Source organism: Proteus genomosp. 6 (assembly GCF_040139785.1).
Lineage (GTDB): Bacteria > Pseudomonadota > Gammaproteobacteria > Enterobacterales > Enterobacteriaceae > Proteus.
Window position 1 is genome coordinate 115,343 of sequence record NZ_JBEEVJ010000010.1, and the last position, 49,343, is coordinate 164,685.

47 protein-coding genes, 1 tRNA gene and 1 pseudogene (1 of these 49 cut by a window edge) are annotated in these 49,343 nt (G+C 36.4%); 26 read left to right on the forward strand and 23 right to left on the reverse strand.

Annotation, left to right across the window (positions count from 1 at the left end; translation table 11 throughout):
- From ABN212_RS13515 to ABN212_RS13565, 12 genes and pseudogenes are all read left to right on the forward strand, one after another.
- Positions 1 to 158, forward strand: partial view of a phage tail fiber protein gene (locus ABN212_RS13515; protein WP_198632233.1) — the final stretch only. Its footprint begins 295 nt before the window's first position; the window shows 158 of its 453 coding nt (coding positions 296–453); the start codon falls outside the window, past its left edge; it ends in the stop codon at positions 156 to 158.
- Between the two features lie 63 nt (positions 159 to 221).
- Positions 222 to 680, forward strand: coding sequence for a hypothetical protein (locus ABN212_RS13520; RefSeq protein WP_198632232.1), 459 nt, complete (start codon positions 222 to 224; stop codon positions 678 to 680).
- 82 nt (positions 681 to 762) lie between these two features.
- Complete coding sequence (locus ABN212_RS13525) at positions 763 to 3,066, forward strand: hypothetical protein (protein WP_198632231.1); 2,304 nt, start codon at positions 763 to 765, stop codon at positions 3,064 to 3,066.
- Between the two features lie 2 nt (positions 3,067 to 3,068).
- A complete protein-coding gene (locus ABN212_RS13530; protein ID WP_198632230.1) occupies positions 3,069 to 3,557 on the forward strand; it encodes a phage baseplate protein in 489 nt (162 codons plus the stop codon).
- A 12-nt stretch (positions 3,558 to 3,569) separates the two neighbouring features.
- The gene (locus ABN212_RS13535; RefSeq protein ID WP_196533794.1) at positions 3,570 to 3,890 is read left to right on the forward strand and encodes a phage baseplate plug family protein; all 321 of its coding nucleotides are present in this window, start codon (positions 3,570 to 3,572) and stop codon (positions 3,888 to 3,890) included.
- Entirely contained in the window at positions 3,859 to 4,671 is an 813-nt protein-coding gene (locus ABN212_RS13540) for a baseplate hub protein (RefSeq protein ID WP_198632229.1), read from the forward strand. Before ABN212_RS13535 ends, ABN212_RS13540 begins: the two co-directional genes overlap by 32 nt.
- A gap of 2 nt (positions 4,672 to 4,673) precedes the next feature.
- Positions 4,674 to 5,366 (forward strand): Gp138 family membrane-puncturing spike protein, encoded by a 693-nt coding sequence (locus tag ABN212_RS13545; protein WP_198632228.1) that lies wholly within the window; start codon positions 4,674 to 4,676, stop codon positions 5,364 to 5,366.
- Complete coding sequence (locus ABN212_RS13550; protein WP_198619794.1) at positions 5,363 to 5,707, forward strand: hypothetical protein; 345 nt, start codon at positions 5,363 to 5,365, stop codon at positions 5,705 to 5,707. Before ABN212_RS13545 ends, ABN212_RS13550 begins: the two co-directional genes overlap by 4 nt.
- On the forward strand, positions 5,700 to 6,887 hold the full coding sequence (locus tag ABN212_RS13555; protein WP_198632227.1) for a baseplate J/gp47 family protein: 1,188 nt from the start codon (positions 5,700 to 5,702) through the stop codon (positions 6,885 to 6,887). The genes ABN212_RS13550 and ABN212_RS13555 overlap by 8 nt, the downstream gene beginning before the upstream one ends.
- Positions 6,884 to 7,540 carry a DUF2612 domain-containing protein gene (locus ABN212_RS13560; protein ID WP_196533791.1) on the forward strand — a complete coding sequence of 219 codons (657 nt, stop codon included), beginning with the start codon at positions 6,884 to 6,886 and terminating at the stop codon, positions 7,538 to 7,540. The genes ABN212_RS13555 and ABN212_RS13560 overlap by 4 nt, the downstream gene beginning before the upstream one ends.
- A 5-nt stretch (positions 7,541 to 7,545) precedes the next feature.
- Positions 7,546 to 7,917, forward strand: a pseudogene (locus ABN212_RS18895) (hypothetical protein); the annotation flags it as partial.
- Positions 7,909 to 9,108, forward strand: a complete 1,200-nt coding sequence (locus tag ABN212_RS13565; protein WP_432807466.1) for a pyocin knob domain-containing protein — start codon at positions 7,909 to 7,911, stop codon at positions 9,106 to 9,108. The pseudogene ABN212_RS18895 and the gene ABN212_RS13565, both read left to right, overlap by 9 nt.
- Positions 9,109 to 9,194: 86 nt before the next feature.
- On the opposite strand, the gene ABN212_RS13570 is transcribed toward ABN212_RS13565, so the two are convergent.
- Both ABN212_RS13570 and ABN212_RS13575 read right to left on the reverse strand, forming a co-directional pair.
- The gene (locus ABN212_RS13570) at positions 9,195 to 10,112 is read right to left on the reverse strand and encodes a helix-turn-helix domain-containing protein (RefSeq protein WP_198619796.1); all 918 of its coding nucleotides are present in this window, start codon (positions 10,110 to 10,112) and stop codon (positions 9,195 to 9,197) included.
- Positions 10,113 to 10,485: 373 nt separating this feature from the next.
- A complete protein-coding gene (locus ABN212_RS13575; RefSeq protein WP_036912664.1) occupies positions 10,486 to 10,665 on the reverse strand; it encodes a GhoT/OrtT family toxin in 180 nt (59 codons plus the stop codon).
- A gap of 700 nt (positions 10,666 to 11,365) precedes the next feature.
- On the opposite strand from ABN212_RS13575, the gene ABN212_RS13580 reads away from it, so the two are divergent.
- Complete coding sequence (locus ABN212_RS13580) at positions 11,366 to 11,908, forward strand: DUF924 family protein (RefSeq protein ID WP_198619797.1); 543 nt, start codon at positions 11,366 to 11,368, stop codon at positions 11,906 to 11,908.
- Between the two features lie 72 nt (positions 11,909 to 11,980).
- On the opposite strand, the gene ABN212_RS13585 is transcribed toward ABN212_RS13580, so the two are convergent.
- The 4 genes from ABN212_RS13585 to ABN212_RS13600 all read right to left on the reverse strand — a co-directional run bounded on the left by ABN212_RS13585 (position 11,981) and on the right by ABN212_RS13600 (position 17,437).
- Complete coding sequence (locus tag ABN212_RS13585) at positions 11,981 to 12,757, reverse strand: dimethyl sulfoxide reductase anchor subunit family protein (protein ID WP_198619798.1); 777 nt, start codon at positions 12,755 to 12,757, stop codon at positions 11,981 to 11,983.
- A gap of 3 nt (positions 12,758 to 12,760) precedes the next feature.
- A complete protein-coding gene (locus tag ABN212_RS13590; RefSeq protein ID WP_023581764.1) occupies positions 12,761 to 13,378 on the reverse strand; it encodes a DMSO/selenate family reductase complex B subunit in 618 nt (205 codons plus the stop codon).
- 11 nt (positions 13,379 to 13,389) lie between these two features.
- Complete coding sequence (locus ABN212_RS13595) at positions 13,390 to 15,822, reverse strand: DMSO/selenate family reductase complex A subunit (RefSeq protein WP_198619799.1); 2,433 nt, start codon at positions 15,820 to 15,822, stop codon at positions 13,390 to 13,392.
- Between the two features lie 358 nt (positions 15,823 to 16,180).
- Positions 16,181 to 17,437, reverse strand: a complete 1,257-nt coding sequence (locus ABN212_RS13600; protein WP_198619800.1) for a mechanosensitive ion channel family protein — start codon at positions 17,435 to 17,437, stop codon at positions 16,181 to 16,183.
- Between the two features lie 600 nt (positions 17,438 to 18,037).
- On the opposite strand from ABN212_RS13600, the gene ABN212_RS13605 reads away from it, so the two are divergent.
- Complete coding sequence (locus ABN212_RS13605; RefSeq protein ID WP_349443312.1) at positions 18,038 to 19,660, forward strand: hypothetical protein; 1,623 nt, start codon at positions 18,038 to 18,040, stop codon at positions 19,658 to 19,660.
- A 91-nt stretch (positions 19,661 to 19,751) separates the two neighbouring features.
- Here the strand turns inward: ABN212_RS13605 and ABN212_RS13610 are convergent, their stop codons facing one another.
- Positions 19,752 to 20,330: an HdeD family acid-resistance protein gene (locus ABN212_RS13610; RefSeq protein WP_198619802.1), complete on the reverse strand. Its 579-nt coding sequence runs from the start codon at positions 20,328 to 20,330 to the stop codon at positions 19,752 to 19,754.
- A gap of 192 nt (positions 20,331 to 20,522) precedes the next feature.
- On the opposite strand from ABN212_RS13610, the gene ABN212_RS13615 reads away from it, so the two are divergent.
- Positions 20,523 to 21,377, forward strand: a complete 855-nt coding sequence (locus ABN212_RS13615; protein WP_349443313.1) for a D-amino-acid transaminase — start codon at positions 20,523 to 20,525, stop codon at positions 21,375 to 21,377.
- Positions 21,378 to 21,505: 128 nt separating this feature from the next.
- Here ABN212_RS13615 and ABN212_RS13620 read toward each other — a convergent pair whose 3' ends face one another.
- On the reverse strand, positions 21,506 to 22,066 hold the full coding sequence (locus ABN212_RS13620; protein WP_109373834.1) for a helix-turn-helix domain-containing protein: 561 nt from the start codon (positions 22,064 to 22,066) through the stop codon (positions 21,506 to 21,508).
- A gap of 85 nt (positions 22,067 to 22,151) precedes the next feature.
- Between ABN212_RS13620 and ABN212_RS13625 the strand changes: the two genes are divergently transcribed.
- Both ABN212_RS13625 and ABN212_RS13630 read left to right on the forward strand, forming a co-directional pair.
- Entirely contained in the window at positions 22,152 to 22,814 is a 663-nt protein-coding gene (locus ABN212_RS13625; protein WP_109373833.1) for an AzlC family ABC transporter permease, read from the forward strand.
- Positions 22,811 to 23,140 (forward strand): AzlD domain-containing protein, encoded by a 330-nt coding sequence (locus ABN212_RS13630; protein ID WP_109373832.1) that lies wholly within the window; start codon positions 22,811 to 22,813, stop codon positions 23,138 to 23,140. The genes ABN212_RS13625 and ABN212_RS13630 overlap by 4 nt, the downstream gene beginning before the upstream one ends.
- 85 nt (positions 23,141 to 23,225) lie before the next feature.
- Here the strand turns inward: ABN212_RS13630 and ABN212_RS13635 are convergent, their stop codons facing one another.
- From ABN212_RS13635 to ABN212_RS13645, 3 genes are all read right to left on the reverse strand, one after another.
- Positions 23,226 to 24,629 carry an ATP-binding protein gene (locus ABN212_RS13635; protein WP_198625773.1) on the reverse strand — a complete coding sequence of 468 codons (1,404 nt, stop codon included), beginning with the start codon at positions 24,627 to 24,629 and terminating at the stop codon, positions 23,226 to 23,228.
- Complete coding sequence (locus ABN212_RS13640; protein WP_198619805.1) at positions 24,630 to 25,295, reverse strand: response regulator; 666 nt, start codon at positions 25,293 to 25,295, stop codon at positions 24,630 to 24,632.
- A gap of 688 nt (positions 25,296 to 25,983) precedes the next feature.
- On the reverse strand, positions 25,984 to 26,715 hold the full coding sequence (locus tag ABN212_RS13645; protein ID WP_198630036.1) for a hypothetical protein: 732 nt from the start codon (positions 26,713 to 26,715) through the stop codon (positions 25,984 to 25,986).
- A 162-nt stretch (positions 26,716 to 26,877) separates the two neighbouring features.
- On the opposite strand from ABN212_RS13645, the gene ABN212_RS13650 reads away from it, so the two are divergent.
- The 6 genes from ABN212_RS13650 (at position 26,878) to ABN212_RS13675 (ending at position 32,489) form a co-directional block, all read left to right on the forward strand.
- Positions 26,878 to 27,216, forward strand: a complete 339-nt coding sequence (locus ABN212_RS13650) for a DUF5713 family protein (RefSeq protein ID WP_198630037.1) — start codon at positions 26,878 to 26,880, stop codon at positions 27,214 to 27,216.
- A 242-nt stretch (positions 27,217 to 27,458) separates the two neighbouring features.
- Positions 27,459 to 27,737: a DUF2798 domain-containing protein gene (locus ABN212_RS13655; RefSeq protein ID WP_109373827.1), complete on the forward strand. Its 279-nt coding sequence runs from the start codon at positions 27,459 to 27,461 to the stop codon at positions 27,735 to 27,737.
- Positions 27,738 to 27,910: 173 nt separating this feature from the next.
- The gene (locus tag ABN212_RS13660; RefSeq protein ID WP_198619808.1) at positions 27,911 to 29,002 is read left to right on the forward strand and encodes an NADH:flavin oxidoreductase/NADH oxidase; all 1,092 of its coding nucleotides are present in this window, start codon (positions 27,911 to 27,913) and stop codon (positions 29,000 to 29,002) included.
- A 255-nt stretch (positions 29,003 to 29,257) separates the two neighbouring features.
- Positions 29,258 to 29,887: a CatB-related O-acetyltransferase gene (locus ABN212_RS13665; RefSeq protein ID WP_198619809.1), complete on the forward strand. Its 630-nt coding sequence runs from the start codon at positions 29,258 to 29,260 to the stop codon at positions 29,885 to 29,887.
- 407 nt (positions 29,888 to 30,294) lie between these two features.
- A complete protein-coding gene (locus ABN212_RS13670) occupies positions 30,295 to 32,037 on the forward strand; it encodes a YadA-like family protein (RefSeq protein ID WP_349443314.1) in 1,743 nt (580 codons plus the stop codon).
- 134 nt (positions 32,038 to 32,171) lie between these two features.
- On the forward strand, positions 32,172 to 32,489 hold the full coding sequence (locus ABN212_RS13675; RefSeq protein WP_198619811.1) for a hypothetical protein: 318 nt from the start codon (positions 32,172 to 32,174) through the stop codon (positions 32,487 to 32,489).
- 229 nt (positions 32,490 to 32,718) lie between these two features.
- Here the strand turns inward: ABN212_RS13675 and ABN212_RS13680 are convergent, their stop codons facing one another.
- The 7 genes from ABN212_RS13680 to ttrS form a co-directional block, all read right to left on the reverse strand.
- Positions 32,719 to 33,129 (reverse strand): acyl-CoA thioesterase, encoded by a 411-nt coding sequence (locus ABN212_RS13680; RefSeq protein WP_023581781.1) that lies wholly within the window; start codon positions 33,127 to 33,129, stop codon positions 32,719 to 32,721.
- A 107-nt stretch (positions 33,130 to 33,236) separates the two neighbouring features.
- On the reverse strand, positions 33,237 to 34,016 hold the full coding sequence (locus ABN212_RS13685) for a PhzF family phenazine biosynthesis protein (RefSeq protein ID WP_198619812.1): 780 nt from the start codon (positions 34,014 to 34,016) through the stop codon (positions 33,237 to 33,239).
- A gap of 163 nt (positions 34,017 to 34,179) precedes the next feature.
- Entirely contained in the window at positions 34,180 to 35,715 is a 1,536-nt protein-coding gene (locus ABN212_RS13690) for a peptide MFS transporter (protein ID WP_099075795.1), read from the reverse strand.
- Positions 35,716 to 36,135: 420 nt separating this feature from the next.
- Complete coding sequence (mdtG, locus tag ABN212_RS13695; RefSeq protein ID WP_198619813.1) at positions 36,136 to 37,344, reverse strand: multidrug efflux MFS transporter MdtG; 1,209 nt, start codon at positions 37,342 to 37,344, stop codon at positions 36,136 to 36,138.
- A gap of 272 nt (positions 37,345 to 37,616) precedes the next feature.
- On the reverse strand, positions 37,617 to 38,558 hold the full coding sequence (locus ABN212_RS13700; RefSeq protein ID WP_198619814.1) for a Kdo(2)-lipid IV(A) acyltransferase: 942 nt from the start codon (positions 38,556 to 38,558) through the stop codon (positions 37,617 to 37,619).
- Between the two features lie 74 nt (positions 38,559 to 38,632).
- Positions 38,633 to 39,235: a tetrathionate respiration response regulator TtrR gene (gene ttrR, locus ABN212_RS13705; protein ID WP_075673842.1), complete on the reverse strand. Its 603-nt coding sequence runs from the start codon at positions 39,233 to 39,235 to the stop codon at positions 38,633 to 38,635.
- Positions 39,236 to 39,245: 10 nt separating this feature from the next.
- The gene (gene ttrS, locus ABN212_RS13710) at positions 39,246 to 41,009 is read right to left on the reverse strand and encodes a tetrathionate respiration histidine kinase TtrS (protein WP_198630083.1); all 1,764 of its coding nucleotides are present in this window, start codon (positions 41,007 to 41,009) and stop codon (positions 39,246 to 39,248) included.
- A 177-nt stretch (positions 41,010 to 41,186) separates the two neighbouring features.
- On the opposite strand from ttrS, the gene ttrB reads away from it, so the two are divergent.
- Genes ttrB through ttrA form a run of 3 tightly spaced genes read left to right on the forward strand, consistent with a single transcriptional unit; the run spans position 41,187 to position 46,028 of the window.
- Positions 41,187 to 41,930, forward strand: coding sequence for a tetrathionate reductase subunit TtrB (ttrB, locus tag ABN212_RS13715; protein ID WP_072068548.1), 744 nt, complete (start codon positions 41,187 to 41,189; stop codon positions 41,928 to 41,930).
- On the forward strand, positions 41,927 to 42,955 hold the full coding sequence (ttrC, locus tag ABN212_RS13720) for a tetrathionate reductase subunit TtrC (protein ID WP_198619816.1): 1,029 nt from the start codon (positions 41,927 to 41,929) through the stop codon (positions 42,953 to 42,955). The genes ttrB and ttrC overlap by 4 nt, the downstream gene beginning before the upstream one ends.
- Positions 42,948 to 46,028, forward strand: coding sequence for a tetrathionate reductase subunit TtrA (gene ttrA / locus ABN212_RS13725; RefSeq protein ID WP_198619817.1), 3,081 nt, complete (start codon positions 42,948 to 42,950; stop codon positions 46,026 to 46,028). Before ttrC ends, ttrA begins: the two co-directional genes overlap by 8 nt.
- Positions 46,029 to 46,298: 270 nt before the next feature.
- Here ttrA and ABN212_RS13730 read toward each other — a convergent pair whose 3' ends face one another.
- The 5 genes from ABN212_RS13730 to ABN212_RS13750 all read right to left on the reverse strand — a co-directional run.
- Complete coding sequence (locus ABN212_RS13730) at positions 46,299 to 46,901, reverse strand: response regulator transcription factor (RefSeq protein WP_198619818.1); 603 nt, start codon at positions 46,899 to 46,901, stop codon at positions 46,299 to 46,301.
- Between the two features lie 294 nt (positions 46,902 to 47,195).
- Entirely contained in the window at positions 47,196 to 47,450 is a 255-nt protein-coding gene (bssS, locus tag ABN212_RS13735) for a biofilm formation regulator BssS (RefSeq protein ID WP_064720401.1), read from the reverse strand.
- Between the two features lie 211 nt (positions 47,451 to 47,661).
- Positions 47,662 to 48,714 carry a dihydroorotase gene (gene pyrC / locus ABN212_RS13740; protein WP_198619819.1) on the reverse strand — a complete coding sequence of 351 codons (1,053 nt, stop codon included), beginning with the start codon at positions 48,712 to 48,714 and terminating at the stop codon, positions 47,662 to 47,664.
- A gap of 198 nt (positions 48,715 to 48,912) precedes the next feature.
- Positions 48,913 to 48,988: transfer RNA gene (locus ABN212_RS13745), tRNA-Asn, on the reverse strand.
- Positions 48,989 to 49,129: 141 nt separating this feature from the next.
- Positions 49,130 to 49,343: hypothetical protein (locus tag ABN212_RS13750; protein ID WP_349443315.1), on the reverse strand; the 214-nt coding region annotated here is incomplete at its 5' end.

Genomic DNA, 49,343 nt, shown 5'->3' on the forward strand with positions numbered 1-49,343 from the left:
CATTAGTGGCTTCTTATGGTGATGGCTCTATTACCACTGCTCGTAATGGTCGAATTACTAATGGTAGTCGTGGTAATTCAATTGCGAGTGCTGGGCGTCTCAAATCTAAACAGTACACCTTTATTTTCCAAGATTTTGATCGTGTCAGAGCACGTTAATTTTTAGCGTTATTCTTATTCATCTAATGGCGGCTTCGGCCGCCTTTTTTATGGAATTTAATTATGTTAATTAAACCAAAAGAGATCACTGTTATTGATAGTGATCGTGAAGAACATACTTTTATTATTAGCCGATTACCTGCAACGATTGGGCGAGAAATTCTTGCTAAATATCCTTTATCAAATGCACCTAAAATTGGCGATTATGAAGTTAGCAAAGAAGCCATGTTAAAAATGATGGCTTATGTGGCAGTTGAAAAAGAAGGGCAAGAGATTTATCTAAAAACCAGCACATTAATTGATAATCATGTGCCTGATGGGGAAGCTTTGATTCGTCTTGAACTCGAAATGCTGAAATACAACACCAGTTTTTTCGGCAAAGACGGGAGCCCAAATTTCCTACAATACCTACTAGGCAAGTTCAGCGATTCTCTCCCGTCGATTATAAAAACGCTGATGGCTTCTTTGCAGTCATCATCTCCGCGGGTTTCGCCTCCTTCACAGAACTCAAAACAACTATAGATCTAGAGGAAGCCTTTGATCTGTGGGAGATCGCGATTACTAATCGTTATAACGAGGCGCTTGCGGCGTCAAAGGAGAGATAATGTCTCTATTACAGGTATTTTCTCAGGTACTAATGTTGGAGGCTGAAGTATCTGATAGTGCATTAGCAAATATTAGAAAATCAGCAGATGAAATTCTTGTTGAAATGAAAAATATTGAACAGGGGGTTTCAGGAGGTATTACTAGTTTCTATAACTTTGTTCAAGAAATTCACCTCAATCTTGGGGAATTACCCGAAGATCATGACATAAGTATTTCATTTAATAGTGATGAAATGACAAGTGCTTCTGTAACTATTGAAAACTCAATTCAAAGCATTGTTAAAAGCGCACTAATGGGAACGCAAGAGTTTGATAAATTCTTGCAAGAAATCTTAGTGGGCATGCTGGGCTTATCACTTAATGAGCCAATAAATATTGATCTTAATATCAGTGAAACTCAAGATAAAATTAATTCAGTAACACAAAGTATTGATGACCTGAAAAGCGCTATGTCGGTGTTAGATTACCAAAGAGAATTGGTCAATAACAATGGCGCAGCGGAAGCTCATATTTTAGCAAGCCTCAATGCTGAATATGATGCAATGGAGGCGCAATTATCTTCACTTAATGGTGAGTTGAGTTCTTTAACTGAAGCTGAAAAGAAAAATAAAGAAAGTAAAATTGTCATCGATGCACTGATTAAACAATTAGGTGCTGATTACGATACTTTTATTACCACAATGCAAACGCAAGGCATTGAAGCGGCAGTTAAAGAAGCAAAGGCTCAACGTCGATTAGGTGATAGTGTTGATGAAACAGGTAAAAGCTATCAGAAAACCACAGCGAAAATGAAGGACTATATTCTTAACGCCATTGGCGCTAAGGATATTACGGGGACTTTGCAAAAGGTTTTTTCTGCTTCATTAGATCGCGCCAAAGAAATAGAGTCGCTAGATAAACTGAGTAAAAAAATAGGTATCGCAGCTATCGATATCGATGCATTTTCAGGTGTTATGGCTGAAATGGGGGGCACAAAAGAGGCCGCTCAAGCTGATTTGACGGCAATGGCCAATGCATTTAATGATACAGAAGATCCTATCGAACAACTTTTAAAGACCGCAGATAAAGTCAAAGGGATGAGCTTTGATGGAGCCCAAAAAGAGCTGGAAAAACTGGGTGTTGTCGATGAAAAAACCATTGAATTAATGATGAAGGGGCGCGAAGAATTAGAGCGCACAATGGGGGTTCAAAAACAATTTTCTGGTATTAATGATGAAAGTATCGAAAGTTCTATTCAACTTAATGCAGTAATGAATAAGTTTGATCAATTAGCAGCACAATTAAAAAATAACTTTTTAGAGATAATTATTCCCGTTCTTGCAAAAGGAATAACGTGGTTTGATAAATTAGTTAATTTTTGTATTGACAATAAAGATTTTGTTATCGGTTTCTTTTCAGCTATTGGTAGTGCTGTTGCCATTTTTTATTTACCTGCAATGGTGTCTGCGGCAGTTGCTACACTTGCAACGGCACTCCCTATATTAGCTATTGCTGCTGTTATTGGGATCTTAGCGACGGCATTTAAACTCGTTTATGACGATATTATGAATTTTATTAATGGTAATGATTCAATGATAGGCAGTATATTGGATCAATACCCCGCGCTTAAAGACGCAATAATGATTGTATGGGAAGCATGGCAAGTTTTTGTTCAATCTTTAACGATTGCTTCAAAGGCTATTGCTGAACATGTTATTGCTGCTTGGAATTATATATCTGACGCATTTAATCAATTTGTTATAGCGCTTAATGCAGGCATTAATAATATTATCGAGTGGGGGCAATCAATTATTAATGTTTTTGTTTTTGTCTCTGATGCTGTGGTTAGCGTATTTAGTTGGATGTGGGAATATATAGAGAAAATATTAGGTTGGGTTAATGAAGGTATTGATTCAATAAAAGGGATTTGGCAATCAGCAAAAAGCTTTTTAGGTATGGAGGATGCTGAAAACGAAATAAAAGTTGTTCAAAAAGTAGAGCGACAATTATCTGACGAAGGCAATCTCAATTACACCATTCCACAACCAAAGCCAGCAATACCCTATTATAATCCAGTACAAGATGTAAATGCGTTAAATAATGGATTAACACTGTCATCAACAAATAGTTTAAACCCGATGACCAGTCAAATGATCAGTAACCAATCAAGCGTTAAAAATGAAAGTAATGTTCAAATTGGTGAAATTAGAATTGAAACACAAGCCACTGACGGGCCTGGTGTTGCGAAAGCGATTAATGAAACATTGATAAATGAAGCTGCTAAAGAAATTTCAGAGCACTACTCTAGCGGAGGTAAGAGTTAATTATGATAACTGAAGTTAGAATTTTTGATTTAGAGTCATTTGCAACACTATTTGATAGCGTTAATCCGATGAAAGTTTCGATTACTGATAGTCACCAAGTTATTAAATTTGCGGTTGAAAATGGTGAAAATCGTAGCGACCACATCATTGTTGATCCTATTAGTATAAGTGTCGAATTACTATTAACGGGTGATATTGTGAATCGTTACTCTATTATCAAGCAGCTTTATGACGAACACACACTGGTGGGAATTCAAACTAGAGTCAAAACCTATCAACCGATGTTGTTAGAGAGCCTTAGTCATGATGAAGATCCCCAAAAAGTGAATGCCATCGAATTAACACTCAAATTTATAGAATGGAAAACAATAGAGCCTGAATATAATAAAAAATCTTCTAAATCGACAAAAAAACCAAAGCAAACCTCAACAGTCAATCGTGGAAATGTCAAAAGTAAAAAATCAACACAAATAGGAAAAAAAGAAAAATAGGAGGTAGATAAAATGCAAACTATTCCATTACAAGCTATTCCTAATCAGCGATTTTCTGTCGAAATAGCTGGTGTTGATTGGATTTTTACGTTGAAGGTCGCTAATCAAACCATGTTTTGTGATATTGAGCGAGATGGTGAAGTACTTATTACAGGTATTCGCTTAGTCGCTAATACACCTATTATTCCTTATCGTTATTTAAACCAAGGGATTAATTTAGTTTTTTTAACAGAAAATGATGCTTTACCGTGGTATGAGGAATTTACAAAAACACAATCATTAGTGTATTGGAGTAATGAAGATGGATCTTCGGCGAATAAGGGTGGGGATTGAGGTCGGCGAAAGGCTTCAATGGTATGAAGGATTGCGTATATCAGCAGGAGGAAAAAAATATGCAAATCCATTACAAAACGAATGTAAAATCGCTATTACAGGGCTTAATGCCGAGACAAGGGATTATTTGCTGACGGAAACCAGTCCTTATAATAAAAATAAGCAAGTTCGGCGACTTTATTTAGAAGTTGGTCGCATTAACTCTGGCTTATTTTCGCTTTTTATTGGCGATATCGTCAGTGCAGAAATAGACTCTCCTCCGAATGTCACCGTAACGTTATCTGCAAAAACCAGCCATCATTGTTCTGGGAAAATTATTTCTTCTAGTGGTGGCGCAATTCAAAAATTGAGTGAAATCGCGTTAGCCATTGCTAATGACTGTGGTGTGAAATTAGATTTTCAGGCGACCGATAAGAATATTGCTAATTGGTATTATTGTGGCTCCGCATTACATCAAATAGAGCGTTTACAAGAGTCAGGAAATGTTAAAGCTTTTATTGATGATGATACGTTATTCGTAAAAGATGACGATAAAGCATTAAAAAGCCGATTTCGTATTTTGAATATGAATTCAGGCATGATTGGCATTCCTAAAGCCACAGAGAGTGGATTGACGGTGAGTTATCTTATCGATAGTACCTCTGAATTAGGCGGAATACTTCGCCTTGATAGTAAACTAAATACCTCACTAAATGGCGATTACATTATTGAGCAGCTTGAATTTAAAGTTGCCTCTCATGATGCTGATTTTGCCTATACCGCAACATGTAAACGAGCTTAACTATGAGTAAACCCAATAATGATATTGCCAGTGTTGGTTCACTGGCAGGGGCTTTTTCGTCTGCATTTCGCCATTTAATGATGAATACAGATGATATGTTACCCGCAACTGTCATTAATTATGATGAAAAAACCAACCGAGCCATGATAAAGCCCTTGGTCATGATGTTGACTACGGATGATGAAAAAATCTCTCGAGCCTCTGTTGCTAACATTCCTGTGTTTCGATTTGGTGGCGGTGGATTTTTTATTAGAGCCCCCATTAAACCCGGTGATTTTGGCTGGTTAAAAGCCTGTGATCGTGATATTAGCCTTATTTTTCAACGTGGTGGTTTAGAAGATCAACCCAATACAACACGATTACATTCGTTTAGTGATGCTATGTTTTTTCCTGACACGATCAAAGGATGGGCTATTGATGGGAGGAACATTGACGCCTTAGTTATTCAGTCAATGGATGGTTCAGTCTGTTTCTCTCTTCATAACGATAAAGTTGTATTAGAAACCCCAAAATATGAGATCAACGCACCTGAAACGATATTTACTGGCAATGTTACTGTTAATGGTAATTACGCTGTAAATGGTAATAGTGATTCACAAGGTGGGCTGATGCGCCATAACGGAAAAGATATCGGCTCAACACATACCCATAGTGGGGTGCAAGCAGGGAAAGACAATACAGGGAGTCCAATATGAGGACATTTTCAATAAACCAGCAGAATGATTTTGCGATAGGTGCTGATGGTAACCTTCAAATTTGTGACAACGATGATGCAGTAAAAAATCTTTGTCAGCATTTTATTAAGGCTGTCCGTGGTGAAATGCTACATAAAAAAGATAAAGGTATTCCTTATTGGTCAGCAACATTTAGCCGACAAGCTGATCTTCCTTTATTTGAAATGGCGTTTCGACAACGTATTGCTGAAATAGAGGACGTTGTCTCTATCACTTATTTCCATGCTTTTCTAGAAGAGGGAACATTGAAATATCAGGCAGATATACGCACGATATATGGAGGATTTACATTGAATGGCTGACTATCGTTATATCAATAATAAAGGTGTGATTGTTCCTGATACATCAACATTACGAAATCGTGTAGAAGACGAATTTCGTGCTGTATTTGGTCAATCCATTAATTTATCGCCAGAAACTCCACAAGGAGTATTGGCGACTATGGAAATTGAAAATCGGGATGCGATTGTTCGTAATAATGCTGAACTGGCAAATCAAATAAATCCAGATATTGCTGGTGGTATTTTTCTCGATGCAATATGGGCTTTAATGGGCGGCGAGCGTATTAATGCCACACATTCCTATTTAAGTGATGTCGAGTTTACGGGTATTCCCGGTACTATTATTCCTAAAGGTTCTCAGGCACTCACAATAATGGGGGCTGTTTTTGAAACGTTATCGCCATTAATTATCGCTAATAATGGGAAAATTAATGGCGATATGCGAGCCAAAGAATATGGCTCTATTACTTGTGGTATTGGGCAATTAAATAAAGTGGCAAGTTCTGTATTAGGATGGGAAAAAGTGAATAACTTAACCCATGCAGTTGTTGGTCGTCATGCTGAGTCAGATATAAAGGCAAGGCGTCGGCGTAAACAAACACTCGCTAAAAATACAGTTAGCGTTGCAGAAGCAATTACTTCTTCGTTATATGAATTAGAGGGCGTTAATTCTCTTTCTTTTCGTGAAAATTTTAATGATAAAGCGTTAATTGTTGATGGTATTTCATTATTACCGCATAGCATTTACGTGTGTATAGAAGGTGGGGATAGCCATGAAATTGCTAAATCATTATTAAGAACAAAAACAATAGGTGCTGCATTTAATGGTGATATTGAAATAAAGGTAATAGAGCCAGCAAGTGGTCAAGAATATCCTATTAAATTTTCACGACCGAAAGAAATATTGGTGTTTTGCCGTGTTTCTGTAAAAAAATCCAATATTGATGCACAAACCATTATTCCTAATGCGTTAGAGAAATGGGTACAGGGTGAAATAGATGGAGACAATGGGCTGGTGGTCGGGCGAGAAGTCTCCCCTTTTGAAATTTCAGCGGCGGTTAATGCGGTTGAGCCTCATTTATTTGTCACTAAAGTTGAGCTTTCAACAGATGGAAAAAATTGGAATGTTGCATTAATTCCTATTTGTCTTAATCAAATTGCCCGATTACCAAAAGGGGCAGTACAAGTGGTGATCGTATGAATATTCAAGAATTTGATTTTCATTCTGATCTACTTAAAGCGATCCTCTGGCAATATGAAAATGCAGATAAGCTAAAAGCATTAGCACATTTAAAAGCGGCTTACTTTAATCAATCTACGGTTTCATTTTGGCAAAACTGGTATCGAGATGTATTTAATATTGATACAGCTAACGACTTTGGTTTATCCGTATGGTCACGTATTTTAGATGTGCCTTTAGGGATTGATATTCCTCCTAGTGATAAAAATAAAATAGGTTTTGGCTTTGGTAAAAAGAAAACCAATTTTAAGGCAAACTTTAGACGAAATGCGGATTACACTCTATCGCTGACTTTAGATCAAAAAAGAATGCTGGTGAGAATGCGTTATTTTAATCTCACTCAAAGTCCTACCGTGACCAATATTAATGAGTTTCTTAAACGTTTTTTCTGGCGTGAAGATAGCAAAGTCTTTGTGCTCGATCCTTTTGATATGACGTATATGTATTATGTTTTTAATTTTAATCCAGATGAACGTTTACGTCTTTTATTAGAAAACTTCGACTTAATGCCGCGTCCTTCTGGCGTGGGCGTCAAATATCGTATCGTAACCAAGAAGGCCTTTGGTTATGGTCAATATCGTAAAAACTTTCTGAAGAGTAATTTCGGAGAATAATTCCTATGACTAAAATATTTAAAACCCCCTTTGCAACACAAGGGGATAAAACAGTTGTGCCTGTTGAAATTCAATCTGATGGTTCTGTGTCTTATACACAAGGTTATGGTTACGATTATGAACGTGACCAAGTTACTGATCCAGCAGCAAAAGATATTGAACGTGAAAAAATGAATAGTTTATTTCACGATATCACCGAGTCTATTGGTGAAATGCAATTGCAGGGTTTTGCTAAGTGGTCGGAAGCAGGCAAACCTTATCCTATTCGTAGTGTGGTTTATCATAAAAATAAAGCTTGGCAGTCTAAAATTGAAAATAATAATGTTGAACCAATTGCTGGTAATGCATGGATTGAATTAAAAGCGGATATTACAGCGAATGAAGTTGGCGCTTATTCTAAAGACGATGCGGACAAACGCTTTCAACCACTAGGTAAATATCAAGTTGAAGGTCATAGTTATTCAAAAGCCGAAACTGATACGAAATATCAACCGAAAGGGAATTATGCCCCTGCGGGAAATTATGCTACTAAGGGCGAAAGCTATACCAAAGTAGAATCTGATGGTAAATATCAGCCAAAAGGAAGTTATCAACCGTCGGGCGATTATGCGACTAAAGGTGAAAGCTATACTAAAGCTGAATCTGATAGTAAATATCAGGGGAAAGGGAATTACCAAGTAGCGGGTTATAGTTACTCAAAATCTGAAGCGGATAATAAATATCAAGCGAAAGGTAATTATGTTGCTGCCACACGTAAAGTTAATGATAAGCCATTGAGTGGTGATGTAACGGTAACATCGCAAGATATTTTTTCTAATCAGGCGATTTCAATTGGCGCTAATCAAAATTTAAATAACTATAAAACAGCGGGTATTTATTTTCAGCCAGCGAATGCAAATGCGACTACAAATTTAAATTACCCAGAAACCATGGCGGGTACATTAATTGTTTTAAAAAATGCGGGTATTAATCAACTTTATTATGTTTATAACACGAGCCGTATTTATTCTCGTAGCCAGTATGATAAAGGTAATTTTACACCATGGGCAAAAGAGTTTAATAGTCAAAATAAACCGACCGCAGCTGATGTGGGCGCATATTCCAAAGGTGAATCAGATGGCAAATATCAGCCGAAGGGGAATTATCTAGCATCGGGTTATAGTTATTCTAAGGGAGAATCGGATGGTAAATATCAGCCAAAAGGGAATTATTTAGCTTCTGGATATAGCTATTCCAAAGGTGAGTCTGATAGTAAATATCAACTGAAAGGGAACTATGCTCCCGCAGGTAGTTATGGAGCTAAGAATACGGCTAATAAAACTGGAAGTGGGTGGTGGAAATGTGGTGATACAGGCATTATGCAACAGTGGAATGAACATAAATGGAGTGCAGGGCAGTCATTAGATTTTAAATTTTCAGTGCCTTTTCCTAATACTGTTTTGACAATAATGGTTACAGCCGCAGATGGGTATGCAATGTTAGGTACAACTAACCGAACAAGGACAGGGTTCACTTTAACTGGAAATTCTGGTTATATCCATTTTACATATATAGCGATTGGGTATTAATTTTGATTCTGAGTGTTAATTCTCAACTTTCTATTCCCAACAAAAGCCACCTATTTTATAGGTGGCTTTTCAGCAATAAGATAAAACTACTCTTTTATCTTACTTTTTTCCTTATCATCCACTTCAATTGGAATATAATAATTAACGTCTTTTAATAGTGATGCAGGTTTGTTTAAAAGAATTGAAATAGGATAATCATCTTTAAAAATATACTCTTCAATATCTGGAGCACCGTTCTTTCTTGGTATATTGAGTTTTCTAAGTAAAATACCATAGGTGTTATAGATGATATCTTTATAATCTAATTTTAATAATGCTTCAGGAATACTAAATTTTAAATATCTTGTGTTTTCTATCTGAGTTCGATGAGTCAATTGAGCATTATAAATTTCAGGCGTATTACCCATCATAGTTGAATATTTAACGGTTAATTCATCATTTTTCTTAGATAAAATATTATGTACCGCATAGACTTTATCATGTTTATAAAGTGCATATTGAAAGAAAATCTTCCAGTAATCTTCCCGCGCTTTTTCTGTACTAAAATTCCAATCAATCATATTCGCTTTATAGGTATGCTCTATACCGATTAATGGAAGAGAGTCTATTGTGACAATCTCAATATCGAGGTTAAAACCACTAAATTTTCTTAACGGTAGTGTAAAGCCGTGAGCTTGCCAATTCTCTTTTCTACGATAATTATAAGGCGTTATATTAAACAGTTTTTTAAACGCTCTTGAGAATGTCTGCTGAGAATCAAAACGATATTTTAACGCAATATCAAGTAGTGGCGTTCTTTGTAAACGTAATTCGACCGCAGCACAAGAAAGACGCCTTGCTCGAATATAAGAGGCTAATGTCAGACCTGTTTGTTCTTTAAACATACGTTGAAGATGCCATTTCGAATATCCTGATTTCTGTGAGACATTTTCGAGTTTGAGATCTTTTTCTAAATTCTCTTCAATCCAATAGATAATATCTGTAATGACATTTTCGCTAAACATATTTAGGCTCTGATTAATAATTTATTTTCGGTAATATAAAAAGAAAGGCATTTAACCAATTTACATTAGATACTGTAATGAAATTAAGTTTGATTGTAAATTTATAAAAATATTATAACTTATAAAGTGTATTTAAACGGGTATCTATATTTTTGAAAAACCGATCTGGCTTTAACTGATTGATATATATAGCGTAAGTTAATGTCATTTAAGTTTTAAACCAATCATTAAATATTTTTTCTTTAATAAAATCTAAGCTAAATGTGTTATTTTTATAATTAAATTAATATAAGTAATTATCCGTAGAATAATAAATAGTTATTATTCTAATTTAATAGAATATAACTACATTATCCGTTTTGTTTTGGAAAAATTAACTAAAAATAGAGAAGATAAGTGCCATAGGGAAGCTAAGAGGCCAAGTTAAGGCGATTAATAATGCACTTAAAAGGCGCATGGCTAGGCTAGGATCTTTGGTTAAAAAGAAAGTAATAATAAACGATATTACAGCCCCAATAAGGTAGCTTATTCCAATAATAGAGATAGCAGACATAACAGATCATTCAGTAAATAGACTGCAACAATTGTACTCCAAAATTGTTAAAGAAACAGAGGAATAGGGCAAACTTTTCAATAAATGTCATTACTAATGTGCAAATTTTAAACATTCATCTCATTTTTGATCTCCGATTTCTTTGCGGTGTAGTCACACAAGATAATAACAAGGTTAAAGCCTAAAAATCAAAAAAATAAAATGTAGTAGATTGATTTAGCTTATTATTTGTAACAATCTTTATTGTTTTGAAAAGAGGGTTATTAAAAAATAGAACAAAATGGTATCGATCTTTTTTAGTGGTTTCACTATAAAAATTAAAATTTTTAAATGCTGATTTTTAAGGCAGGATAGTGATGAAGAGATAAATTCAATGTTTGTAAAGTGCACAGGTTAATTATATTACATCATGATATCGACAGAATGTAATAAATGGGATGAATGCCATTTTATACATACTTGTAGATAAATGAGCTTATGGATGGCGCGACTTAATGGATTTAAGCGTTAGCTAGGAAGCATTTAAAATCCCCTTTTAAGATTGAAAAGGGGATTTATTTTTATGTCTTTTTCGGATCGGGGTTAATAGCCGTCACTATATTAAAATGGTAACTTACCAAAGTCGTAATCCGCCAATGACGTTTATTTTGATGAAAATAAACGCTGTTTTGATTAATAAATAACTAGCGTGGTAGTTTTTATGATCCCTTATCAATCAACTTTGACGTTTTGGTTTGAAGAATGCACACCAGAGCAATGGTTTAAAAAAGATATTCAGTTTGATAAAGAAATTAGCCGCAGATTTGGTGAATTATGTTTAAGTGCGAGTCGTGGCGAGCTGGCATCATGGAGAGAAACAATAGAAGGGCGCTTAGCTGAGATTATTATTCTTGATCAGTTCTCACGTAATATTTGGCGTGATACGCCAAAAGCTTTTGCCCAAGATAATATGGCATTAATCTTAGCGCAAGAAGCTATCCGATTACCTGAATACCTGACTTTAACACCTGTTAAACGTAAGTTTATTATCATGCCATTTATGCATTCAGAATCATCTAAAATTCATCAAGATGCGGTTACCTTGTTTTCTCAGCTTAATGATGAAAACACATATCAATATGAACTGCGACATAAAGAAATTATTGATAAATATGGTCGCTATCCTCATCGTAATGAGATTTTAGGCCGAACGTCTACACCCGAAGAATTAGCCTTTTTACAGCAACCGGGCTCTGCATTCTAAAAAAATGCATACCTAAAAAGGTATGCATTTTCGTTTATTTCTCTTACGGATTACTTTGTAAGAAAATTAAGACTACATTGTAATATGCCATAAGTTATAGAATGCAATACGACCTGATAACTCTGCAATAATGACCGCAGCAGCACAAGTTGCTAGCGTCATTTTTGATGCTTGGGCTTTTACTGCAGTAAATCCTACGATAACCACACCTAATGCTAATACAGCTAATTGGAATCCCCAAAATAGAGATTGGTCAGCGCTGAGTTCTGGGCCTGTAAAGCCAAGGAAACTCACATAACCAGAGCGAGTAGCAAAAGTGATAATGGCACCGATAATAAAGGACAATGCGCCTAAACGTCTTGAACCTGTTGCCATTGCTAATACACCACCGCCAACTAATAACGTCATCCAAAATTGCAATGTGGTGTAGTCTGTGTTCCAGTTAGCAATTGTAGGAATATGGTAAACTTGAGGAATTGACCAAACAAATGCTAGACCAAAAACAACGGTAAGTAGGTTACAAATTTCACGTAAGCCCTTCCATTTTTTCATCATAGTGAGTGCAACAGTTGCAAAAGCAAAACCTGTAAACACACCACTTAAAAACGCTTCATTACTCATTGGAGAACGACCAACGCCTAAGAGCATATTGAAAAAACGCAGTGGCTGACCAACGTGTAATCCACCAATACCTAAGCCAACTAATGTTAAAATCAGGGCTAAAATATTAGCATTACGCAGTTGGTTTTCATCAATTTGACCTAATTTTTTACTGATATAAGCAATAAGAAACAGGCCTGCTGCTGACGAACCTAAAACAGTAAAAAAGACTAGAGGAAGTTCATGCATGGTTTATACCTCCGCCGCATTTTGAACTGAGCCGGTTTTATCACCAGAAGGTTTCGCTTCTTTGTGGGCTTTGATCACGATATTTGGATTGGTCAAGCTAGGATCAGGCATTGGTGCAATACCACATTCAGTACCATGTTTTGCTCTGATCACTTCAATATCATCAAAATCAAGTGCACGTTGAGGACAAGACTCAACACAAACCGGTTTCATGCCTTGTGCTACACGCTCGTAGCAACCATCACATTTAGACATGAGTTTTTTCTTCTCATCGAATTGTGGTGCACCATAAGGGCAACGCAATTCGCAATAACGGCAACCAACACAAATATCTTGGTTAACAACCACTAAGCCATCTTCTTCACGTTTATGCATAGCGCCAGTTGGGCAACCTGCAACGCAAGTAGGGTTTGAACAATGGTTACAAGAAATGGATAAATAATAACTATAGATATTTTGTGTCCAGATCCCGTCTTGTTTTGCCCAGCTACCACCACCGTATTCATAAACACGGCGGAATTTAGGGCCTAAATCTAAATCTTTTTCATCCTTGCAACTGACTTGACACGTTTTACAGCCAGTGCATTTAGTGGAGTCAAAATAAAAACCATATTGCTTCATGAGTTAACTCCTTATGCACGTTTCACTTCAACAAGGTTTGTATGTTGTGGATTTCCTTTAGCAAACGGCGATGGGTGCCAGCTTGTTAATGTATTAATACATCCACCTGTATCTACACCTGTTGTATCAAGTGAACGCCATGCACCTTGCGGTACTGCAATCACACCAGGTAATACACGATCTGTCACTTTGACGAGAATATTTAAACGACCACGAGCATTATAAATCTCAGCAATATCGCCAGATTTTAATCCACGTTCAGCTGCATCAATTGGGTTTAACCAGAATTGATGAGGAATAGCTTCACGTAACATAGCAACGTTATAGTAGCTTGAGTGAACGTGCCCTTTATCGTGGAAACCCGTCATTTGCAGAGGGAATTTCTCTTTAAGCTTAACGTTTTCAACGCCTTCTTCATTTTTACAATATTCTGGAATTGCAGGAATACGATCGCCTTCTGGTAAAATCCAGCCATCGGTATCTTGCATAAGCTTTTCAGAATAAATTTCAATCTTACCTGACGCTGTTTTTAATGGATTCGCGATAGGATCTTGACGGAATGCTTCAAGTGCAACGTATTGATTACGGTTAGGTAATTTACGATCGATAATTCCTACATCATTAGTTTCTGCAAATGTAGGCAGTGCTGGGTTTTTCTCACGCATTTGGTTATAGCAATATTCAATCCACTCTTCGTAAGTACGTCCTTCGGTGAATTGCTCTTTGGTGCCCATCTTTTCTGCAATATCAGTTAAGACATCATAGCAAGGGCGGTTTTCCCAAAGTGGTTGAATCGCATTTTGTAAACGGACGACATAGTGGTAAGCACCACTTGCGTAAGAGTTATTGATAAGATCGTTTGTCTCAACGGTTGTCACATCTGGCAGTAAGATATCAGCGTATTTTGCAGATGGTGTCATGTGGTTATCCCACACTAAAATAAACTCACATTTTGATTCATCTTGCAGTAAATCATGTGTTTTATTCAAGTCAGCGTGTTGGTTACCAATCACGTTACTGGAATAACACCACATAAATTTAATACCCGTATCGAGCTTATCTTTATTTCTGACACCCGCATTTTTGCTGGTAAGTTGCTCACCGCGAGCAATTGCTTCAGACCACATAAATGTTGGGATCAAGGTCTTAACTGGGTTAGGTAGAGCAAAACTTGCAACTGGATAAGCAACGTTACCACCCCAACAACCTGTATTTGTACCAGGGCGACCAATATGACCTGACATTAATGGTAGCATCATAATCGCACGACAGGCTTGTTCACCATTTGAAGTACGCTGAATACCCCAACCTTGAGAGATCCACGCAGCTCTTGCACCGCCAATTTCACGCGCTAATTGGATAATACGTGCAACAGAAATACCAGTTAATTTGCTTGCCCACTCTGGTGTTTTTGCAATGCCATCAGGGCCATTACCTAAAATGTAATCTTTATAAGAGCCATTTTCAGGTGCTGATGCAGGTAGTGTTTGTTTATCCCAACCGACACAGTATTCGCGTAAGAAATCTTCATCGGTGAGGCCTTCTTGGATCATCACATAGCCTAATGCAGCGACTAACGCAGCATCAGTACCCGGATAAATAGGGATCCATTCTGCACCTAATGTTGTCACACTGTCGGTACGGCGAGGGTCAATAATGATAACTTTACTTTTGCTCTTATCTAACGCATTTAACGTTTCATAGAACTGACCACCACCAGACATACGTGTTTCAGCAAGGTTATGACCAAACATCACAACTAAATCTGAATTCTCAATTTCTGTTAACAGTGATTCCAGCATGTCACCATAAACATAAGGCACAATACCGGTTAATTGAGAGTATGAATAAGTACCATAGTCACTTAAAAAACCACCAACAGTACTTAATAAGCGTTTACATGCCGTTCTACCGTGTAAGTTTGCACCTGTAGAGCCTGTACCATATTGGTAATAAATAGACTCATTACCGTATTTTTCGATGGTATATTTTAATTTTTCCGCGATGATTGAAGTGGCTTCATCCCAAGAAATACGCTCAAATTTACCTTCACCACGCTTACCAACACGCTTCATTGGGTATTTTAAACGATCGGGATTATATGTTTTCCAACGTACAGAACGACCACGCAGACACGGACGAATTTGGTGAAGACCAAATGTTGAATCGTCATACATAGTTTCATTAGAAATACGACGAATAACGCCATCTTTCACATGAACTTTTAATGGACAACGGCTACCACAGTTCACTAAGCATGCACTGTATTTGATAGTTTCAGATGTCTCATCAGGACGAATACCCTGGGGAGTTTGAGCATTAGCAGCGAATGGTAATGAAACCGTTCCTGCAACAGCAGCAGCACCAGAAATAACGGCTGCAGACTGAATGAATCCACGCCGACTCATTTCAGTAATAGAAGTATTATTTTTAATTTTTGACATTGACATTACCCTAACATTTTTCACAACAAGTAAAGTTGTATATATATGTTAAGTTATAACCCTTCTACCTATAATGATTTATATCAATATAAAAAATGTTAACAAGGTTATATAAAAAAATAATTATTAAACAAATGGTTACATTTTTTGATAAATACCACTTTAGTGGTAAATGAAATATCAAATAAATAGGATTAAACAATCAATCGGTGTATAAAAAATAATATAACGATTATTATTAATATATAGAAAAACAAGATTGTTAACATGATAACAAAATAAGAGATTAAAAATATTTGTTAATAAGAAAAGTAAAAAAGAAGAATAATTCTCCTTTTTTACTTTATACAAAAATGATTTATTGCGGATTATTTTCGACAGGTAATCTGAGTGCTCTTACATCATTTCCGGTTGGAGATTGGTGAACTCTTAAGCCAAATTGAGGCAAAATAGCAAAGATATGATCAAATATATCTGATTGAATCGCCTCGTATTGAACCCAAACGGTGGTGTTCGTAAAAGCGTAAATTTCAATGGGAAGCCCATCCGAGGTTGGGGCTAATTGTCTTACCATAATTGTCATTTGCTTATGAACATTAGGATGGTTTTTTAAATAAGCTTCAACATACGCACGGAAGGTTCCAATATTGGTCATGCCACGTTGGTTTAATGGTGTTTGATATTCATTGCCCAAGGTTGCATTGAATTGATTAATTTCACTTTCCTTATTTTTTATATAAGGAGTCAACAAGTGGGCCTTTTCTAGATCATCAAGTTGCTTTTTATCTAAAAAATGGATGCTGTTAATATCAAGAGCAAGACTTCGTTTAATACGACGTCCTCCTGATTTTGTCATTGCTTGCCAGTTTTTAAAGGAGTCTGAAATTAGAGAATAAGTTGGAATAGTTGTAACTGTATTATCCCAATTACGCACTTTAACCGTTGTTAAACTAATATCAATAACGGCGCCATCAGCACCATATTTAGGCATTTCTAACCAATCACCAAGGCTTATCATGTTGTTTGCAGATAATTGAATACCAGCGACTAATCCCATAATAGGATCTTTAAACACCAACATTAATACAGCCGTCATGGCGCCTAAACCACTGAGTAAAATAAGAGGTGATTTGCCAATAAGTAGGGAAATAATCATTATCCCAATCAGCACAGAGGCGGCGAGTTTTAAGCTTTGAAAAATACCTTTTAATGGTAATCGGCCAAATGAGGATGAATTTCTCATGATCTGCATACAGAGATCCATAATAGAGAAAAGCATTAACAAGCCAAAAATTAAGCACCACGCTTGGGCGCTGGTGGTGAGGATCTCTTGTGTTTTACCTGATCCCATCCACACCAGCGCTTGGATATTAACAACAACGCCTTGGATTAAAAACGCAAAACGACTAAATAGTTTATTTATTTCTAGAGAAAGTTGCCATTTCTGATCGTACTGACTTATGGCTTTGGAAATTTTAGGTAAGACCAACTTGTGCAAAATAAAATGAAGAATGATTGCGACAAGAAAAATAATGGCTAAAACGAGTAGTAGAGAAGCGAGTTGGGCATACTCCTCATTGAATTGACGTATCCATGTAAGCAGTTGCTGCTGCATAAAATATCCTCATAGTTAATGTGGGTCGTATATTAAGAGTATAGAAACGAGAGCTTAGTTCAAGAAGGTGAATTTTTTGTTACGACAAATGTGAGGGTAAACGAGATGATAATTAAGCGTAGTAGAGTGAATAAAAGCCAGAAATAGTCTTTTGTGCGATGAGGGTGCTATTTCTGGCTTTATGCTGTATTTTATTTTTAAATCAAATAATTACAGTAAACGAGTTGATGATAATTTTACAACAACTTGGTGCAGGTTAGTAATAAAAGAAGTCATTGATTTCATATTAAGTGTCCTATTAATAAAATGTGATTCATGTCACAAATATTTTCTAAGATTGATTTTAATCACATTTCCATAACAGTCAATAGCTTTATACAAAAATATTTTAAAATTTAAATTATTTTTTATTTTAAAGATGTTTTTTATCGATCAAGTAGAGAGTTTTCTATTGAAAACTTTCTTTATCTTATTGTTTATTTTCTCTTTTTTACTTTCATCTAACAACAATGCTTAGTTGACTTTTTTCTATTGTGATTTTCACTCAAATTTTTTGCTTTAAGCTAAAAATGGAATCGGAAAAAGAAAGGAAATCACTCAATGAATATCGAAACAAAAGAAGAACGTTTACAAAAAATTTTACAAGGTGAGAAAAGTGCAATAGCACTAACACCACCTGTTTATGGTGCCCATGCTCAAGCCGTTATTGATGCTGATGTGGATATTAAATTCAATCAGATAAAATCATCTCCTGATGAGCCTGATAACGAAGTAAAACTGAATCGAGTTATCAAATATGAAGTTAGTGTAACGGGGATTAATCTACGTTTGGCTGAATGGCGCACAAGTCCGAAAGGTATTTTAATTTTACCAAACAACAAAGATGTCTACATCACAATAGTGGATAACAGCAAAACAGAAATCTCTTTAACGGGTAATCGCAGTGGTGTGGCGTCATTACAATTGATCTTAAAAGATGAGGATAATGAGAATATTGTTTATTATGCAACACCAATACAAATTCGTGTTACCCCACCTAAAACCAATCCTAACACTGACTGTTCATCGAGTAATTGTGAACAATTTGATGACTTGTTGACAATACGTTCAGAATCTATGCAATGGCCAAGTCAGTGGGAGAGTGTTTCTAAAAGTTTTGTGGTACATCTTCAAGATAAAGAAGGTGAAGATGTTCAAAATAAAGAGGTTAAATTAACTTACGATGTAGAGAATAGTACATTGCCTGTTGAGCCAGAAATCTATAATTCTGATGGCGAGAAAATTAATATTAGCAAAACGAATAAATACGGTATTGCGAATTTTAAAGTCAAATTTAAAAAGAGTGAACCGAAACAAGTCGCTATATTTCATGCCGAAACTGAAAATAGTGAAGATCTAGATAAGCCAATTAAATCCAGAGATTATTATGTTGAAATGACAACGGAGAAATTACCTTCTCCTAAAGTGCCTGCAACATTAAATGGTATTCTCAGCTATCATAGTGAGAACTATTGCGTTAACGCTAATCTTATTTTAGGTCGTGATATTAGTGAAAGCACCCAAGTTGGGTTTTATTTTAATGATCAACTTAAGATGTTGCCATGTACTGATAAATCAGCCGTTTCTGTGAGATTAGAGAACCAGTCATTAACAAATGGCATTCATTACATTTCTTTCTTCACTGTTGATATCTTCGATAATATCTGTTTTTCTCGACGTGAGCGTATTATTGTTGATAACTCTTTAACTGGGGAATGCAGTAAGCAAATTAAAAATATTGCGCCCAAGCCTTGTATTAGTGTCACTATTCCTCAGATTTGCGATCGCTACTTTAATTCTGTCAATATTAGACTTGTTCCTTCTTTATGTTTACAAATTAAAAATCGTGTAGCGAAAATGAATATCCAAAAAATGGTTATCATTTTTAATGGTTATTCTAAGGTAAATAGTAGTGAAAGAACGTTGGTATATCGCTCAACATTAGAAATCTACGCTGATGATCCTCGTTTAGGTAATTTCTTACACGATACAACACCTAATAACGATCCTATTAATATGGTTGAGATCGTTGAGCCTGCATTAGAGAGTATTTTGGCTGATGCATTGCCTAATATTGAAGTAGGGCAACTAGGTATCCAAGTGATGGTATTTGAAAAAACAGGAAATTGTTACCTTTGCGGAGAAAATATGTATACGGTATCTCTGCGCTTACCTTGTGCTTAATACAAATCTATTTTGCTTTATACTTAAGAGCCACCTTGCGTGGCTCTTTGTCTATGTTTCATCAATAAGATTATTATCACTAAATAGTCAATTAGTGAGTCATTCGTTTTATCGCATTTATTATCGATAAAATGGTGATAGAACTTAAAATAAGTTGTATACCAATTAACGCCATGACGAGTGCGACTGAGGTTTCAGGGCCAAAAGCAATTAAGAAATAGGCAATTACTAAATCTAAAAATCCAACCAAGATATTAAACCAGCCATAAAAATTATCTTTGATTTGTTTAAAGCCTATATTTAGACGCAGTATACCCGCAAAAATAAATAGGAAGCCGATAAAAAAGGCGAGACTAAGCATACCTTTTAGTGGATCAGTGACAAAAATATAGCCAAGCAGAAGATAAATAAAACCCGTTAATAACGTAATCAACATTGACCAACCAGAAGAAACTTGAGCATTAAAACCACCAATAATGCTGGATATCGCACAGGCAAAAAATACAACACCGAGTAATACACTGATAACAATGCCAGAAGAAAGAGGGTTAATTATACAGATAAAACCTGCAATAAAGCCCAATGTGGCAATAACAGTCATTAAAGTACATTGTTTTTTAACCAGTTTCTCTGTTAGCTGAGATAAATTATTTTTATTAATATCTAACATAGCCACCTCTTATCCTTATATTTGATACATAAGTTAAATTATAGCAATTTTTGCTTATATAACATGACTTAGTTACATAAAACTATAATTAAAAAGAGGTAAGGATGAGGGGAGCATCTTTAAAATAGAAAATTGAAGGAGTAAGGTAGTGAATTGAGATAGATTGTTAATAAAATTTATAACGGAGGTAAAATGTCTGATATCGTGTATTTAGACAGTCACTTTGTACCTAAAGAGCAGGCTAAAATATCTGTTTTTGACCGTGGTTTTTTATTTGCAGATGCCGTTTATGAAGTTACTGCTGTTATTGATGGTCAGCTCATTGACTTTAATGGGCATTTTCAACGCTTACAGCGTTCATGCAAAGAATTAGGTTTATCGCTTCCTATTACCAAAGAGTTGCTAATTGATGTTCATCATCAACTTATCGAAAAGAATAATCTTCATGAAGGGCTTATTTATTTACAAATAACACGAGGTACTGATTCCTCTCGTTTTTTTGATTTTCCATCTTCATCTGTTCCTTCCACAATAGTTGCTTTTGTACAACATTCAACAGTTGTTAATCATCCTAATGCAAAAAAAGGGATTTCAGTAATCAGTGTTGAAGATATTCGTTGGCAACGTTGCGATATTAAAACAGTGGCATTATTAGCGGCGTGTTTAGCAAAAAACTATGCACATCAACAAGGTGCTGACGATGCTATTTTAATTAAAGATGGCTATATAACAGAAGGCAGTTCAAGTAACTTTTTTATTGTTAATCGTGATAATGAAATTATTACACGGCCGCTAAGTCAGGATATTTTACCTGGTATCACACGCCAAGCGATTATTCAATTGGCGCAAGAAGAAGGGCTTAAAATAACAGAACGTCGATTTACACTTGATGAAGCGAAAAAAGCAAAAGAAGCTTTTATTAGCTCTGCGACTACATTAATTTGGCCAGTTATTTCAATCGACAATGAAGATATAAATCAGCGAGCCGTTGGGCATTTATCTCAACGATTACGAGAGATTTACCTTGATAAAGCACTTAAAAAATAATTGTCTAGACAGACATTCTCTATCGAATTTATCGCACTGCTTTCAGATTTTTATTGCTATATAGCAGTGCGGTAAATTTACCATTTACTATGTTAATTCGTTTTACTATGTTAATTCGTTTTACTATGTTAATTATGATGCTCAATAATCATGACGGCAGTTGTATCTGGCTCTAAAGCTCGTAATACATGAGTGACGTCACCGGGATAGCAAATATAATCACCGGGTTGTAATTCTTGTTGATTATCTAAAGTACCTACCATTGCGCTTCCACTGATAATAATAATATGTTCAGTCACATTTTTACTGTGAGGATCAGAGACTCTATCTTTCCCAGGTTGTGCAATCACGGTGTATATATCGCGCTTTGCGCCTACAGGGCAGGATGAAAGTAAAAAAGCATGATAGTACGCTTTTTCTGCACTAATTTTAAAGCCATCACCTTTACGGATCACCTTAACTTCAGGTTGTGGTGCTGAAATAAGTTGAGAAAAAGGAATATTTAACGCAACACAAATTGCCCAAAGTGTTTCAATACTTGGATTTCCTTGTCCCGCTTCTAATTGAGATAATGTTGATTTTGCAACACCAGCTCGTCTTGCTATTTCAGCAAGTGAAAGACCCGCTTTTTTTCTTTCTCTAGCTAGTGCTTGAGAAATAATTTCAATAGGCGCACAAGGTGATGACATCATAGCTTCCTTCAAAAATCATCTTGCAAAAAAATAAATCGTTCAACATAATGAACGAATGGTTCGATAAAAAATACTATATTCTATGCAAATTAACAGTCGTCTTGATAATAACGTACTTAGAGATATTGTGCTTGTTTCATTAGCTGACGGTATTGTCGGTATCTCTTATGGTGCTTTAGCTCACACACAGGGTTTTGATTTTTGGGTGCCGTTGGTGTTATCCATTTTTGTTTTGGCGGGTGCTTCTGAATTTCTTTTTATTGGCGTTGTGGCAATGGGAGGAAGTGCAATATATGCGGCTCTTGCGGGATTAATGGTGAATGCACGACATATTCCTTTTAGCATGGCAGTAAAGGATTTACCAGGAAAAGGGCTTAAATCATTATTAGGTTTTCATATATTAAATGATGAGAGTGTTGTATTTGGTTTATCTCAACGTACCGCTGAACAAAATAAATTAGCATTTTGGGCTTGTGGGTTAGGAATTTTACTTGTTTGGCCTTTGGGAACCATGCTTGGTGTTTACTTGGGGTCATTTATCGTAGATATAAAGATGCTAGGGCTGGATGCGATGTTTCCAGCTATTATTCTTGCATTAAGTTTGCCAGCATTAAAAAATAAACTAACACGTCATGCTGCAATCATAGGGAGCATTATTGCACTCGTAACCACATTATTCCTTCCTGCTGGAATACCTGTTTTATTATCGCTATTAGGCGTACTGTTTGTGATAAGGAAAATATAATGTCCACAGCTTCTATTATTACAGGAATTATTATTCTTGCTGTTGGTACATACGCCATGCGTCTTTCCGGAATATTGCTCAATAATAAAGCAGGTGTATCAGAGAGGGTTAAAGAGCTCCTCTCATTATCTGCGATTGTTATTCTGTTTTCGGTGGCGATGACATCGACATTTTTTGATGGTGACCAACTTGCTGATATTTCAAAAATTATTGGTGTTGGTGTCGCGGGAGTACTTACTTGGCAGAAAAAGCCCTTTATTATGATTGTGCTTAGTGCAGCAATAGTGACAGCAAGTCTACGTTGGTTAATTAATCTTTGGGGATAACACTCATTAGAGCCTCATCGCGATAAAATAAAAAGGAGGTATAATTACCTCCTTTATTCTGGAACATCGATTATCTATCTATTTATTAATCGTTTTCTGATGATTTAGCTTCTAAAGGTAGAACAATAATAAAGCCAATTCCTTTATTATTCAGTCCTTCAGTAACAATGAGTGATGCTTGAATTTTATTAGCGAGATTTTGTGCAATAGATAGACCTAATCCGCTACCTGTTTCGTTAGAGCCAGGAACGCGATAAAAACGTGAAAATAGAACATTAATATGTTCTTTTGCGACACCAGGGCCATTGTCACGCACGATAACATGTATCCCTTCGGCGTATCGATTCTCAATAGTTACCTCAACTTGGCTACCTTCAGGGCAATATTTTATGGCATTATCAAGCAGATTATTAAATATAGAGAGTAAAGCCTGTTTATCTGTTTTAAGTGTTAAACTTTGGCCTTCATTAAGTGATAACTCAATATTTTTAGTAATCGCATAAGGAACGCGCTGTGCTATTGCATTTCCAATGACGTTATAGATATCAATAGATTCTATTTTTAATGGGAAATCGTCACATTCTAATCGCGCCAGATCAATTAATTGATGAGAAAGTGCTGCTGCTCTATCAAGAGATTGTTTCATATCATCAATAATTTCTTCACGCTCTTGCTGATCATCGACTAAAGAAAGCAGGTGTAATTGAGCAATAACCGCAGCTATTGGTGTTCTTAATTCATGGGCGGCATCGGCCATAAATTGTTTTTCACGAATATTAGCAGCGTCAATTCTTGCCATTAATTGGTTTAGCTCTTTAAAGATAGGGCGAATTTCTTTAAATTGCTGACTGACATTAATAGGCGTTAAATTACGTGGTTTACGATTAGAAATAAGTTCTGCTGCTTGTCTTAAAGGGCGTAAACTAAAATAAGCAGTAATTAAGATTGCAAAAATAACAGTTGCGAGAATAAATAGAAAAGGAACAAAGGTGCCTTCAACAGGGTTACCAATAACATGGCCTCTGTCTTCAACCGATTCACCGATAAACACTTTTATTTTATGTTTTTCTCCCCAGCTAAAAGAGAGTATCCACTTTTCACCTGCGACAGACACTTTTTCTGATGCTAATGAAAGTACTCTTGTAGGGATAGGCAACTCAGGACGATTAGTATAAATCAGAGTATTATTTTCATCTAAGGCAATAAACCACGGTAAATATTGTAGTTCATCATCTTCACCATTAAGCATGGCGTCGATATACATGCCTTGTAAATTATGAGCGACTTCTTTGAGAACTTCAGGCTGGTCAGCAACAATCTCTAAGGTATTAGCAAAACCCTCAGCAATAATTTCTTGCTGTTTGTTATACACTTTTTCGAACTCAGCAAGATAATCAAATTGTATCCAAGCTAACCAAACGCCCCAAAGCATAACGATGGAGATAATCTGAAGGACAATGGTGTAAATAAAGAAGGAGCGGATCTTCATTTAATTAGTTTCTTTTTTTAATAAATAACCTACGCCACGAACCGTGATAATACGTTCTTTGCCTATTTTTCTCCGTAAATTATGCATATGTACTTCAAGGGAATTGCTCTCAATTTTATCGTCTAAACCAAATAAACGCTGTTCCAACTCTGATTTACGCACCACATTATCAGTATTACGCATTAATTCATATAATAGTTGGTATTCTTTACCTGATAATAAAAGCAATTCGTTATTTAAAGTGACTTGATGGTTTGCTGGATTAAGTTGTAAATCGCCAATAGACCATATTTGTGAAGAAAAACCGGCCATTCTACGACTAACCGCTTTTACGCGAGAAATAAGTTCAGGCATAGCAAAAGGCTTTGGTAAAAAATCATCTGCGCCTGAATCTAATGTTTGTACTAAATTATCAATTTGAGTGCGGGCAGTTAAAATAATAATCGGAATTTTCTCGCCACTTTTTCTAAGTGCAATCAGCTCATCTTGCCCATCACCATCAGGTAGACCTAAATCTAATAGCATTAAATCAAAAGGGCGTTGACTTAATTGAACACGAGCATCCGCAAGCAATCTGACCCAACATGGTTGAAAACCAGCAATTTCAAGCCCGCGACAAAGCGCTTTACCGAGTTGTAAATCGTCTTCAACTAATAAAATATTCATAATAATACCTACCTAAAATCGTCTTAAGAAAGTATAAGAGCCAAATAAAAATTGAGCAATATAATAAAATGTAAAGCAAGGTTTGATTAATGAACTCTTAATGTAAGATAAATTTTTATTTAATACGGTTTACTAAAAATAAATGACTAGAATTTTCAGGAATGGATTGAGATAAGTATGCTATTTATTTCATATTTATCACGTTAAGGCATTTAATGTTAAATTTAAAGATCTATTTTAGATAGAATTAGCATAATTAATCTAATGTGAATAATAAATACTTCACTCTATTATGCTAAGGTAACTTAAATACTTTATTTAAGATACTTTAGGTTTAAAAGAGAAGATTATTAAAAATTAACATTGACTAAATAAGTTTTTATATTTAAAACAATATAAATATAAAATATCAATTTTATTGAATAATATAACTATTAAATTTATGTCTTATTCTTTTATTGAAATTGGATAACTGTTTTAATATATCCCTGTTGTGCAACATTTTTATTAGATTTAAATTATTTACTCTATTCATCTATACTCTTGCAGTAAAAATTAACTACTTGAAAGGAATTGATTTTTTAATAAAAGGAATTTACATGAAATTAGATGGTGTTATTTAGTATAAATTAAATCATTCTGTGTCAGAAATGCTCCCAACCCTCTGGGAGCATTTCACATGATGTTATCACTGACAAAGTGAGTTATCCCACAACATTAAGTTAAATGGTAAATTTAATGGCGCCACTAATTCATTCACCGTGGTTTGAAGCTCTGCTTTTGCTTGAATCAGCCTTTGTTTATCTATATCAGGAATAAAGTTATCTTTTGCTGGTAAATCATCTAATGTGTACTCTTCCACCAAAACGCCATTAGCCCAACGTTGAAATAGCCAATAACTTTCTGGCATCAATGTATATTTTGTACCATCAATAATTGTTGTTTTATCTTCCTGATAACGAAAGGAAATAAGCTGATTTGCAACATTATCCCACATCCAACCTTTGTATGTTCCATCCTCTAATCGATTTATCGACCAATGCATATCATCAGGTTGATAAAAATACAGCTCAGTTAATGCAACATAAGGTGTGGTTTTTGTTGATAATGAGGCTTGAATAAGACCATCAGTAAAATAAGAAATATTAAGCGTTTTATTATCAATGTTCAGTTCAATACTGCAAGTATCCCAATGTGTTATTGTTAAACCTTCTTTAGTTGGTTTTTCTGGAATGGAAATCACGGCATCTGTTGCATCATTTTCTGTTGGTGGGTAGTAATGACCTGTAATATATTCACCGTTATTGCCATAGAAGTACCATGTCGCTAAAGGTGAGTTTTGGAAATATTTATTAATGATCAAAAAAGAGAGCAGTGCAATCGTCAAAAAAAGAAATATAAATCGTATTTTTTTAGCCATTTTAATTAATTGCCTATTTTCCGTTTGCTGGTCAGAATTCTATAAATTCATAGAAATAAAAGCGAGACATTTAATTAATAAACGTAATATACTTTCCCGTAATTAAGATAATAAGTGCACTTTAATGACCTTAAGATAAATACTTAGATAAGGATATTTTTCATGATTAAAAATAAAGTACTTGCCGCACATTATTTTTTAAAGGGAATGGAAAATGATAATTATTATCCAACACACCTTGTAAAGAAAGGGCAAGATTTACTAAAAGCACTTTGTGTAAAAATAGAAGCGACTTCACCTAAAAATTTGGCAGAACTTTATATTCTAACGCAAGAAACAACAGATCAATTTAATGAGTTAGCGGAAGAGTTTTATGAAGAAAATAGCGAAATTGAAACAGTAGCAAGAGAGTGTATTGCTGAGGATTTTTGCGTTATCGCTGATGAATATGGTTTTGAGAATGCTGATATAGAAGAGTTAATTGCAACACGAGATTGGTAGGGAAAAGATGAGAAAACCGTATCGTGTTTTCTCATCTTTCACTAATCTTAATTTTATCAATTATCACCTAAATGATAATGAGAATAATTTAGTTGACAAAGAAATATTTATTAATAAACTAGCTCTCAGTTTGGTCAAAAAGACTCGTAAGCGTTTACGTTAATCAACGCATATAACTTTTTTAGCCTGTTGTATCGGCAGTTATGTGCTGTTGTACAATCGTATTATTGGAGTCTTTATCTATGTCTTTTCATGACAAAAATTACTTTTTAGGTATTCCTAAACTTCCTACTCGAGCAATGATTTTTCTTGTTCCCTTTTTCCTTTCTTTTATCATGTCAGGTATTGTTGCTTTTATTAGTACCGTCAAATCGTTAGGAATGGGAACATACGTTATCTCCCCGTGGTTAACTTCTTGGGGGATCTCTTGGATGATTGCTTTTCCTACTGTTTTATTCGTCTTGCCGATCGCAAGACGCTTTTCACTGTTATTGGTGAAACCAGCCAAATCTAATGATTAATTAAAAAAGAGATCAGCAATTGATGCTGATCTTTTTGTTTTTCACAATGTGAAGTAAACCATCGCCTAAATGAATAAGATCCGATAGCCTTAAACTTGTATATTTAAATGGTATATCGAAAAGCGAAGATATTTTTCTTTGCATAAATTCTTATTGATAGCAGGAGGCTTTAAATGAGTTTGTTGTTCTCCCCTAAAAAACTAGGCCCCCATCAGTTAGATAACCGTATTATCGTTGCACCTATGTGCCAATATTCAGCACAAGAAGGTTACCCGACAGCATGGCACACGATACATTACGGGCAGCTAGCATTATCAGGTGCTTCGCTAGTGATTGTTGAAGCAACAGCGGTTGAGCCTAGAGGTCGTATTAGTTATAAAGATTTAGGCATTTGGTCGGATCAACATGGCAGTGAATTAAAAAAACTTGTTGATAATGTTAAGCAATATTCATCTGCAAAAATTGGTATACAGATTGCACATGCAGGACGTAAAGCATCGACCGATGTACCTTGGAATGGCGGAGCGTCATTAGCGCAAGATTCTCCTAATGGATGGCAGAAAGTTGCACCTTCAGAAATTCCTTTTGGAAAGAATCATCAGCCTCATGCTTTGGCTATTGATGAAATTGAAGAAATAAAACAAGCTTTTGTTGATGCTGCGAGAAGAGCGGAGTCAGCAGGATTTGATGTAATTGAGATCCACGGTGCTCATGGATATTTATTGCATGAATTCTTATCTCCATTATCAAATCACAGAACGGATCAATACGGTGGCGATTTTAATAATCGTAGTCGGTTATTAGTGGATGTCTTTGTCGCCGTGAAAAATGCAGTTTCTGATAATGTTTGTGTTGGTGTCAGAATTTCTGCGACAGATTGGGTTGAAGGCGGTTGGGACTTAGAAAGTGCGATTGCGTTAACACAACATCTTGAAGAATTAGGTTGCCATTATATTCATGTTTCTTCTGGTGGATTATCAGAAAAACAAGAAATTAAACTAGGTCCTAATTATCAAGTACCATTTGCTCAAGCAATTTATAATGAAACGCAACTACCTGTTATTACTGTTGGTCTAATTACTGAGCCAGAACAAGCCGAAGCCATTTTACTTACAGAGCAGGCTGATTTTATCGCTTTAGGCCGAGGTATTCTTTATGATCCTCGTTGGCCTTGGCATGCGGCGGAAAAACTCAAACAAACCATAAAAGTAGCGCCTCAATATTTACGTTGTGCGCCTCATGGTAGCAAAGACTTTTTTAAATAGTGATACCAAGCCATGGGGAATAACAGGGTGTTATTCAGGGGAACCGTGGCTTTTTCTTTAATAACCGTTATGATGATGCGCATAAACAGCAAGCATAATTGAATTGCGTTGTAATAATTGGTCGTAAATAAGATGAAAAAAAATCCCTTATTGCTTCAACCAAGGATTGCTTAAGACGATGTGTTTTGAATGCGAACACATCATCAGAGAATTAAGCATTCTTTGATGACTCATTAATTTATTGCGAGTCATATTATGAAAAATAAACATTGGTCGCGTGTAGAATATCTACACGAAACGGTTAAAAATAAAAATATTATCATCAAAGGACAACACAGCTATTACAGTGATTGTTGGGATGAGGGTTTTGAGACCTCTGTTGTTCGCTATCTTTATGGTGATGAAGCTAGTCTGCAATGGGAGCCATTGTGGGAAATTGATAAATTATATGTTGGCGATTATGTCTGCATTGGTGCGCAAGCCGTCATATTAATGGGAGGAAACCATACACATCGTATGGATTGGTTCTCTCTTTATCCTTTTATGGATAAAATTGAAGAGGCATATATTGGTAAAGGTGATACTCATATTCATGATGGTGCATGGATAGGAATGCGTGCAATGATAATGCCTGGTGTGACGGTTGGAGAAGGTGCTATTGTTGCGGCTAATAGCGTTGTTTCCAAAGATGTTGAACCTTATAGCATTGTTGGAGGAACACCCGCACGACACCTTAAATATCGGTTTGAGCCAAAAGTTATTGAGCAACTTTTATCTTTAAAGATTTACCAATGGTCAGAAAAGAAATTTGATGCTCTGAGGCCTTATTTATGCCAATCATCAATTGATAAATTATTAATTGCAGAAGCGAAATTTATTGAGTAAAACAAAATCCCTAAACGTAACCACGTTTAGGGATTTTTACTTAGATACTATTTTAATATAAATTAATCATATCACTAAAAGATAAAAAATAATGTTGTTTTTTTATTTGATCTCTATCTCAAATTCCAAAATATTTTAATTTCATTAAAATACTTATTATTTTAATTTTTCATGTTTGTTTTTATTTTTTATTATTTATGCTTTTTCTTTAGTGGTTGATTTTATTTTAAAAATAAAAATTAGTTATTTGTTTTTTTATTAAATTTAAAATCATCTAATGATGTTACTATTTATATTTAATAGAATCGTCAAGAGTTATTAAGTTGTTTTATAAGATATATAATGTGTAAAAAATAAAATACATATTACTCTATATGTGAGTTTATTAATTTTGGAGTGATATAGGTATGGTTTGTAATATAAATTTTAAGATAAAACTATTAGTTATTATATTATTTTCATCTACTTCTTCCTATGCCAATAATACCACGTTATTAGGTGGAAATAGTAAAGCAGATGGTAATGAATCGACCGCGGTTGGATATAATACATGGGCACATTCAGACCAATCAACCGCAATTGGTGCTAACGCGGGAGCAGAAGGTAAAAATGCAACGGCAATAGGCCATAAAAGTACAGCAATAGGAGATAATGCGATGTCATTGGGAAGTGGTGCAATGGCAATCGGTGACGGTTCTCTTTCTATTGGCTCTCAAGCTTATAGTGAAAATAAAGATTCAATTAGTATAGGGAAAGGGGCAATAAATAATGCTGAAAATGGGGTTATTTTAGGTAGTGGCAGTCGCCTTTCTGATAATGCAGATAATTCAGTTATTATTGGTAGCAAATCTTCAGGATCAGCAAGTAATGCAATTATATTAGGCGATAACAGTAGTAATAATCGCAATAATACATTATCAATCGGTAGTGATAAAAATCAGCGACAAATTATTAATGTCGCAGCAGGTACAGAAGATAACGATGCTGTTAATGTTTCTCAATTAAGAAAAGAAAAAGATAATATTCTTATTGAGGCAGATAAGCGTATTAATGACAATAACCAGAATATTTATAATAGAATTGAGCAAGAAAAAGATCGCATTCTTAAAGAGACAAATAATCAAATAAATGATAATAATAAAATAATAAAAGGCGATATTGCTAAAGCAAATGAGGCGGTGCTAAAAAGAAGTGAAACAAAAGCAAATGAATTAGCCAATAGTGCAGAGAAGAAAGCAAATCAATATACTGATAGTAAAATAGAAAAACATCAAGAGAATACGATTAATTATATCAATGAAGCAAAAAACGAATTTCATATCTATAGTGAAAATAAATATGCTGAAATAAAATCAGGCGTTGAAGATTATACTAATAATCGAGTGGATGAAATGAAAGGTAATATTGAGAAAAACACCAATGATAAAATTACCAAATCTGAAAATAATATTAAAGAATATACCAATAATAGAATTGTTGAAGTTGAGAATAGTGGTAAAGGATACACTGATTTTAAAGTCAATGAACATCATGAAAAAACAGTAGAACATATCAAGAATACCCGAGATGAAATAACATCATTGACAGAAGGGCGAGTTATAAAATCTGAAAAAAATGCCAATAATTATACTGATATAGAAATCAGTAAAATTTCCACAGGTATTGAGGGTGCAATAAATAGAAATAACGAAAAAATTACAAAAGAGCGTGAAAAATATATTACTCAAAAAGGAAATGAATATATCAATATCACCAATACTGTTATCAATGAAAGAGATGAGTCCCTAAGAGAATACATTGATTCGTCAAAAAAAGACTCTATTTCTATTGCGAATGAATATACCAACAATAAGATTAAGAATATCTTTATTGATAATGATGTCGCGCTCAATAATATGGATAACAAAATAGATAAAGCTGACAAAAGGGCAAGTGCAGGTATTGCCTCTGTTGCGGCAATGGCCAATATTCCTTATGTGACTAATCATACTTTTAGTTTAGGTGTGGGAGTGGGTAATTATCGCGATGCTAATGCCCTTGCAACAGGTGCTCAGTATCAAATAACAGAAAGTGCCATTATTCGTGTCTCTGCTTCATGGAATACAGAAGATCGCGGTGTTGTCGGCGGAGGTGTTTCTTATGGTTGGTAAAGCACTTTTATATTGTGCTCAATAGAATGAAAAAATAGAGATAAGGCTGTTTCTTTTTTATCTATCTGCTGGCTTTTATGGCTTGGATTTGAATAATAAAGGTAACAGCCTTTGTTTTCTATAATGAGCAAATTATGATCTTTCTTCATTCGGGTGGTGGCGCTTTTGAAAAACAAACAAGAGTTAATCAGGCCGCAACAGAAAAAGCACAAGAGATTGCTAAAAGTAAGATAAAACAAGTGGTGCAACTTAGATCACTTGCAGACTTTCCTGTTGATATTGAACAGATTGGGGTGATATTACTGATTGAGCCCACTATTGAGTTAGCGCTTGAAGTGGGGCGACAGTATTCACAATCTACGGATATTGTTATTGCTGAAAGTGCAACTGTAGGAAGGAAACTGACTATTTGTCAGATTGAGTTTGCAGTAACAAAAATCTGTGTTCTCTGATTTTTGAACTTAATCAGTTATCCACATTAACTGTGGATAACTCTTGTCTTACATGTTAGTAATCTTATTATCTATTGATTTTGTTGGATATTTTATGTTGATTGAAAAATATCCATTTAAATTAATGTTCTTACTCTTTGTTATTATTCAAAATAATAAATCACATTATAAAATAATGCAGTTTTTAATTAAGAGAGATAAAAAGTATGATAAATCTCTCTATAAGATGCTATTTATCGAATAATGGCGTTGGTTTACCGTCATGATCAACCGCAACGAAATTAAACTGACCATGGATCACTTCTTCACGGCCTTCTGCGTACATATCTTCAAGAAAAATAGAAACATTTACCGTCAAACTTGTACGTCCAACACGAATAACTTCACCCACTAATTCAATAATCGTACCCGATGGAATAGGGTGATTAAAATTTATTTTTTCAGTTGAAACCGTCACTAGGCGTTTACGGCTAAAGCGAGTGGCGGTAATAAATGAAACTTCATCCATCCAAGCTAATGCAGTGCCACCAAAGAGTGTTGAGTGATGATTAGTCGTGGTGGGGAATATGACTTTAGATACACGAGTGACTGAATTTTTAATTTTATCTTGTAGCTCAGGAGATAAGTCAGAGATGGACATAACAATAAAGCCTTCTTCTTTTATACTGTAGGGGAGAAATTCCCCACAGTATAAAATAGAGTAAATTGAAAGCAAAGTAGATGAATAGCTGATTATGCCGTCTGTAATTAAAAGGTTATTTCGCCAGTTAAAAAGAGTGCAGCATCTCCTGTTAGTAAAACGCGATTATCTTTTAATTCACAGTCGATATTTCCACCTCGTTTTGAAACTTGTCTTGCTTGTAACTGTGTTTTATTGAGTTTATTACCCCAAATTGGGGCTAATACACAATGCGATGTGCCTGTAACAGGATCTTCATTCACGCCTTTTACGGGCGCAAAGAAGCGAGAAATAAAGTCAAAAGGAGCATGACCTTTAGCTGTGATAATAACGCCAGGTAAAGGCAACTGTGCGATTTGAGTGAAATCCGGTTGGTAGTTAATGACAGTTTCTGGATCAGATAAAAAGCAAACATAACGATCACGCGCTTGCCAAACTTCATCTATTTGTAATGCTAATTTTTCTTCAAGCGCTGATTTTATATCGTTATTTAATGTCGCGGGTATAGCTGGAAAATTAAGTGTAAAGAGAGATCCTTGGCAAGAAATAGTGAGCTCACCTGAAAGAGATTGGAATTTAAAGAGCTTATTAGGAGACTGTTTTATCGTTTTTAGTACAAAAGCTGTGGCCAATGTTGCGTGTCCACAAAGAGGAACTTCAATTTTAGGTGTAAACCAACGAATATGATCACCAACTAAAAAAGCGGTTTCAGGTAAATTAATCTCACTAGCAAGTGTAATTAAGGTGTCATCAGGCAACCACTCTTCTAACAAAACGACAGCTGCGGGATTTCCTGAAAAAGGCAGAGAGGAAAAAGCATTAACATAATAAATAGGAAGAACTGTCATCGTATTACCTTAGTGATAAACTACCAATAAATAGAAGGTAATGAGATTAAGTGTTTTAAATATTGGGTGCAATACTTAAAAACAGCGTTACAAATTGTAGGATATAAAAGCAAAAAGCCATGTCTAAGTAATTAGACATGGCTTTAATAATTAACGCATTAGATTAAGCTTGTGCTTTCTCTTTGCTATCTGCACTTTGTAAAAGTTTACGAACTGGAATAATCAGTGCAGCAAGAACAACAGCACAAATAACCAGAGCGATAGAAACATGAGAGAAGAAATCAGGCATTACATCCAGTTTGTCTGGACGGATATTTCCACCCATTAAACCTGCTGCCAAATTACCTAATGCACTTGCACAGAACCATAATCCCATCACCTGACCACGCATTTTAGCAGGCGCTAAAATAGTCATAGTGGCAAGACCAATTGGGCTTAAGCATAATTCACCTAATGTCAGTAATAAGATACTGCCAATTAACCAAAGAGGTGAAACGCCTTGTCCTGTTGCAATAACGCTTTCAGATGCAAACATCATGACGGTAAAGCCACCCGCTGCAAATAAAATACCAATCACAAACTTAGTCATACTGCTTAAATTCATATTCTTACGTGCCATCATTGGCCATAACCAGCTAAATACAGGTGCAAGAATAATAATAAACAGGGCGTTAACAGACTGGAACCAAACTGCTGGGATCTCGAAACCCATAAAGTTTAAGTCAGTATAGTCGTTGGCAAATAAGTTAAATGATGTTGGTTTTTGTTCGAATGCAGACCAGAAAAGGGCTGCTGAAACCAATAAGAGGAAACAAACAAATAAGCGAGAACGGTCACTACTACTTAATCCAGCAAATAGGAATAAATAGATAAAATAAGCGATAACACTACCTGAAATTACATAGACCATAAAGTTAGCCACAACAACTGGGTTAAAAGGAATAACACCAGAAATAATAAGGCCAACAATTGCTATAAGAACGACAGATAACGCTAAGATCCATTGACCGACATTACGACGAACGACGGTTGGGCGATCCCAACTTGAATCTAAACCGACTTCGCTATCAAAGCGACGCATGGTCGGTACTGCGTAAAAGCGGAAAATCAGTAACGCAACAAGCATACCAATCCCACCGATACCAAAGCCCCAATGCCAGCCATAATCACGCACTAAGAAACCCGTGATGAGTGGTGCAATAAATGAGCCCATATTGATACCCATATAAAATAAGGAGAATCCACCATCACGGCGAGTATCATCCCTTTTATATAAGGTTCCTACCATCACAGTTACGCAGGTTTTAAATAGCCCTGTACCCAATACAATCAGTAATAAACCGATAAAGAACAGATCTTGTGACCAAAACGCTGAAAGTGCGATGGATAGGTGCCCTAATGCAATAAAGATAGAGCCATACCATACAGCTAGGCGCTGACCTAACCAGTTATCAGCCAGCCAACCTCCTGGTAGCGATGTTAAATAAACACCGCCTGCGAAAATACCCACAATAGCAGATGCCTGCTCTCTGGGGATTTCCATGCCACCCTCATAAACGGTTGCCGCCATAAATAGAATTAATAATGGGCGAATACCATAGAAAGAAAAGCGTTCCCACATTTCGGTGAAGAAAAGGGAGCTTAATGGATATGGGTGGCCAAAGAAAGTTCGGCTAGATTTTGAGTGAGTAGATTGCATCTTAAATTCCCAAAAAAAACCTCTACAGGTCGTTTGCAAGTAAAAAGAACAAAATATCAGCTAGTGGTGAAACAAAATTATTTCATTCTGTTATCAATATCCACTGCATTTAATTAATATATTTTTAACATACTTTTGTCAGAATTTAGTGACTAAAAGTATATTTAATACTTTATAAACCATTTTTTGGTGCAAAAGTCGATAAAAATCTCATTTTGCAATAGTTAACCTTGCAATTTTTTGAAAAAAGAGGACAAGAAAATTTTATAGGTCTTAACAAGTAGGGGGTGAGAATATTCTTAATAAACAATAAATTACAAAAAATAGAATAAAAAAAATAACAATTAAGCCTTTAAATGTAAAAGTGTAATTTTTTGAAGAAAAAAAACTATTAACTAATCTAATTTGTAGATTTTTTGACTACTTTTCTTGTGGTGTTCTAAAGCTTAACCAAGAATAAATTAGATTAAAAAAGACAACGGCTGCGGTGAAATAAAAAACAGCTCTAAATCCATAGCTTGCAGCGACAAAAGCCCCCATTAACGGTCCCGTAACATTTCCAACATCTCTTAGTGCTTGGTTATAGCTGAAAATTCGACCCGCAATAGCAGGGGTAATGTTATAAAGAATAAGCGTTTGTACCGCAGGTAACATGGCTGCGTTGACCGCACCAAGTAAAAAACGTAGCGCGCCAAGTTCCCAATAACTACTGACCAGTGCCATTGGAATTAACATAAAAATAGAGAGTCCGAGGGTAAAAAGAAGGACTTTATCAGGACCAATTCGGTCACCTAATTTACCAAAACGAGGTGCGCTAATAAGTGCAGCAATACCAGGTACAGAGGCGACAACACCACTGATAAAGGCAAGGTTGCTAACTGAACCTGTTAATTCACGAATATAAAGTGTCAAAATAGGCGTAACGGAGCCTGTTGCTACTTGAATGATCATCGTAGTGAAAAATAGGCATACAACGAGTCTTTTATTTTTAAGTGATGAGAATACTTGTTTGGTGGTCAGTGCGTCTTTTTTAGAAACAGGTGTAAAGTTTTCACTGACAAAAAAGAGGGTGACTAAAAAGCAAATAAATAAAACGGCAGAAGTAATAAAGAAGACAGGACGTAAACCATAGAGATCGGCAAGCATACCGCCAATTAAAGGACCTATTAATGCGCCACTCACTGCACCTGTTGAAAGTGTTCCTAATGCCCAGCCGCTTTTTTTAACTGGAACCTGAGTGGCAATTAACGCATTTGCATTCGGAACAAAGCCACCTAATATACCCAGCAAGGCTCGCAATACTAATAATTGCCATATATTTTGAGCAAACCCAATTAATACCATCACAATCGCCATACCAAGGGCAGAACGTAACAGCATTAATTTTCGACCTTTTCTATCTGATAATTTCCCCCAAAAAGGTGCTGCAATGGCAGAAAAAAGGAAAGTAATACTAAATGCAACACCTGTCCAAAGATTAAGCTCTTCGTGATCGGTTATACCCAGTTCTTCTACATATAAAGGAAGAAAGGGCATGATCAAACTAAAACCAGCGCCAGTTAAAAAACAGCCAAACCAGACAATATAGAGATTACGTTTCCAAGAGTTATTTCGGGGCTTGAGATCCATGTTACTCCTTTAGCCGAGAACGAGAGAGTAAACCAAGAAAATAGGCTGACAATAACCGTAGCGATGTTGGGCGTGGCAACAACGAGTCGGTTTTCTTATTTTATGATGAATAAGAATATAGCCATGATACAGAATAAGTGCGATAGGTCTTGCTCTTATAATGTGTTTTGCAGGAGTTTACAGCTTATGCTGTTATTGATTTTATTATTGTTATTTCAGTGTATTGCAATATAACAAAGTGGCTGTTTTATTTCAAAACAGCCACTTTGTCGTTAGTGTACTTTCTTTATTTCGTTATATAAGGAAGCGTCACCTTCTGGGCGAGTTTTAAAGCGACGATGTAACCACATATATTGGTCTGGCGCGCGTAAAATCTCTTGTTCAACGACTTTATTCATCGCTCTCGCGGTATTTTCCTCATTATCAGTAGGAAAATCAGCAACAGGTGGCGATATAATTAATTCATAACCCTTGCCTTCAGGTAAGCGTTTTGGGGTAAATGGAATTAATGCGGGCTTGCTCGTTTTTGCCAGAATATAAGTTCCCGTTGTTGTTGCCGCTTTATCAACTGCAAACAAAGGCACAAAAACACTTTTACGAGGACCATAATCATGGTCAGGTGCATACCAAATAATTTCACCTGCTTTTAAACTACGGATCATGCCTTTGACATCTTTTCTGTCAATCATAAATTTATTAGAACGTAATCGACCCCATGTTTGTAGCCAGTCCATAACGGGATTATCGTTAGGGCGATAAACACCAACGCCAGGATTACAAATACCAAAAATCCTAGCACCAAGCTCTAGTGTCAGAAAATGGATCCCAATAAGTAAGATCCCTTGTCCTGAGCCTTTAACCTTTTTGATATTTTCAAGCCCACTGACTTTAAACCAACGTTTGACACGCCACTCTGGCCAAAACCACGCCATACCCGTTTCGAATAATCCCATACCAACAGATTCAAAATTTTTATTAACTAAGGCTTCTCGTTCACTTTTTGGCATCTGTGGAAAACAGAGTTCAAGATTACGTTCCGCTATTTGGACACGTTTTTTTAAAAAAACTTTTGAAAAACGGCCTAGGCGCGTACCTAGCCAATAAATGACAGGATAAGGAAGGAGAACCAGAATATAGAGTAATCCGATCCCGAACCAAGTCAGCCAATATTTAGGATGCAAAAATGATTTTTTAAATGGAGGTGACTTTATCATAAGCCTATCTATTTACTATTTTTCCAATGAATATCTTATATTGTGACACTTTTTATCGCAGATAAGAAATTTTGTCATAAATTAGGTGAAATTATTTCGATACCTTGTAATGCCGTCACCAATTCGGCAATATTTTTAGCTGCCATTTTGTCCATCACTTTTGCTCGATGAACTTCGACAGTTCTTATTGAAACACAAGCAACTTCCGCAATTTCTCGGTTCATTAATCCTTGAATAACATAATAGGCAATGTCTTTTTCTCTTGGGGTTAATGAAGCATAACGGCGACGAATATCATGTGCGGTAAAACGCGTATTGGTTTCAAGAAATGCTGCATCTAAAGCAGATAACAACGCATTGCTATCAACGGGTTTTTGTAGAAAGTCGATAGCTCCTTTTTTGATCTCTTCAACTGCCATGGGGATATCGCCATGACCAGTTAAAAAAATCACAGAAAGGGTGCTGTGCTTATCAATTAAATGCTGGTGGACTTGCCTGCCATCGGGTTTTGGCATTCTCATATCTAACAATACAACACCTTGCTGATAGAGATTGACATTGTTGATAAAGAACTCGCTATCATTCCAGACATGGGCTGAATAACCTAAGCTTTCTAATAAAAACTGACAAGCATCAGTGACAGCAAGATCATCATCAACAAGATGAATTGTTGGCATTTTTTCTCCGTTATTTATTTTTGTTAGGGAAAATAAGTGTGATTTTTATTCCAACTTTATTTTGTTCATTCTTTTGGTTTTCAATATGAATATCAGCACCTTGAGAAAGCAATAAACGTTGGCAAATCACCAAACCTAACCCAAGTCCTTCCGTTTTTGTTGTTTGGAATGGGGAAAAGGGCTGTTCAAGTTGGCTGTGGCTCATTCCACCTGCATCATCTTCAATGACTATAAGTAACCTATCAGGAGCCTTATGGGTGCTAATTTTTAGTTCGTTAGCGCCAGCTTGGAGACTGTTGGTGATTAAATTCGATAAAATTTGCTCTAATAATGTTTCGGGTAAACACAGGGTATCATGTTCATCAATATGGGTGATCAGTGAAACCTGTGGGTATTTGTCTTCTACGCGTAAAAGCTTCCAAATATGTTGGATACACTCTGCAATACTTTGATGAGAAAGCAAAATGGTATCAGTATTAGGTGTTTGTTTTCCAACCCATAAGCGTAGATTTCTAATGATATCAGCGCCGCGTTGCGCCTGCTTATCTATTTGTTGCAATGCAGGTAGCAATGGGTGCGATTCATTCTCTCTTTTGAGGCGAATAACGCTCCCTTGCGCATAGCTTTTAATAGCAGAAAGTGGCTGATTAAGCTCATGAGCAAATCCTGATGCCATTTCTCCCAATATATTTAAGCGTTGAGCGTGTTCTAACTCTTCCTTTTGCTGTCTTAATCGATTGTGAGCGTGTTCCAGTTGGCGACTACGACGCCTAACTAAATAGCTGATCCAGACTTGGTTTAGGATGAGAAAAAGGATAGCCGCCAATGAAAGACCAATAATAAATTGGTGTTGAATAGCCCAACTTTGCGCATCTTGCCAAAGCTGTCTTTGGCGAGGATGTTGGTTGACTTCCCTTAATAGCTTTTCAACTTGTGTATGTGAAGCAGGGGCTCCCCATTTCATCGGTTTACTATCATCGGTGAGTAAAACGCGAGTGACTTTATCAACAAGTTCATCAGGTACGGTATCTAGTGCTGCGAATGACCAATTAGGGTAGAGCGGTGTACTGGTTAAACATGGCGTATTGGTTTGATAGGAAATCAAGGGGCGGTAATCACTTTTACGAATAAGCCCTTCGCTATCCATATTTTCCAGTAAACAGACGGGAATAATTGCCGCATTAATATCCTCATCTCGTAATAGATAAAGTAAAGCATCCGCCGGAAAACCCGTGAAACGCAATGTGAAATCTTTATCAGGATCAATTCCGTCTTCTCGTAGCGCTTTGTAACCTAAAAGATAGCCGCCAAAGGCATCAGGGGCAATGGCGCCAACGCGTTTTCCGATTAATTCATGTGCAGAAGTAATCGGGCTATCGTTACGGACGAGAATTAGGCTACCAATGACATTTCGTGTCGTGTTATCAGGCTCATAGCCAGAACGTAAAGAGAGCAACCAGCGTAATGGAAATGCATTATCTAATTGAATAAATTGCGCAGGATTTGTGAGTAAGAAATCAACACTTTTCTTCGCAACTGCTAATTTCATCTCCTCCAGATTTAATGGCATTAACACAAAGTTTTCTGACGGAAATTGTTCATTTAATGTATCAACAAGTGGATGCCAGTGTCTTTGAGTGGACGCATCACCACGTAGTGCTAAAACACCGATTGTCCACTCTTTTGCTGTGGCTTGTAGAGGAAGTACAAAAAAGAGCAGCAATAACCCGATACTTACTGCGTTTCTTATCCCAATTGTCTGTTTTATCGTCATAAATATCTAATGTTAAATATTGTCTTGGATCAAGTTCGCACTTGGTATGTGGTAAACCACAATAGGTGTCATCTTCAGTAATTTTTACAATGCACTTATAACAAAACACATACTTTTTAATTTCTATTTCCTTCACTCATAGTGAGATTGTGTTATTGAGTGATGCTGGAGACAAATATGGATCTTGGAAAACGAAAATTTTTACAACAATTAGGGGTCCTTACTGCGGGTGCTTCACTGGTTCCTTTAGCTGAAGCCGGCATTAAATTATCACCTGAGCGTCGTGAGGGCTCGGAAGATAAACGCTACGGTATGCTGATTGATTTACGCCGTTGTGTAGGATGCCAGTCCTGTACTGTGAGCTGCAACATCGAAAATCAGACGCCTCAAGGACAATTTAGGACGACAGTAAACCAATATCAGGTTGCTATCAAGGGGCAAGAAGGGATAACCAACGTCTTACTGCCTAGATTGTGTAACCATTGTGATGAACCACCTTGTGTGCCAGTTTGTCCTGTTCAAGCGACTTTCCAACGTAAAGACGGCATTGTCGTCGTTGATAATGAACGTTGTGTCGGTTGTGCTTATTGTGTTCAAGCATGTCCTTATGACGCACGTTTTATTAATCACTCAACACAAACAGCAGATAAATGCACTTTCTGTGCACATCGCCTTGAAGTTGGATTATTGCCTGCGTGCGTTGAATCTTGTGTTGGCGGTGCTCGTATTATCGGCGATATGAAAGATCCTAATAGCACTATCAGCAAAATGCTACGTACACATGAAAAAGAGCTTAAAGTATTAAAACCAGAAAGCGGTACATTGCCACAAGTTTTCTATCTCGGCCTCGATGATGCATTTGTACAACCGTTAGCAGGTCAAGGACAACCCGCATTATGGCAGCAGGAGGTTCACTCATGATCCCGCAAATTTCTCAAATTCAAGAAGTCATCGCGATCCCTCAAGAATATTTTTGGTTACCTTGGGCTGTGCAATATTTCTTTTTTATCGGTATTGCTTGTAGTGCAACGCTTTATGCGTGCTGGCAGTGCTGGAAAGGCGGTGCAGGTAATCAACGTTTAGAAGCGGTTGCTGTCTTTATTGCGGTAACAGCTGGCATTACAGCACCTCTTGCTTTAACGGCAGATTTACACCAAACAGCACGCGTGTGGCACTTCTATGCTTATCCAACACCGTGGTCTTGGATGGCATGGGGATCACTATTACTGCCATTGTTCTCAGTATTTAGCATGCTTTACTTTGCTGCGATGGTCGTTCGTTTAGTCTGGAAGCGTGAATACAAATTAACTCGTTGGGTAGCATTAGCTTGCTCATTAACTGCGATTGGTTTGTTGTTATATACAGGTCGCGAAGCTTCTATCTTAAAAGCAAGACCTGTGTTGTATACCTACTGGTTACCAATACTGTTGTTCTTTAGTGCAATGCAAGTACTACCGACATTACTCGCATTAGGCACACGTCGTGAACCTGTACATCAGCGTGAATTAGCAATGTGGTTTGTGAGTTCACTGATGTTATTAGCAGTATGTACGGGCTTTTGGGTTGCAGGCGATACGATTTCAGGTCAGGCAATTAGAGAACAATTAGTAATGGGAAGCCTTGGCTGGTGGAGTGCCATGGGCGTTATCGCACTATGGGGTATCTCTGTTGCAATGGGACTTTTGATGGCAAAACAAGTACGTTCGGTTGCGTTTATTACCATCATGGCATTTGTATCAATGGGACTTGCGTGGGTATTACGTTGGTTGATGTTGATGGGTGCTCAATACATTCCAAAATATAACATAATTACAAACCCTTATGAGTTTACGCTAGGTAATGATGGATTGATGGCAATTGTTGGTACATTTGGATTGTGGATAGCGTTAACTATTTTATTTAGAGAAAGTATTCGTTGGGTTGTCAGGAGAGTGCAGCATGGCTAAGTTTACAAGACGTCAATGGCTTAAAGGTGGGTTAGTTATCGGTGGTATTGCCGCATTTGCTGCCAGCTACCGTGATGTTGCTAAACGTGCCATAGATGGTTTAGTTGATGGCACATCAGGTAAAGTGACACTTGATAGGATCAACGGAAACTCGTTATTACCTGAAGGTAAAGTTGTAAAAGACGCAAAATGGCAAGCGAATACAGATCAATCTGTTTGTATGACGCAATGCTTTGGTTGCTGGACACAATGCGGCGTTCGTGCCCGTGTTGATAGAGCCAATAATAAAGTTTTACGTATTGCAGGTAATCCTTATCACCCACTTTCTCATGATCATCATTTTGGCTATAACATGCCAATTAAAGAAGCATTTGAAAAAATGGGTGGTGAAAGTGGTTTAGAAAACCGCTCTACGGCGTGTGCTCGTGGTGCAACCATGATGGAAAGCCTTGATAGCCCAACACGTATCCTTGAGCCGATGAAACGCGTGGGTAAACGCGGTGAAGGTAAATGGAAACGCATTAGTTTTGAGCAGTTGATCCAAGAAATTGTTGAAGGTGGCGATCTCTTTGGTGAAGGCCATGTTGATGGCTTACGCGCCATTCGTGATTTAGAGACTTTAATCGATCCAAAGCAACCGGCTTTAGGCCCTAAAGCTAATCAATTATTAATGACAAATGCGGGTGATGATGGTCGAGATACGTTTATTCGTCGCTTTGCTCAAAACTCATTTGGTAGTAAAAACTTTGGTGCTCATGGCTCTTATTGTGGATTGGCGTACCGTGCTGGCTCTGGTGCGTTAATGAACGATTTAGATAAAAACGCCCACGTTAAGCCTGACTGGGATTACGTTGAATTTGCACTATTTTTAGGGACATCACCAGCACAATCAGGTAACCCATTTAAGCGTCAAGGTCGTCAGTTAGCTAACGCACGAATTCGTGATTCGTTTAACTATGTGGTTGTTGCACCTGCTTTACCTTTAACAACAACATTAGCTAACGATCATGGGCATTGGGTTCCAGTTCAACCGGGAACGGATGCCGCTTTAGTTATGGGGATGATCCGCTGGATCATTGAAAACAATCGCTACAATGCAGAATATCTGTCAGTACCAAGCGAAGTTTCAATGAAAAATATGGGGGAGAAGAGCTGGACGAATGCGACTCACCTTGTGATCAGTGATGAAAAACATCCTTTGTCAGGGCAAATGCTGACAACTGCACATTTTAATGATGTTGCAGAAGGGGAAGAGCAAACCTTGGTTTTATCACTTGAAGGTGAATTAGTTCCATCGACCCAAGTTAATAAAGCACAATTGTTTGCTACGCATACTGTGACATTAAAAACGGGTGCTACCGTTACGGTTAAATCAAGTTTCCAATTACTTGATGAAGCGGCTAAACGTATGACACTGGCAGAATATAGTGAGCGTTGTAAAGTACCAGAAACAACAATCGCTGCATTAGGTCGTGAATTTACCGCTTATGGACGAAAAGCGGCGGTTATCTCTCATGGCGGTATGATGGGCGGTAATGGTTTCTATACTGCATGGAGCGTGATTATGCTGAATGCGCTAATAGGTAACTTAAACCTTAAAGGTGGAGTATCTGTTGGTGGCGGTAAGTTTAATGGTGCAACCGATGGGCCATGTTACAAAATGGATAGCTTTAAAGGTAAAGTTAAACCAAAAGGCATGGTGTTATCACGCAGCAAAGCAGCCTATGAGAAATCTGATGAATACCGTGAGCGTATAGAGAAAGGGGGATCCCCATATCCAGCAAAAGCACCTTGGTATCCGTTTGCTGCTGGACAATTAACTGAGCAGCTAGGCTCTGCATTAGCAGGTTATCCTTATTCATTAAAAGCATGGATAACGAATATGACCAACCCTATTTATGGGATTGCGGGTATTCGCCAAGTGATGGAAGAGCGCTTGAAAGATCCGAAGCACCTACCTTTGATTATTGGTATTGATGCTTTTATGAATGAAACAACAGCGCTGGCAGATTATATTGTTCCTGATACGCATAACTTTGAGAGTTGGGGATTTAGTGCGCCTTGGTCTGGTGTTCAAACTAAAGCAAGTACAGCACGCTGGCCGATTGTTGAACCTCGTGTTGCAAAAACAGCTGATGGTCAGCCAATTTCAATGGAAGCATTCTGTATTGCTGTTGCAAAAGCCTTAGATTTGCCAGGCTTTGGTGAGAAAGCAATCGAAGATATGGAGGGTAACTTCTATCCAATCAATAGTGCAGAAGATTACTATTTACGCGTTGCCGCTAATATGGCGTTTATGGGGGAAAAACCTGTTGCCCCTGCAACCAATGAAGATATTTTATTAAGTGGTGTAGACCGTATTTTACCTGCGATAACATCAACATTAAAAAATGAAGAAGTTCTTCAAGTTGCCTATATCTATACACGAGGCGGTCGTTTTGCCCCTTATGACAAAGCGTGGAATGGTGAAGAAACTGGACCTCAGTGGAAAAAACCATTACAAATCTGGAATGAAGAAGTGGCTAAAAACCATCATGCAATAACAGGTGAACGTTATAGTGGTTGCCCGACTTATTATCCACCACGTTTATCGGATGGTAGTGATATTCATCAGCATTATCCTGAAGAGCAGTGGCCATTAAAATTAATGTCCTTTAAGTCTCATGTGGTGAGTAGTTCAACAGGCATGATCCAGCGTTTAAGAATGGTAAAACCGAGTAACTTAGTCGCAATTAATCCTCAAGATGGTAAAAAATGGGGGGTTAATCATGGTGATAAAGTTCGCATTGTTACACCCGGTGGACAAGTGGAAGCTGAGATTAGTTTACTTGATGGCGTAATGCCGGGCGTTTTAGCGATTGAACATGGATATGGGCATCAAGAGTTAGGCTCTCGTCAGCATTATTTAGATGAACAACCATTACCGATGGATAAAGGCATTGGCAACGGTATCAACCTTAATGATTTGGGGTTTGCTGATCCAACACGTCAAATCACTAATACATGGTTAGATTGGGTATCTGGTGCATCTGTGCGTCAAGGTTTACCAGCTAAGATTGAGCGCATAGCTTAATTATCGATTTTGTATTTTAAATAATCACTTCACTCTTTATTAAAAGAAGAGTGAAGTGATTGCATAACAAATCAGTTTTACTTTATCTTTTATAAGATAGAGCTATATCAGTTTAATTATTTTAATATCATATGTATCCTACATACATAATATTATAATAAATTTAAGGTGGTCAACACGCATATTAGCCACCTCATTTACAGGGAGTAATAATAGGAATTGGATTCCTTTTTTCTTCTGTTTGTTTTTTTTGATTGAAATGTAATAGGATTATTTCTCATATATGTATTTTAAAATATTATATATGAAAAATAATTCAATTCGATTTTTCACATTAATTTTTTCGGTAATATGCCTTTTGTGTGAATATACTGTACTACTACTAATGGATAGTTTTTTAGCAATTTGATGATTAGGTATTTCATTCATCCAATAATTAATAATTTTTTGTTCTTGTGAACTAAAAATAGAACATAATGAATGTTTATAGGTCGGAAAGTAAACTTGGCATCGAGAAGTGAACAAAGATGTCTTTTCAAGCACCCAAGGAAGTATCTTCTTCGGAAGGATAAAACAGTTATTTGTCAATGCGATAGGTCTTTCTTTGTCTGGGTAGTTAGCATCAATATAAAGATAAAGCCGACAGCTTCTTGTTGAAATAAAAAAAAGTTGCAAATGCGGGCAATGTGCTACTTCTCGACAATATCTTGTGAGATCAATAAATATAATATCTGGCATTGAGTGATTAATATAACTATTGGCTTCTTGTATAGATGATATGTCAATTATTTCATGTCTTAGATTTCTCTTCGAAAAATAATGTTTTATACCATTACGAGTAAAAAAACATTCATCAATAATTAATACTTTCACAAATAACTTCCTTGTTTGTAGCTGTTTTAATTTATTAAAATAAAGATAACCTTATTTTATGTCAATTCGGCTTATATATTATTTTTCTGAAGATATATCGAATAAAAAGGTTATGATTATTTTTTCATTAAATGAAAGTTGATTTATTAATATGGGCAATTATTTGCATGCAGTAAGAGCTGGTTTATATATTGATATAAATAATATGTGATAGAGGACTGTAGGGAGATAAAATGAGAACAGGAGTACCAAGTACTCCTGTTTTACGTTCGCTAACTTTTCTAGATCTTTTTATTAATGTTTGGTGTTGTCTGAAACAGAATCTTCAGATGATTCAATTTTATCAATGCCAGCTTGAAGAATATGAATCAACTGCTTAGCTATGTCTGTTGTGAGCCAAAGTGTCTTATCTACAACTGCATTTTCTGGATGATGTTCGTTTTCAGGAAGATAATGTAAACGCAACATCATGGCATCGTAGATGTCAACGGTACTGATGTCCCAGCCTACAACAGGATGTGTCTGAATAACTTCATTTTTTCTACTCATAATACCTCCTAATCATACAACCGGTTTTGACTAAGAGAGAAGCTCCCACACAAAGTGGTTACTTTTCAGTATACGAGATTTATCGTGATTAAAAAGATAAATTTTGGTTATAACAAAAAAATGTGTACTGGCTCTGATAAAAGAGTAATGCACCATTAACAGTCGAACAAATGTTATATGGTGCATTTTAGATAAATATCAAGGGGGAGAATTAATCGACAGTGATATCCCAATGAATATTTTCATTCGCTAAGAAAGGAATAAGCGCTTCATTACCACAAAGGATTTGTGCTGGAGCCTCAACAGTTTTTTCAGTTAATGTGATTGTTCCTTCATTAACGGGTAAACCATAAAAACGCGGACCATTTAGAGAACAGAAGGCTTCAAGGTGTTGTAATGCATTGAGTTCTTTAAATACGGTTGCGTAGGCTGCCAGTGCGGTTGGTGCATTAAATACCCCAGCACAACCACAAGATGATTCTTTGCGGTGCTGTAAGTGAGGTGCTGAATCTGTACCTAAGAAAAAGCGAGAGTTTCCTGATGCAACTGCTTCTCTTAGTGCTTCTTGGTGAACGTTGCGTTTAAGAATAGGCAAGCAATATAGGTGAGGTTTAACACCACCAACTAACATATGATTGCGGTTAAACATCAAATGTTGCGGAGTAATGGTAGCACCGAGAAATTCATTTCCTTCTAATACATACTGAGCGGCTTCTTTAGTTGTAATATGTTCAAAAACAATTTTTAGCTCAGGAAATTGCTTGCGTACAGGAGACATAACGCTATCGATGAAACGTGCTTCTCTATCAAAAATATCAATGCTTGAGGCGGTTACTTCGCCGTGGATCAGCAATGGCATTCCGATTTTTTCCATCACACTTAAGATTGGATAAATCTTTGTGATATCGGATACACCATGACTTGAGTTAGTTGTTGCATTCGCAGGATAAAGTTTACAAGCAGTAAAAACACCTTGTAAGAAACCTTGCTCTACTTCTGAAGGCAATGTGCTATCTGTTAAATAGCAAGTCATTAACGGTTCGAAGTTATCGCTGGCAGGAATAGCCGCTTTGATGCGATCACGGTAAGTGCGAGCCGCTTCAATCGTTGTAACAGGTGGAACAAGGTTTGGCATCACAATAGCTCTGCCAAAATAGCGACTGGTATAAGGAACAACGGTTTTTAGCATGTCATCATCACGAAAGTGAACATGCCAATCATCAGGACGGCGAATAGTGAGGGTGATAGGTTGTGCAGTGGTCATATACCGGCTCCGTGTGTCTTAGGAAAATCGAAAGATCAAGGATTGGATTGGACTAGATAGTCAAGCCGGAAACGAATGCTAATACGAAAACGATTAAATAGCTACCATTTAATCGTATTTTTTTATTATGTTTTTGAAATTATGTAAGGTGAAACAGAGAATAAAATCAAGAAGTTACGAGGGTGACACAAAAAGAAATGGCTCCTCCAACTGGACTCGAACCAGTGACATACGGATTAACAGTCCGCCGTTCTACCGACTGAACTATGGAGGAACATCATTAAGTGGCGTGTATCATATAGTGGGTGATTTGATATGTCAAAGGACAATCGACGATATTTGTTTAAGTGCATAGATAAACAACATATTGTGTGTTTCTAAAACAGATAATCTAATAATGAGGTGGTGAACTCGTTTAAATGGCTATTTTTTTCACACTGAAGACTAAAAATAAAGATAAAAAATAAAGAGATAACGTATTTGAGACCATGTTGGGCTCTGAAAAATAAAATAGATAGAAAAATGAGAAAGGTATTGATAATAGAGAAGGTGGAAAGCAAAAAGCCCGCACTGTAATAGCGCGGGCTTTTCTAAATTTGGCTCCTCCAACTGGACTTGAACCAGTGACA

Coding starts and splice junctions, on each gene's coding strand:
- bssS (WP_064720401.1), bottom strand. CDS start 47,450: ATGAGTAGAAAAAATGAAGTTATTCAGACACATCCTGTTGTAGGCTGG.
- ttrB (WP_072068548.1), top strand. CDS start 41,187: ATGGATCTTGGAAAACGAAAATTTTTACAACAATTAGGGGTCCTTACT.
- ABN212_RS13590 (WP_023581764.1), bottom strand. CDS start 13,378: ATGAAGCAATATGGTTTTTATTTTGACTCCACTAAATGCACTGGCTGT.
- ABN212_RS13580 (WP_198619797.1), top strand. CDS start 11,366: ATGATCCCTTATCAATCAACTTTGACGTTTTGGTTTGAAGAATGCACA.
- ttrR (WP_075673842.1), bottom strand. CDS start 39,235: ATGCCAACAATTCATCTTGTTGATGATGATCTTGCTGTCACTGATGCT.
- ABN212_RS13530 (WP_198632230.1), top strand. CDS start 3,069: ATGATAACTGAAGTTAGAATTTTTGATTTAGAGTCATTTGCAACACTA.
- ABN212_RS13545 (WP_198632228.1), top strand. CDS start 4,674: ATGAGTAAACCCAATAATGATATTGCCAGTGTTGGTTCACTGGCAGGG.
- ABN212_RS13550 (WP_198619794.1), top strand. CDS start 5,363: ATGAGGACATTTTCAATAAACCAGCAGAATGATTTTGCGATAGGTGCT.
- ABN212_RS13625 (WP_109373833.1), top strand. CDS start 22,152: ATGCAAATTAACAGTCGTCTTGATAATAACGTACTTAGAGATATTGTG.
- pyrC (WP_198619819.1), bottom strand. CDS start 48,714: ATGACCACTGCACAACCTATCACCCTCACTATTCGCCGTCCTGATGAT.
- ABN212_RS13680 (WP_023581781.1), bottom strand. CDS start 33,129: ATGTCCATCTCTGACTTATCTCCTGAGCTACAAGATAAAATTAAAAAT.
- ABN212_RS13690 (WP_099075795.1), bottom strand. CDS start 35,715: ATGCAATCTACTCACTCAAAATCTAGCCGAACTTTCTTTGGCCACCCA.
- ABN212_RS13605 (WP_349443312.1), top strand. CDS start 18,038: ATGAATATCGAAACAAAAGAAGAACGTTTACAAAAAATTTTACAAGGT.
- ABN212_RS13650 (WP_198630037.1), top strand. CDS start 26,878: ATGATTAAAAATAAAGTACTTGCCGCACATTATTTTTTAAAGGGAATG.
- ttrA (WP_198619817.1), top strand. CDS start 42,948: ATGGCTAAGTTTACAAGACGTCAATGGCTTAAAGGTGGGTTAGTTATC.
- ABN212_RS13535 (WP_196533794.1), top strand. CDS start 3,570: ATGCAAACTATTCCATTACAAGCTATTCCTAATCAGCGATTTTCTGTC.
- ABN212_RS13655 (WP_109373827.1), top strand. CDS start 27,459: ATGTCTTTTCATGACAAAAATTACTTTTTAGGTATTCCTAAACTTCCT.
- ABN212_RS13645 (WP_198630036.1), bottom strand. CDS start 26,715: ATGGCTAAAAAAATACGATTTATATTTCTTTTTTTGACGATTGCACTG.
- ABN212_RS13640 (WP_198619805.1), bottom strand. CDS start 25,295: ATGAATATTTTATTAGTTGAAGACGATTTACAACTCGGTAAAGCGCTT.
- ttrC (WP_198619816.1), top strand. CDS start 41,927: ATGATCCCGCAAATTTCTCAAATTCAAGAAGTCATCGCGATCCCTCAA.
- ABN212_RS13575 (WP_036912664.1), bottom strand. CDS start 10,665: ATGTCTGCTATCTCTATTATTGGAATAAGCTACCTTATTGGGGCTGTA.
- ABN212_RS13540 (WP_198632229.1), top strand. CDS start 3,859: ATGGATCTTCGGCGAATAAGGGTGGGGATTGAGGTCGGCGAAAGGCTT.
- ABN212_RS13685 (WP_198619812.1), bottom strand. CDS start 34,016: ATGACAGTTCTTCCTATTTATTATGTTAATGCTTTTTCCTCTCTGCCT.
- ABN212_RS13660 (WP_198619808.1), top strand. CDS start 27,911: ATGAGTTTGTTGTTCTCCCCTAAAAAACTAGGCCCCCATCAGTTAGAT.
- ABN212_RS13620 (WP_109373834.1), bottom strand. CDS start 22,066: ATGTCATCACCTTGTGCGCCTATTGAAATTATTTCTCAAGCACTAGCT.
- ABN212_RS13610 (WP_198619802.1), bottom strand. CDS start 20,330: ATGTTAGATATTAATAAAAATAATTTATCTCAGCTAACAGAGAAACTG.
- ABN212_RS13595 (WP_198619799.1), bottom strand. CDS start 15,822: ATGTCAAAAATTAAAAATAATACTTCTATTACTGAAATGAGTCGGCGT.
- ABN212_RS13525 (WP_198632231.1), top strand. CDS start 763: ATGTCTCTATTACAGGTATTTTCTCAGGTACTAATGTTGGAGGCTGAA.
- ABN212_RS13700 (WP_198619814.1), bottom strand. CDS start 38,558: ATGATAAAGTCACCTCCATTTAAAAAATCATTTTTGCATCCTAAATAT.
- ABN212_RS13670 (WP_349443314.1), top strand. CDS start 30,295: ATGGTTTGTAATATAAATTTTAAGATAAAACTATTAGTTATTATATTA.
- mdtG (WP_198619813.1), bottom strand. CDS start 37,344: ATGGATCTCAAGCCCCGAAATAACTCTTGGAAACGTAATCTCTATATT.
- ABN212_RS13570 (WP_198619796.1), bottom strand. CDS start 10,112: ATGTTTAGCGAAAATGTCATTACAGATATTATCTATTGGATTGAAGAG.
- ttrS (WP_198630083.1), bottom strand. CDS start 41,009: ATGACGATAAAACAGACAATTGGGATAAGAAACGCAGTAAGTATCGGG.
- ABN212_RS13560 (WP_196533791.1), top strand. CDS start 6,884: ATGAATATTCAAGAATTTGATTTTCATTCTGATCTACTTAAAGCGATC.
- ABN212_RS13615 (WP_349443313.1), top strand. CDS start 20,523: ATGTCTGATATCGTGTATTTAGACAGTCACTTTGTACCTAAAGAGCAG.
- ABN212_RS13520 (WP_198632232.1), top strand. CDS start 222: ATGTTAATTAAACCAAAAGAGATCACTGTTATTGATAGTGATCGTGAA.
- ABN212_RS13675 (WP_198619811.1), top strand. CDS start 32,172: ATGATCTTTCTTCATTCGGGTGGTGGCGCTTTTGAAAAACAAACAAGA.
- ABN212_RS13665 (WP_198619809.1), top strand. CDS start 29,258: ATGAAAAATAAACATTGGTCGCGTGTAGAATATCTACACGAAACGGTT.
- ABN212_RS13635 (WP_198625773.1), bottom strand. CDS start 24,629: ATGAAGATCCGCTCCTTCTTTATTTACACCATTGTCCTTCAGATTATC.
- ABN212_RS13585 (WP_198619798.1), bottom strand. CDS start 12,757: ATGCATGAACTTCCTCTAGTCTTTTTTACTGTTTTAGGTTCGTCAGCA.
- ABN212_RS13555 (WP_198632227.1), top strand. CDS start 5,700: ATGGCTGACTATCGTTATATCAATAATAAAGGTGTGATTGTTCCTGAT.
- ABN212_RS13600 (WP_198619800.1), bottom strand. CDS start 17,437: ATGCAGCAGCAACTGCTTACATGGATACGTCAATTCAATGAGGAGTAT.